This window comes from Pseudomonas asiatica, from assembly GCF_009932335.1.
Taxonomy (GTDB): domain Bacteria; phylum Pseudomonadota; class Gammaproteobacteria; order Pseudomonadales; family Pseudomonadaceae; genus Aquipseudomonas; species Aquipseudomonas asiatica.
The window spans coordinates 1-56,534 of the sequence record NZ_BLJF01000003.1 but is presented as its reverse complement, the minus strand read 5'-3'; the positions used below and the strand labels follow the sequence as shown (position 1 = coordinate 56,534).

Annotated in this window: 49 protein-coding genes, 1 rRNA gene and 1 pseudogene; 20 read left to right on the top strand and 31 right to left on the bottom strand. The window is 62.1% G+C overall.

What is annotated here, in order from left to right; translation table 11 throughout:
• Positions 1-174: 174 nt before the first annotated feature.
• The 3 genes from GYA95_RS22815 to GYA95_RS22805 form a co-directional block, all read right to left on the bottom strand.
• Positions 175-945, bottom strand: coding sequence for a MetQ/NlpA family ABC transporter substrate-binding protein (locus tag GYA95_RS22815; protein WP_013970306.1), 771 nt, complete (start codon positions 943-945; stop codon positions 175-177).
• A 64-nt stretch (positions 946-1,009) separates the two neighbouring features.
• A complete protein-coding gene (locus GYA95_RS22810) occupies positions 1,010-1,681 on the bottom strand; it encodes a methionine ABC transporter permease (RefSeq protein ID WP_013970307.1) in 672 nt (223 codons plus the stop codon).
• On the bottom strand, positions 1,681-2,688 hold the full coding sequence (locus tag GYA95_RS22805; RefSeq protein WP_015268469.1) for a methionine ABC transporter ATP-binding protein: 1,008 nt from the start codon (positions 2,686-2,688) through the stop codon (positions 1,681-1,683). The genes GYA95_RS22810 and GYA95_RS22805 overlap by 1 nt, the downstream gene beginning before the upstream one ends.
• Positions 2,689-2,915: 227 nt before the next feature.
• Between GYA95_RS22805 and katE the strand changes: the two genes are divergently transcribed.
• The gene (gene katE, locus GYA95_RS22800; RefSeq protein ID WP_015268470.1) at positions 2,916-5,051 is read left to right on the top strand and encodes a catalase HPII; all 2,136 of its coding nucleotides are present in this window, start codon (positions 2,916-2,918) and stop codon (positions 5,049-5,051) included.
• Between the two features lie 109 nt (positions 5,052-5,160).
• Here katE and GYA95_RS22795 read toward each other — a convergent pair whose 3' ends face one another.
• The 4 genes from GYA95_RS22795 to zur all read right to left on the bottom strand — a co-directional run bounded on the left by GYA95_RS22795 (position 5,161) and on the right by zur (position 8,029).
• Positions 5,161-5,868, bottom strand: coding sequence for a PA5502 family lipoprotein (locus GYA95_RS22795; protein ID WP_015268471.1), 708 nt, complete (start codon positions 5,866-5,868; stop codon positions 5,161-5,163).
• Between the two features lie 127 nt (positions 5,869-5,995).
• Positions 5,996-6,778, bottom strand: a complete 783-nt coding sequence (znuB, locus tag GYA95_RS22790; protein ID WP_003256958.1) for a zinc ABC transporter permease subunit ZnuB — start codon at positions 6,776-6,778, stop codon at positions 5,996-5,998.
• Entirely contained in the window at positions 6,771-7,547 is a 777-nt protein-coding gene (gene znuC, locus GYA95_RS22785; RefSeq protein ID WP_015268472.1) for a zinc ABC transporter ATP-binding protein ZnuC, read from the bottom strand. The genes znuB and znuC overlap by 8 nt, the downstream gene beginning before the upstream one ends.
• The gene (gene zur, locus GYA95_RS22780; protein ID WP_015268473.1) at positions 7,544-8,029 is read right to left on the bottom strand and encodes a zinc uptake transcriptional repressor Zur; all 486 of its coding nucleotides are present in this window, start codon (positions 8,027-8,029) and stop codon (positions 7,544-7,546) included. The genes znuC and zur overlap by 4 nt, the downstream gene beginning before the upstream one ends.
• A gap of 18 nt (positions 8,030-8,047) precedes the next feature.
• Here zur and GYA95_RS22775 point away from each other — a divergent pair, with 18 nt between their 5' ends.
• A complete protein-coding gene (locus GYA95_RS22775) occupies positions 8,048-9,004 on the top strand; it encodes a zinc ABC transporter substrate-binding protein (RefSeq protein WP_043935186.1) in 957 nt (318 codons plus the stop codon).
• A 313-nt stretch (positions 9,005-9,317) separates the two neighbouring features.
• On the opposite strand, the gene GYA95_RS22770 is transcribed toward GYA95_RS22775, so the two are convergent.
• Positions 9,318-10,268 (bottom strand): homoserine kinase, encoded by a 951-nt coding sequence (locus tag GYA95_RS22770; protein WP_015268475.1) that lies wholly within the window; start codon positions 10,266-10,268, stop codon positions 9,318-9,320.
• A gap of 69 nt (positions 10,269-10,337) precedes the next feature.
• The gene (locus GYA95_RS22765; protein ID WP_015268476.1) at positions 10,338-10,625 is read right to left on the bottom strand and encodes a DUF2782 domain-containing protein; all 288 of its coding nucleotides are present in this window, start codon (positions 10,623-10,625) and stop codon (positions 10,338-10,340) included.
• Positions 10,626-10,700: 75 nt separating this feature from the next.
• Here GYA95_RS22765 and polA point away from each other — a divergent pair, with 75 nt between their 5' ends.
• A complete protein-coding gene (gene polA / locus GYA95_RS22760; RefSeq protein WP_015268477.1) occupies positions 10,701-13,448 on the top strand; it encodes a DNA polymerase I in 2,748 nt (915 codons plus the stop codon).
• Between the two features lie 422 nt (positions 13,449-13,870).
• On the opposite strand, the gene yihA is transcribed toward polA, so the two are convergent.
• Positions 13,871-14,503, bottom strand: a complete 633-nt coding sequence (gene yihA / locus GYA95_RS22755; RefSeq protein WP_015268478.1) for a ribosome biogenesis GTP-binding protein YihA/YsxC — start codon at positions 14,501-14,503, stop codon at positions 13,871-13,873.
• Positions 14,504-14,704: 201 nt separating this feature from the next.
• On the opposite strand from yihA, the gene GYA95_RS22750 reads away from it, so the two are divergent.
• The 7 genes and pseudogenes from GYA95_RS22750 (at position 14,705) to GYA95_RS22720 (ending at position 21,897) form a co-directional block, all read left to right on the top strand.
• The gene (locus GYA95_RS22750) at positions 14,705-15,007 is read left to right on the top strand and encodes a c-type cytochrome (protein WP_015268479.1); all 303 of its coding nucleotides are present in this window, start codon (positions 14,705-14,707) and stop codon (positions 15,005-15,007) included.
• Between the two features lie 31 nt (positions 15,008-15,038).
• Complete coding sequence (locus GYA95_RS22745; RefSeq protein ID WP_015268480.1) at positions 15,039-15,656, top strand: c-type cytochrome; 618 nt, start codon at positions 15,039-15,041, stop codon at positions 15,654-15,656.
• Positions 15,657-15,830: 174 nt separating this feature from the next.
• On the top strand, positions 15,831-16,463 hold the full coding sequence (dsbA, locus tag GYA95_RS22740) for a thiol:disulfide interchange protein DsbA (protein WP_003256950.1): 633 nt from the start codon (positions 15,831-15,833) through the stop codon (positions 16,461-16,463).
• 34 nt (positions 16,464-16,497) lie between these two features.
• Positions 16,498-17,330: pseudogene (locus GYA95_RS22735) on the top strand (endonuclease/exonuclease/phosphatase family protein).
• A gap of 27 nt (positions 17,331-17,357) precedes the next feature.
• Positions 17,358-19,301 (top strand): GGDEF domain-containing protein, encoded by a 1,944-nt coding sequence (locus tag GYA95_RS22730; protein WP_015268482.1) that lies wholly within the window; start codon positions 17,358-17,360, stop codon positions 19,299-19,301.
• A gap of 80 nt (positions 19,302-19,381) precedes the next feature.
• Positions 19,382-20,170: an N-acetylmuramoyl-L-alanine amidase gene (locus GYA95_RS22725; RefSeq protein ID WP_013970322.1), complete on the top strand. Its 789-nt coding sequence runs from the start codon at positions 19,382-19,384 to the stop codon at positions 20,168-20,170.
• Positions 20,171-20,292: 122 nt separating this feature from the next.
• On the top strand, positions 20,293-21,897 hold the full coding sequence (locus GYA95_RS22720) for an EAL domain-containing protein (protein ID WP_015268483.1): 1,605 nt from the start codon (positions 20,293-20,295) through the stop codon (positions 21,895-21,897).
• 40 nt (positions 21,898-21,937) lie between these two features.
• On the opposite strand, the gene GYA95_RS22715 is transcribed toward GYA95_RS22720, so the two are convergent.
• Together GYA95_RS22715 and algB are read right to left on the bottom strand one after the other, a co-directional pair.
• On the bottom strand, positions 21,938-23,719 hold the full coding sequence (locus GYA95_RS22715; protein WP_015268484.1) for a KinB sensor domain-containing domain: 1,782 nt from the start codon (positions 23,717-23,719) through the stop codon (positions 21,938-21,940).
• Positions 23,716-25,062: a sigma-54-dependent response regulator transcription factor AlgB gene (gene algB / locus GYA95_RS22710; protein WP_015268485.1), complete on the bottom strand. Its 1,347-nt coding sequence runs from the start codon at positions 25,060-25,062 to the stop codon at positions 23,716-23,718. Before algB ends, GYA95_RS22715 begins: the two co-directional genes overlap by 4 nt.
• Before the next feature lie 211 nt (positions 25,063-25,273).
• On the opposite strand from algB, the gene GYA95_RS22705 reads away from it, so the two are divergent.
• The 6 genes from GYA95_RS22705 (at position 25,274) to GYA95_RS22680 (ending at position 30,809) form a co-directional block, all read left to right on the top strand.
• Entirely contained in the window at positions 25,274-26,095 is an 822-nt protein-coding gene (locus GYA95_RS22705) for a BON domain-containing protein (protein ID WP_015268486.1), read from the top strand.
• A gap of 174 nt (positions 26,096-26,269) precedes the next feature.
• Complete coding sequence (locus GYA95_RS22700; RefSeq protein WP_015268487.1) at positions 26,270-26,560, top strand: hypothetical protein; 291 nt, start codon at positions 26,270-26,272, stop codon at positions 26,558-26,560.
• Positions 26,561-26,601: 41 nt separating this feature from the next.
• Positions 26,602-26,763 carry a DUF1328 domain-containing protein gene (locus GYA95_RS22695; RefSeq protein WP_003252966.1) on the top strand — a complete coding sequence of 54 codons (162 nt, stop codon included), beginning with the start codon at positions 26,602-26,604 and terminating at the stop codon, positions 26,761-26,763.
• Between the two features lie 2 nt (positions 26,764-26,765).
• Positions 26,766-27,236 (top strand): inhibitor of vertebrate lysozyme family protein, encoded by a 471-nt coding sequence (locus tag GYA95_RS22690; RefSeq protein ID WP_015268488.1) that lies wholly within the window; start codon positions 26,766-26,768, stop codon positions 27,234-27,236.
• Positions 27,237-27,979: 743 nt separating this feature from the next.
• Positions 27,980-29,308, top strand: a complete 1,329-nt coding sequence (gene gltP, locus GYA95_RS22685; RefSeq protein WP_003256981.1) for a glutamate/aspartate:proton symporter GltP — start codon at positions 27,980-27,982, stop codon at positions 29,306-29,308.
• A 271-nt stretch (positions 29,309-29,579) separates the two neighbouring features.
• Complete coding sequence (locus GYA95_RS22680; RefSeq protein ID WP_015268489.1) at positions 29,580-30,809, top strand: nucleoside recognition domain-containing protein; 1,230 nt, start codon at positions 29,580-29,582, stop codon at positions 30,807-30,809.
• A gap of 140 nt (positions 30,810-30,949) precedes the next feature.
• On the opposite strand, the gene GYA95_RS22675 is transcribed toward GYA95_RS22680, so the two are convergent.
• From GYA95_RS22675 to GYA95_RS22635, 9 genes are all read right to left on the bottom strand, one after another.
• A complete protein-coding gene (locus GYA95_RS22675; RefSeq protein ID WP_015268490.1) occupies positions 30,950-31,576 on the bottom strand; it encodes an ABC-type transport auxiliary lipoprotein family protein in 627 nt (208 codons plus the stop codon).
• Positions 31,573-32,511, bottom strand: a complete 939-nt coding sequence (locus tag GYA95_RS22670; RefSeq protein WP_015268491.1) for an MlaD family protein — start codon at positions 32,509-32,511, stop codon at positions 31,573-31,575. Before GYA95_RS22670 ends, GYA95_RS22675 begins: the two co-directional genes overlap by 4 nt.
• A 3-nt stretch (positions 32,512-32,514) precedes the next feature.
• Complete coding sequence (locus tag GYA95_RS22665) at positions 32,515-33,306, bottom strand: ABC transporter ATP-binding protein (protein WP_015268492.1); 792 nt, start codon at positions 33,304-33,306, stop codon at positions 32,515-32,517.
• Entirely contained in the window at positions 33,303-34,436 is a 1,134-nt protein-coding gene (locus GYA95_RS22660) for an ABC transporter permease (RefSeq protein WP_043935195.1), read from the bottom strand. Before GYA95_RS22660 ends, GYA95_RS22665 begins: the two co-directional genes overlap by 4 nt.
• Positions 34,437-34,552: 116 nt before the next feature.
• Positions 34,553-35,575 (bottom strand): DUF5924 family protein, encoded by a 1,023-nt coding sequence (locus GYA95_RS22655; RefSeq protein WP_015268494.1) that lies wholly within the window; start codon positions 35,573-35,575, stop codon positions 34,553-34,555.
• A 129-nt stretch (positions 35,576-35,704) separates the two neighbouring features.
• Positions 35,705-37,105, bottom strand: a complete 1,401-nt coding sequence (locus GYA95_RS22650) for a M16 family metallopeptidase (protein WP_015268495.1) — start codon at positions 37,103-37,105, stop codon at positions 35,705-35,707.
• Between the two features lie 30 nt (positions 37,106-37,135).
• The gene (locus GYA95_RS22645; protein ID WP_015268496.1) at positions 37,136-38,794 is read right to left on the bottom strand and encodes a Na/Pi cotransporter family protein; all 1,659 of its coding nucleotides are present in this window, start codon (positions 38,792-38,794) and stop codon (positions 37,136-37,138) included.
• 194 nt (positions 38,795-38,988) lie between these two features.
• Positions 38,989-39,759: a TerC family protein gene (locus GYA95_RS22640; protein WP_015268497.1), complete on the bottom strand. Its 771-nt coding sequence runs from the start codon at positions 39,757-39,759 to the stop codon at positions 38,989-38,991.
• 71 nt (positions 39,760-39,830) lie between these two features.
• The gene (locus tag GYA95_RS22635) at positions 39,831-41,138 is read right to left on the bottom strand and encodes a CitMHS family transporter (RefSeq protein WP_015268498.1); all 1,308 of its coding nucleotides are present in this window, start codon (positions 41,136-41,138) and stop codon (positions 39,831-39,833) included.
• 267 nt (positions 41,139-41,405) lie between these two features.
• On the opposite strand from GYA95_RS22635, the gene GYA95_RS22630 reads away from it, so the two are divergent.
• Entirely contained in the window at positions 41,406-41,807 is a 402-nt protein-coding gene (locus tag GYA95_RS22630; protein ID WP_015268499.1) for a GFA family protein, read from the top strand.
• Between the two features lie 126 nt (positions 41,808-41,933).
• Here GYA95_RS22630 and GYA95_RS22625 read toward each other — a convergent pair whose 3' ends face one another.
• The 10 genes from GYA95_RS22625 to GYA95_RS22580 form a co-directional block, all read right to left on the bottom strand.
• Positions 41,934-43,889: a DUF7844 domain-containing protein gene (locus GYA95_RS22625; protein WP_015268500.1), complete on the bottom strand. Its 1,956-nt coding sequence runs from the start codon at positions 43,887-43,889 to the stop codon at positions 41,934-41,936.
• On the bottom strand, positions 43,886-44,206 hold the full coding sequence (locus GYA95_RS22620) for a DUF2388 domain-containing protein (protein WP_015268501.1): 321 nt from the start codon (positions 44,204-44,206) through the stop codon (positions 43,886-43,888). Before GYA95_RS22620 ends, GYA95_RS22625 begins: the two co-directional genes overlap by 4 nt.
• 36 nt (positions 44,207-44,242) lie before the next feature.
• Positions 44,243-44,536: a DUF2388 domain-containing protein gene (locus GYA95_RS22615; RefSeq protein WP_015268502.1), complete on the bottom strand. Its 294-nt coding sequence runs from the start codon at positions 44,534-44,536 to the stop codon at positions 44,243-44,245.
• An 88-nt stretch (positions 44,537-44,624) separates the two neighbouring features.
• Entirely contained in the window at positions 44,625-44,942 is a 318-nt protein-coding gene (locus GYA95_RS22610; protein WP_015268503.1) for a DUF2388 domain-containing protein, read from the bottom strand.
• 306 nt (positions 44,943-45,248) lie between these two features.
• Positions 45,249-45,464: a DUF1127 domain-containing protein gene (locus GYA95_RS22605; protein WP_003256968.1), complete on the bottom strand. Its 216-nt coding sequence runs from the start codon at positions 45,462-45,464 to the stop codon at positions 45,249-45,251.
• 393 nt (positions 45,465-45,857) lie between these two features.
• The gene (locus tag GYA95_RS22600) at positions 45,858-47,351 is read right to left on the bottom strand and encodes an acetyl-CoA hydrolase/transferase family protein (RefSeq protein ID WP_015268504.1); all 1,494 of its coding nucleotides are present in this window, start codon (positions 47,349-47,351) and stop codon (positions 45,858-45,860) included.
• 186 nt (positions 47,352-47,537) lie between these two features.
• Positions 47,538-48,974: an NAD(P)(+) transhydrogenase (Re/Si-specific) subunit beta gene (locus GYA95_RS22595; protein WP_015268505.1), complete on the bottom strand. Its 1,437-nt coding sequence runs from the start codon at positions 48,972-48,974 to the stop codon at positions 47,538-47,540.
• Between the two features lie 2 nt (positions 48,975-48,976).
• Positions 48,977-49,291, bottom strand: coding sequence for an NAD(P) transhydrogenase subunit alpha part 2 (locus tag GYA95_RS22590; protein ID WP_003256966.1), 315 nt, complete (start codon positions 49,289-49,291; stop codon positions 48,977-48,979).
• Positions 49,292-49,302: 11 nt separating this feature from the next.
• Positions 49,303-50,424: a Re/Si-specific NAD(P)(+) transhydrogenase subunit alpha gene (locus tag GYA95_RS22585; protein ID WP_015268506.1), complete on the bottom strand. Its 1,122-nt coding sequence runs from the start codon at positions 50,422-50,424 to the stop codon at positions 49,303-49,305.
• Between the two features lie 436 nt (positions 50,425-50,860).
• On the bottom strand, positions 50,861-51,760 hold the full coding sequence (locus tag GYA95_RS22580) for a LysR family transcriptional regulator (RefSeq protein WP_015268507.1): 900 nt from the start codon (positions 51,758-51,760) through the stop codon (positions 50,861-50,863).
• Positions 51,761-51,921: 161 nt separating this feature from the next.
• Here GYA95_RS22580 and GYA95_RS22575 point away from each other — a divergent pair, with 161 nt between their 5' ends.
• From GYA95_RS22575 to GYA95_RS22565, 3 genes are all read left to right on the top strand, one after another.
• A complete protein-coding gene (locus tag GYA95_RS22575; protein ID WP_003252907.1) occupies positions 51,922-53,103 on the top strand; it encodes an acyl-CoA dehydrogenase in 1,182 nt (393 codons plus the stop codon).
• A 14-nt stretch (positions 53,104-53,117) separates the two neighbouring features.
• Positions 53,118-54,338, top strand: coding sequence for a CaiB/BaiF CoA transferase family protein (locus tag GYA95_RS22570; RefSeq protein WP_015268508.1), 1,221 nt, complete (start codon positions 53,118-53,120; stop codon positions 54,336-54,338).
• 567 nt (positions 54,339-54,905) lie between these two features.
• A 16S ribosomal RNA gene (locus GYA95_RS22565) occupies positions 54,906-56,442 on the top strand.
• Positions 56,443-56,534: the final 92 nt, after the last annotated feature.

The window sequence follows — 56,534 nt, the reverse complement described above, 5'->3', positions numbered from 1 at the left end:
AAGGCCGCTCCCACAAAGTACGGCGTACGCCTCGGTCCTCATGGTTTGCCTGCCAGGGCAAATCGCCGGCAAGCCGGCTCCCACAGGGACCTCACAGGGCCTGAGGCTGGCGCTGTACCTGTGGGAGCTGGCTTGCCGGCGAATGGGCCGCAAAGCGGCCCCGGGGATTTCGGATCAGAACGCCGGAACCACAGCGCCTTTGTACTTCTCGTTGATGAACTGCTTCACCTCAGGCGAGTGCAGCGCAGCAGCCAGCTTTTTCATGGCGTCCGAGTCCTTGTTGTCCGGGCGGGCAACCAGGATGTTCACGTAAGGCGAGTCGCTGCCTTCGATGACCAGAGCGTCTTTCTCCGGGTTCAGCTTGGCTTCCAGCGCGTAGTTGGTGTTGATCAGGGCAGCATCGACCTGGGTCAGCACGCGCGGGATGGTGGCTGCTTCCAGCTCACGGAACTTCAGGCTTTTCGGGTTCTCGGCAACATCCTTCACGGTGGACAGGATGTTCTTGTTGTCCTTCAGCTTGATCACGCCGGCCTTGTCCAGCAGCAGCAGCGCGCGGCCGCCGTTGGTGGCGTCGTTGGGGATGACCACGGTGGCGCCGGAGGACAGCTCGTCCAGCTTCTTGATCTTGGTCGAGTACACGCCCAGCGGCTCGATGTGCACGCCGGCAACGCTCACCAGGTTGGTACCCTTGGCCTTGTTGAACTCATCCAGGTACGGCTGGTGCTGGAAGAAGTTGGCGTCCAGGCGCTTTTCCGCCACCTGCACGTTCGGCTGGATGTAGTCGGTGAATTCCTTGACCTTCAGCTCCACGCCCTCTTTCGCCAGAACAGGTTTGACGAAGTTGAGGATCTCGGCGTGCGGAACCGGGGTAGCGGCAACGGTCAGGGACTCGGCGTGGGCCGAGAAGGCCGCGACAGCGGCGACAACAGCAAGCAGCTTCTTCATTGATCACTCCTTGTGAGGGCCGCGACGGCCCCCGAACGGGTCGGCCGGGCCGACCCCATTGGGGTTACTTACGGGAAAAATGCACGACCAGTTTGTCGCCCACGCTCTGCAGGACTTGAACCAGTACCAGCAACAGCACCACGGTGACGACCATCACGTCGGTCTGGAAACGCTGGTAGCCGAAGCGGATGGCCAGGTCGCCCAGGCCGCCGGCACCGACCACACCAGCCATGGCGGTGTACGAAACCAGGGTGATGGCGGTCACGGTAATGGCGGCGAAGATGCCCGGGCGAGCCTCCGGCAGCAGTGCGCTGGTGATGATCTGGCGGGTAGTGGCGCCCATCGACTGAGTGGCTTCGATGATGCCGCGGTCCACTTCACGCAGGGCGGTTTCCACCAGGCGCGCGAAGAACGGCGTGGCACCCACCACCAGCGGCGGAATGGCGCCGGCTACGCCCAGGGAAGTGCCTGTGATCAGCACTGTGATCGGGATCATAACGATCAGCAGGATGATGAACGGCAGCGAGCGCAGGATGTTGACGATCAGCGACAGCAGCGCATACACACCCTTCTGCTCGAACATCTGCTTTGGCCCGCAGAGGAACAGCAGCACGCCCAGCGGCAGGCCGAGCAGCACGGTGAAGAACAGCGAGCCGAACAGCATGATCATGGTGTCGACGCTGGCCAGCCAGATTTCGGCCCAGTCGACGTTGGCAAAGAAATTCAGGGCGTCCATCAACGCAGTACCTCCATATGTACGTCAGCTGCCTTGAAGCGGGCGAACGCCGCTTCCATGTCACCGCCGATCAGGGCGAGGGTGAGCTGGCCATAGGGGACATCCTTGATGCGGTCGATACGCCCGGCGAGGATGCTGTAGTCCACACCGGTTTCGCGGGCCACGGTGCCCAGCAGCGGCGCGTAGGTGGCGTCGCCCTGGAAGGTCAGGCGCACGAGACGGCCCGGCACGTGGGCGAAGTCGTCACGCTGCTCGCCTTCGTCAACCTGCTCGTCTTCCTGGACGAAGCGCTTGGTGGTGGGGTGCTGCGGGTGCAGGAACACCTCGGCCACCGAGCCCTGCTCGACGATCTGGCCGGCGTCCATCACTGCCACGCGGTCGCAGACCCGGCGGATCACGTCCATTTCGTGCGTGATCAGCACGATGGTCAGCTTCAGCTCACGGTTGATTTCGGCCAGCAATTGCAGGACCGAGGCGGTGGTTTGCGGGTCGAGGGCGCTGGTGGCCTCGTCGCACAGCAGGATCTTCGGGTTGGTGGACAGGGCGCGGGCGATGCCGACGCGCTGCTTCTGGCCACCGGACAACTGCGCCGGGTACTTTTTGGCATGGTCGGAAAGGCCGACGCGGGCCAGAAGCTCGGTCACGCGCTTGTCGATTTCGCTGCGCGACAGCTCGCCGGCCAGGGTCAGTGGCAAGGCGACGTTGTCGGCGACAGTCTTGGAGGCCAGCAGGTTGAAGTGCTGGAAAATCATCCCGACCTGCTGACGGAAACCGCGCAGCTGGCTCGCGTTGAACGCGGTAACGTCTTCGCCGTCGACGATGATCTTGCCCCCGGAAGGCTCTTCCAGGCGGTTGATCAGGCGCAGCATGGTGCTCTTGCCGGCGCCGGAATGGCCGATCAGGCCGAACACCTGGCCATCTTCGATGGTCAGGCTGGTCGGATTCAGTGCGGGGATTTCCCTACCGGCGACGCGGTAGGTCTTGTGTACCTGTTGGAACTCGATCACGTAGCGAACCTTGTGGGGCGCATGGAATTTGGGTCAGCGGTTAGCTGGGGTCGCGCATTTTAGCCTTTTCCCATAGCTGTTCTTAGCATTTATTTCGTAATGCACCAATCCTTCGGGCATATCGCGACAACCGGTAATCCTGATTGAACGCTCGGCAAAGCCTCCCGGTCACTACTTGCACACAGCCCGAAACGGGTATGCCTTAAGACTGACGAGGAGAGCCGATCATGCCCAGCAAGAACACGGACGCGCCAAAGCACAGCGAGGCCGCTGGCACCCAGACCCCGGACCGGGCCAATACCAACACCAAGTTGCAGAGCCTGGAGGCTGACCGAAGCGATGCCACAGGCAAAGCGTTGCGTACCAACCAGGGGGTGCGCATCGCTGACAACCAGAACACGCTCAAGGCGGGTGATAGAGGCCCCTCGTTGCTCGAAGATTTCATCATGCGCGAGAAGATCACGCACTTTGACCACGAGCGCATTCCTGAGCGCATCGTGCATGCGCGAGGAACAGGGGCGCATGGCTATTTCCAGAGCTATGGCAACCACGCCGAGCTGACCAAAGCCGGCTTCCTGCAGGACCCGGAGAAAGTCACGCCCGTCTTCGTGCGATTTTCCACGGTACAAGGCCCGCGCGGCTCAGCCGACACCGTGCGTGACGTGAGGGGCTTTGCTGTGAAGTTCTACACCGACGAGGGCAACTTCGACCTGGTGGGCAACAACATGCCGGTGTTCTTCATCCAGGATGCGATCAAATTCCCGGATTTCGTCCACGCCGTAAAGCCAGAACCGCACAACGAGATCCCGACCGGCGCTTCGGCCCATGACACCTTTTGGGATTTCGTCTCGCTGGTACCGGAGTCGGCCCATATGGTCATGTGGGCGATGTCGGACCGCGCTATCCCGCGCAGCTTGCGGATGATGGAAGGGTTCGGGGTGCATACGTTCCGCCTGATCAACGCCCAGGGCGTAGCCAGTTTCGTCAAATTCCACTGGAAACCGCGCCAGGGTGTGCACTCCCTGTTATGGGACGAAGCGCAGAAGCTGGCAGGCAAGGATGCTGATTTCCAGCGTCGCGACCTGTGGGAGGCTATCGAGACGGGTGATTACCCTGAATGGGAACTGGGTGTGCAGATCGTGCCGGAAGCCGACGAGCACAAATTCGATTTCGACCTGCTGGACCCGACCAAGATAATCCCGGAAGAACTGGTGCCGGTTACACCTTTGGGCAAGATGGTCCTGAATCGCAACCCGGACAACTTCTTTGCCGAAGTGGAGCAGGTGGCGTTCTGCCCGGCTCATATCGTGCCTGGCATCGACTTTACCAACGACCCTTTGTTGCAGGGACGGCTGTTCTCCTACACCGACACGCAGCTTAGCCGCCTCGGCGGGCCCAACTTCCACCAGATCCCGGTAAACCGCCCCGTCGCCCCTAACCACAACAACCAGCGTGACGCCTTGCATCAGCATGTTGTGCACAAGGGTCGCGCATCCTACGAGCCCAACTCCATCGACGGTGGCTGGCCGAAGGAAACGCCACCAGCCGCGCAGGATGGCGGCTTCGAGAGCTACCAGGAGCGTATCGATGCGCACAAGATCCGCCAGCGCAGCGATTCGTTCGGCGACCATTTCTCGCAGGCGCGGTTGTTCTTCCAGAGCATGAGCCCGACCGAGCAGCAGCACATCATCAAGGCTTACAGCTTTGAGCTGGGCAAGGTGGAGCGGGAGACGATCCGTGCTCGGGAAGTGAATGAGATTCTCGCCAATATCGACCTGAAGCTGGCGGCTGCGGTTGCTGCCAACCTCGGTTTGCCTGCACCGAACGCAGGCACTGTGCAAGTGAAGGGAAGCCAGCTTGCGCAGTCGCCTGCCCTGAGCCAGATGAACCACCCGGGCTCGGTTGGCATCAAGGGGCGCAAAATTGCCGTGCTGGTGGCAGATGGCGTAGACGCTGCCAGCGTGGACAAGCTGGTCAAGGCTCTGGAGGCGCACAGTGCCCGGCCGATGCTGCTTGGGCCGACCTCGGCACCAGTGATGGCCACGGACGGCAAGCAGCTGCCGGTGGGTGCCTCCATGGAAGGGATGCCCTCGATCATGTTTGACGGGATTGTCGTGCCAGCGGGCAAGGCCTCGACCGATGCGCTGGCAGGCAGTGGTTTGGCCAAGCACTTCCTGCTGGAGGGCTACAAACACCTGAAGGCGATGGTGGTGACCAAAGACCTTTTGGGCAGCTTGGGGCTTAAAGAAGACAAGGGGTTGCTGCTGGGGGATGAGCAGAAGACCGTGGATGCCTTCGTCAAAGCGGTAGAGGGGCATCGGGTGTGGGAGCGGGAGGCGGCTGCGGAGGCTGTGCCTGCCTAAGGGGCTGCTTTGCAGCCCATCGCGACACAAGGCCGCTCCTACAGGAGATCGCATTCCCTTGTAGGAGCGGCCTTGTGTCGCGAAAGGGGCGCGCAGCGCCCCCAGATTCTTAACGCTGATGCGGAACCAGAACCACCTGCGCCGGCAACGACCGCTGAATCTCGTGCTTCTGCTTCAGCTCGAACCCGCTGTCGATCTTGCGCACGCGTTTCTCCAGCAAGGTCTTCAGCCAAGGCGCATCTTCGGTACGCGGCACCTGGAACACCACGTCGCATTGATAGCTCACCACATCGGCGGCAATGTCATCCAGCTGGCGACGCATGGCGCGGCTGTCGGTGGTCTTCAAGGCCACCACGGTGCTCGGTGCAGCCGGGTCGATGATGCGCGCCTTGGGCTTGGCCTCGGCCGCTTTCAACGCCGCTTCAGCTTTCTCCAGCTCGGCCTTGCGCGCCTGGGTCACGGCGTCGCCACCAGTAACCGCCGGGGCCTGCGGCATCAGCGCGCGGGCACGGGCCAGGGCTGTGGCGGCAGCGTTCACATCACCCTTTTGCAGGAAGATCTGGCTGCGTTGCAGGTAGGCTTCGGCAAGCTGGCGCTGGTATTGCTCCAGGCGCGCGTCATCCGGCGCCTGGGCCTGCAAGGCTGCCAGCTGGTCTTCGGCGGTGGCCAGTTCGTTGCTGGCGATGTTCTGTTGCAATTGCTGCCAGGCATCTGCTTGGGCAGGTGCGGTGGCCTGTTCGACCGGCGCGTTTGAACACGCAGCCAGGAACAGGGAAAACGCGGCAACAAGCAGATAACGGGAGGCGAACGGCTTCATTCCTGCGACTCTCTATTTGCGCAAAAAGCGAGCAAGTCTACACCCAGGTGCGCACGCTCGAAAACAAGTCTTACAGACCCTTTACGTGCGGAAAGGTTGCAGGGCGCGCCTTCGCACGCCCTGTTTTTCAGCGTTTTGGCAGGGCCAGGCTCAGCAAGAATAGCACCGCCGCGCAGACCACGATCGACGGGCCGGCAGGGGTGTCCTTGAACCAGGACAGGGCCAGGCCGCCGCATACCGCGGTCACGCCCAGCAGGCTGGCGCCCAAGGCCATCTGTTCGGGAGAACGGGCGTGACGTTGCGCCGCAGCGGCAGGAATGATCAGCAGCGAGGTGATCAGCAGCACCCCGACGATCTTCATGGCAACGGCAATCACCACCGCGATCAGCAGCATCAGCGCCATGCGCAGCCCGGCCACCGGCAGGCCCTCGACCATGGCCAGCTCCTCGTGCACGGTGACTGCAAGCAACGGCCGCCACAGTGCAGCGAGCAACAGCAGGACCAGCGCGCTGCCACCGAGGATCCAGGCAAGATCGGTGGTGCTGATGGCCAGCAGGTCGCCGAACAGATAGGCCATCAGGTCGATGCGGACATCATGCATGAAGCTCAGCACCACCAGGCCCAGCGACAAGGTGCTGGGGGCGAGGATGCCAAGCAGTGTATCGGAGGCCAGCGGTTGGCGTTGCTGCAAGGTAACCAGCAAGATCGCCAGCAACAGGCAGCCCACGGTTACCGCCAGCGCCGGGCTGACGTCCAGGGCAAAGCCCAGGGCCACGCCGAGCAGGGCGGCGTGGGACAGGGTGTCGCCAAAATAGGCCATGCGCCGCCACACCACGAAGGAGCCCAGTGGGCCGGCCACCAGCGCCAGGGACAAACCGGCAAGCAGGGCGTAGAGAAGAAAGTCAGCCATGCTTGCAGTGCGCTCCGTGAACATGGGTGCCAGGGGCGACCACCGAGCCGTGCAGGTCGTGGCTGTGGTCGTGATGGTGGTGGTAGATGGCCAGGCTGGGGGCGGCGGTCTTGCCGAACAGCTCGACAAATGCCGGGTCGCCGCTGACCTGTTCGGGGTGGCCCGAACAGCACACGTGGCGGTTCAGGCAAACCACCTGGTCTGTGGCGCTCATCACCAGGTGCAGGTCGTGGGAAACCATCAGCACGCCGCAGCCGTGACGGTCGCGAAGGCGGGTAATGAGGTTGTACAGCTCGGTCTGGCCAACCACGTCTACGCCCTGCACTGGCTCGTCAAGCACCAGCAACTGGGGTTCGCGCAGCAGGGCGCGGGCCAGCAGCACGCGCTGCATCTCGCCGCCGGAAATGGTCTGGATCGGGCTGTCGATGACCTGCTCGGCGCCTACTTCCTGCAACGCCGACAAGGCTGCCGCGCGGTCTACACCGGGCACCAGGCGCAAGAAGCGCAACACTGACAGCGGGAGCGTGGCATCGACCTGGATCTTTTGCGGCATGTAGCCAATGCGCAGTTTCGGCTTGCGCCAAACCTTGCCGCGGTGCGGCTTGAGCAGGCCGAGCACGGCGCGCACGAGGGTGGTCTTGCCCGCGCCGTTCGGGCCGATCAGGGTGACGATCTGGCCAGGTGCGACCGACAGGTCGATGCTGTCGAGCACCGCCTCGCCACCGAAGGTGACACCGACCTGCTCCAGGCGGATCAGTGCATCACTCATGCCGCGCTCCGGCAATTGCTGCACAGACCGACCACTTCCACCGTCTGGGTCTCGACCGTGAAGCCCACGCCCTTGGCGCTGCTGATGATGGCTTCGCTGATACTGTCCTGTTCCAGTTCGATGGCCACATGGCAGGCCCGGCAGATCAGGAACTGACCCTGGTGCAGGTGTTCCGGGTGGCTGCAGCCGATGAATGCGTTGAGCGAGGCGATGCGGTGCACCAGGCCGTTTTCCAGCAGGAAGTCCAGCGCACGGTACACCGTGGGGGGCGCGGCGCGGCGGCCGTCCTGCTCACTGAGCACGGCGAGGATATCGTAGGCGCCCAGCGGCTTGTGGCTTTGCCACACCAGTTCCAGCACTCGACGGCGCAGCGCGGTCAGGCGCAGGCCCTGGCGGGTGCACAAGGCGTCGGCTTCAGCCAATGCGCTGTGTACGCAATGGGAATGATCGTGAGGACGGTTGGCCAGCGGCGTGATGGACATGGGCAGCGACGGTTCTGGATGGAGACGTTATTATGTTACCTGTTTCTGACGACTCGAGTATTCACCGTGTCCCGATTCCTAGTCCTTTTTGTCGCTTTCATCGCATTTTCCGCCCAGGCCGACGTGCGCGTGCTGACCAGTATCAAACCCCTGCAGCAGATTGCCGCTGCCGTGCAGGACGGTGTTGGCACCCCTGAGGTATTGCTGCCTCCGGGGGCTTCGCCACACCACTACGCGCTGCGCCCGTCCGACGTACGGCGGGTAGGCGATGCCGACCTGCTTTACTGGATCGGCCCGGACATGGAAGGCTTCCTGCCGCGGGTACTGGGCAATCGCAGCAAGCCCACTGTGGCCGTGCAGGCGCTACCGGGCATGAAGCTCCGGCATTTTGGCGAGGACAGCCATTCCCATGAGGAAGAAGACCACGACGACCATGACCACGACCACCGCCCGGGCAGCCTGGACGCGCACCTGTGGCTATCGTCGGTCAACGCGCGTGTGATTGCAGCGAAAATGGCGGCTGACCTGGCGCAGATCGATCCGGCCAATACGGTGCGCTACCAGAGCAACCTCAAGGCCTTCGACGAACGCCTGGACGCATTGGATAAGCGGATCAAGGCGCGGGTGGCCGGGATTGCCGGCAAGCCGTACTTCGTGTTTCACGAAGCATTCGACTATTTCGAGGCCGAGTATGGCCTGAAGCACACCGGGGTGTTCAGCGTGGCGTCCGAGGTGCAGCCGGGTGCGCAGCACGTGGCAGCCATGCGCAAGCGCCTGCAGGAAGTGGGCAAGACCTGTGTGTTCAGCGAACCGCCGCTGCGGCCGCGGCTAGCCGAGACCTTGACCGCCGGGCTGCCGGTGCGCCTGGCCGAGCTGGATGCCCTGGGCGGTACCGACCCGGTGGATGGCAAGGGCTATGAGCGCTTGCTGGAGAAGCTGGGTGGCGACCTGGTTGGGTGCCTGGAACAGTTGTAAGCCTGTACCGACCTCTTCGCGGGTAAACCCGCTCTCATAGAACAACACATGACTCATTGGTTCGGCGAGGTTCTGTAGGAGCAGCCTTGTGCTGCGAAGAGGCCGGTACTGACAAAGCCTGTCTGTTGCTTGTACCGGCCTCTTCGCAGCACAAGGCTGCTCCTACAAAGGACGCGTCAGACGAGCGATATTTGTTCTCTGCGCGACAGCGCAGCCCAAAAGGGCTGGGTAATCTCCCACAGGGATAGCGCCAGCCTCACGCTTGTCACCGTACCTGTGGGAGCGGGTTTACCCGCGAAGAAGCAGACACGCTCTAGAGGGCGAACGGCAGGTGCAAAGCCACCTGCTGACGCTGCGCCAAACGCACTTCGAACTCGCTCGGGTCGTGGATCATCACATCCATTCCGGCAAACGATTCCGCTGCAATCAGGCGCGACAGCCAGAAGCGCACGCAGCCTACCCGCAACATCTCCGGCCACAGCTCGGCTTCGGCCGCGGTGAACGGCCGCAGCGCCGCATAGGCCGCCAGCAACGCCTGGGCGCGTGGCACATCGATCGCGCCGTGTTCATCCAGGCACCAGTCGTTCACGGTGATGGCAATGTCATACAGCATCGGCCCGGAACAAGCGTTGTAGAAGTCGATCACACCGGTCAGGTGGGTGCCTTCGAACATCACGTTGTCGCGGAACAGGTCGGCATGCAGGTTGGCCCGTGGCAGGGCCAGGATCTGTGCCTTGTGCGCACTGATTTCATCCAGCGCCGGTTGCAGCAGCGCGGCTTGCTCGGTGGTAAGGCGCGGCAGCAACTCGGCCCCCGAAGCCAGCATCCAGTCCAGGCCGCGGTCGGTGCGGCGCTCGATGATGTGCTCGCGGGTAGCCAGGTGAATGTGCGCCAGCAGCTCGCCGACCTGGGCGCAGTGCTGGGCGTTCGGTGCCTTGATGTGCTTGCCCGACAGCCGTGGCTGCAGCAGCGCCGGCTTGCCGCACAGCTCGCGCAGGCCATTGCCGTCGCGGTCGCGTATGGCATAGGGCACCGGCATGTCGGCTGCGTGCAAAGTGTCCAGCAGCTCGATGAAGAACGGCATGTCCTCGCTGGGCCCGCGCTCGATCAGCGTCAGGACGAACTCCCCCTGTTCGAGGCTGACGAAGAAATTGCTGTTCTCGGTGCCGGCGGCGATGCCCTGGAAATCGAGCAGACGACCCAGCGCGTACGGCGCCAGAAAGGTTTCCAGCTCAGGCCGGGTCACGGGGGTGAAGACTGACATGATGAAAATTTGCCCATACGGGCACTTCCGCCGGGAAGTGCCGGGTTGATGTGAACGGTGCGCGTCAGATTACCACTCGAAGATCTTCCAGGACGGAATCAGCATGTCCGGCTGGTCGGAACGAATGAAATTGCCATCAGAGCCATCGGCGCGTACCAGGAAATAAGGCTTGCCGTTTTTCGGCGTGATCTTGATCGCATACAGGAACCCGTTCTGCCGGTACTCCTGGATGGTTTTGTCGCCTTCCGTGCGAATGGTCACCTCGGGATCGGCCGAGGGGGCGTCTTCCGCCGCCAGGGTGACGACAGGCATGGTGGCCAACAGACCGAGCAGTAACAGGCGATTGAGTGTACGCATGATAACCTTGTCCCTTTGTCGTCAATGATTCTGGCTATTCTAGCGCCGGACCCGTCGAAAAGGTTGATTCTGCTCATGAGCCAAGCGCCCCTCGTCCTGGTGGACGGTTCCTCCTACCTGTACCGCGCCTTCCACGCGCTGCCGCCGTTGACTACCTCCAAGGGCATGCCGACCGGCGCGGTGAAGGGGGTGCTGAACATGCTCAAGAGCCTGCGCAAGCAATACCCCGACAGCCTGTTCGCGGTGGTGTTCGATGCCAAGGGTGGCACCTTCCGCGATGCCATGTTCGCTGAATACAAGGCAAACCGCCCGAGCATGCCTGACGACCTGCGGGTACAGATCGAGCCGCTGCACGCCAGCGTCAAGGCGCTGGGCTACCCGCTGCTGTGCGTCGAGGGGGTCGAGGCCGACGACGTGATCGGCACCCTGGCGCGCAGCAGCGCCGCGTTGGACCGCCCGGTGATCATCTCGACCGGTGACAAGGACATGGCGCAGCTGGTGGACGGGCACATTACCTTGGTCAACACCATGACCGGAAGCGTGCTGGACGTGGCTGGCGTGCACGAGAAATTTGGCGTCGGCCCGGAACATATCATCGACTTTTTGGCGCTGATGGGCGACAAGGTCGACAACATCCCCGGTGTGCCGGGCGTGGGCGAAAAAACCGCGGTGGGCCTGCTGACCGGTATCGGCGGCGGTCTCAGCGACCTGTACGCTAACCTGGACAAGGTCCCGACGCTGGCCATTCGCGGCGCCAAGACCCTGCCGGCCAAGCTGGAAGAGCACCGCGACGCGGCGTTCCTGTCCTATGAGCTGGCTACCATCAAGGTCGATGTGCCGCTGGATATCGAAGTAGATGCCCTGGTGTGCGGCGAACCTGATCGCGACGCGTTGCTGGCGCTGTACACCGAGATGGAATTCAAGAGCTGGATCGCCGAGGTGCAGCGTGACGCTGCCAAGGCCGGTGACGAAATCGCGCCGGTCGCGGAGCAGGTGGCCAAGGTCGAGCCCAGGTACGAAACCATTCTCGACCAGGCCCGTTTCGACTTCTGGCTGGAGAAGCTGCGCCAGGCGCCATTGTTCGCTTTCGACACCGAGACCACCGGCCTGGACGCTCAGCAGGCCCAGCTGGTCGGCCTGTCGTTCGCCGTTGAACCGCACGAAGCGGCCTATGTGCCGCTGGCCCACGACTATGAAGGCGCGCCGGCCCAGTTGGACCGCACTGCCGTGCTGCAGGCGCTGAAGCCACTGCTGGAAGACCCGGCCAAGGCCAAGGTCGGGCAGAACGCCAAGTACGATATCAACATCCTTGCCAATGGCTCGCCCGCTATCGAAATGCGCGGCGTTGCCTACGACACCATGCTCGAGTCGTACGTGCTGAACTCCACCGCCACCCGTCACGACATGGACAGCCTGGCGCAGAAGTACCTCGACCATGCCACCATTGCCTTCGAGGATATCGCCGGCAAGGGCGCCAAGCAGCTGACCTTCAACCAGATCCACCTGGACAAGGCCGGCCCCTACGCTGCCGAAGATGCCGACATCACCCTGCGCCTGCACCAGGCGCTGCAGGCGCGCCTGGCACAGACGCCAAGCGTGCAGCCGGTGTTGATGGACATCGAGATGCCGTTGGTGCCGGTGCTGGCCAAGATCGAGCGCCAGGGGGCGCTGGTCGATGCCGCGTTGCTGCAGGTACAGAGCGGTGAACTGGGGCTAAAGATGGCCGAACTCGAGCAGCGCGCCTATGAGCTGGCCGGTGAGGAGTTCAACCTCGGCTCGCCCAAGCAACTGGGCGCGATCCTCTACGACAAGCTGGGCATGCCGGTGCTGAGCAAGACCACCAAGGGCCAGCCATCCACGGCAGAAGCGGTGCTCGACGAACTGGCCGAGCAAGGTTACCCGCTGCCGGAGGTACTGATGCAGTACCGCAGCCTGAGCAAGCTCAAGAGCACCTACACCGACAAGCTGCCGGGGCAGATCAACCCGCGCACCGGGCGTATCCACACCTCATACCAGCAGGCGGTGGCGGCCACCGGTCGACTGTCGTCCAGCGACCCGAACCTGCAGAACATCCCGATCCGTACTGCCGAAGGCCGGCGCATCCGCCAGGCTTTCGTTGCCAGCCCGGGTTACAAGCTGCTGGCGGCGGACTACTCGCAGATCGAGTTGCGTATCATGGCCCACCTGGCCAAGGACGAAGGCTTGCTGCATGCCTTCCGCAACAACCTGGACGTGCACCGCGCCACGGCGGCGGAAGTATTCGGCGTAGCCCTGGAAGACGTCACCACCGATCAGCGCCGCAGTGCCAAGGCCATCAACTTCGGCCTGATCTACGGCATGAGCGCCTTTGGCCTGGCCAAGCAGATCGGCGTAGACCGCAAGCAGTCGCAGGATTACATCGACCGCTACTTCGCCCGCTACCCGGGCGTGTTGGCGTACATGGAGCGCACCCGCGCCCAGGCGGCGGAGCAAGGCTTTGTAGAAACCCTGTTCGGCCGCCGCCTGTACCTGCCGGATATCAATGCCAAGAACCCGGCCCTGCGCAGAGGCGCCGAGCGCACGGCGATCAACGCCCCGATGCAGGGTACTGCAGCCGACATCATCAAGCGGGCCATGGTCAATGTGGATAACTGGCTGAGCGAGAGCGGGCTGGATGCACGGGTGATCCTGCAGGTGCACGACGAACTGGTGCTGGAAGTGCGCGAGGACCTGGTGGAGCAGGTGAAAGATGAAATTCGCCAGCACATGAGCAAGGCCGCGCAACTGGATGTGCCGCTGCTGGTCGAGGCAGGAATTGGTGCGAATTGGGACGAAGCTCACTGATCGGGTGGGGAAAGCTGTGTAGGATCCGTGTCGTAGGGATGCGGATCCTGGCACTGCTCAGTGCCAGCGGTGCTGAGGTTTCATGAAACTATCGCAAATAGTTTTCAGGGCTCTGGAACTAAACCGGTGAAGCGGAACTCAGAGTAACTGAATGGCTGGTGAAGCCTTTCGATGCTCCTATGTTGTGTTAAGTGTTGGCAGATATCTGGACCCCGCCCTAGCGGTCCGGACTTGGACCCCGAACTTCCCCCTCCCCATACGAAGTCCGGGGTTTTTTTTGCCCGGAATTTGACCTGATGGCGCAGCTACCCCTGTAGGAACAGCCTTGTGCTGCGAAAGGGCCGGTACAGCCAACAGACCTATACAGCCTGTCATGGCCTCTTCGCAGCACAAGGCTGCTCCTACAACGAGCGGTGCGGGCCTCAGGCTACTGGCTTGTCTTCCAGCTCCATCCAGTCCGCCAGCACCCGGTACGCCTCTTCCACGCCCAGGCGCTTGGGCGCCGAGAACAGCTGGATGGTCACGCCATCGCCCCAACCCTTGCGGATTTCCGACTGCACCTTGAGCAGGGTGTTCTTGCCCGCGCCGTGGGTCAGCTTGTCGGCCTTGGTCAGCAGGATGTGCATCGGCATGCTGCTGGCCTTGGCCCAGTCGAGCATCATCTTGTCGAAGTCGGTCATCGGGTGGCGCACGTCCATCATCAGAATCACGCCACGCAGGCACTCCCGGCTGCCCAGGTAGGCTTCCAGGTGTTTCTGCCAGTGCTGCTTGAGCGGAATCGGGACTTTTGCATAACCGTAGCCTGGCAGGTCGACCAAACGCCGTTCATCGTCCAGACTGAAGAAATTCAACAGCTGGGTGCGCCCGGGGGTTTTCGAGGTGCGTGCCAGGCTGGCATGGGTCAGGGTGTTGAGGGCGCTGGATTTGCCGGCGTTGGAGCGGCCGGCGAAAGCCACCTCGTAACCCTGGTCGTCCGGGCATTGTTCGACCTTGGCAGCGCTGAGGGCGAATTTGGCTTTCTGGCAGAGGCCGAGGATGGGGTTCTTGACTTGCATGGGATATCCGATGTGGGTGTTGCCTGACTCAATAGGCCCGAGCCTGGCAAGCGGTGTCGTTTCCGTTTGGATGGCGGAAGTATATAATGCCCCAGTTTTTGTGTGCTCATTCTCCCGGCGAAGGAGAACGGGCATGGGGTGTCGAACAATAGCTCGCGCAACAGAACGCAGCGCGGCCCCCAACCCTGAAGGTCGTTCCGCATGGCGAAATGGCTGCTTGCTGTCGGTATGTTCCTGCCGTTTTTCAGCGCACAGGCTACACAGGATCCCGAGGTGTTGTACAACCGCACGTGTGCGGCCTGTCACACCGGGCAGTTGCCACAGGCACCCAGGCAGGGTGACCGGGCAGCATGGGAGCCAAGGCTGGCGCAAGGCATGGATGTACTGGTGAAGCACGTGACCCAGGGTTTCAAGGCTATGCCGCCGCGTGGATTGTGCATGGACTGCAGTGCCGAGGACTACCGTTTGGTCATCCTTTGGATGAGTGGCAGTCCCGATACATAACATTTCACCCTTAGCCGTGTTGGATTAGCTGATGAACAAACTAGTCGTGAGTCTGCTGTTGACCCTGGGTGTCGCAGGTGCGGCCACTGCTGCGCAACCCGTCAAAGGCGATGCCGCCGCCGGCCAGGCCAAGACGGCCGTCTGTGGCGCCTGCCACAATCCCGACGGCAACAGCCTGGCACCGAACTTCCCGAAACTGGCCGGCCAAGGCCAGCGCTACCTTGAAAAACAATTGCACGATATCAAGTCGGGCAAGCGTACCGTGCTGGAGATGACCGGCATGCTGGCCGCGTTCAGCGAACAGGACCTGGCCGATATCGCCGCCTACTTCTCCAGCCAGAAAGGCAGCGTGGGCGCCGCCGATCCCAAGCTGGTCGAACGTGGTCGGGCGCTGTTCAACGGTGGAGACCTGGAAAAAGGCATGCCTGCCTGCACCGGCTGCCACTCGCCGAACGGCGCGGGTATCGCCTTGGCCGGCTTCCCGCACCTGGGCGGGCAGCACGCGCAGTACGTGACCAAGCAGCTCACCGACTTCCGCGAAGGCAACCGCACCAACGATGGCGATGCCATGACCATGCGCACCATCGCTGGCAAGCTGAGCAACCACGACATAGAGGCGCTGGCCAGTTACATCCAGGGCCTGCACTGAGGCCATTACGGTCGGCGCATTAACCTTCAGTTAATGTTGTAGGCCAATGATGAAAGGGCGGCCGGACCGCCCTTTTTTTCGTTCGCAGCCGTTACACTACAGAACTCGGCCCGTTCCCGGCCTGTCTCAGTGCAGGTCGCGTCGTGGTGACCAATGACTGCCCAGGAGTAAAGCATGCGTAAACTGATTCTCAGCGCCGCGCTGGTCGCTGCCAGCGTATTCGGTATGACTGCCGTCCAGGCCGCCGAGCCTGTCGCTGGCAAGGAATACCTCGAGCTGAGCAACCCTGTTCCGGTTTCCGTACCTGGCAAGATCGAAGTGGTCGAGCTGTTCTGGTACGGCTGCCCCCACTGCTACCACTTCGAGCCGACCATCAACCCGTGGGTCGATAAACTGCCCAAGGACGTCAACTTCAAGCGCGTACCAGCCATGTTCGGTGGCGCATGGGACGCCCACGGCCAGATGTTCCTGACCCTCGAAGCCATGGGCGTCGAGCAGAAGGTGCACGCCGCAGTGTTCGATGCCATCCAGAACCAGCGCAAGCGCCTGACCGACCCGCAGGACATGGCCGACTTCCTTGCCACCCAAGGCGTGGACAAGGACAAGTTCCTCGCCACCTTCAATTCGTTCGCCATCAAGGGCCAGGTCAACCAGGCCAAGGAACTGGCGAAGAAGTACGAGATCACCGGCGTACCGAGCATGGTGGTCAACGGCAAGTACCGCTTCGACCTGGGTACCGCCGGCGGGCCGGAAGGCGTACTGAACGTTGCCGACCAGCTGATCGCCAAGGAGCGCGCCGCTAAGTAGGCGGCGTAACCCATGCGCCGCTTCAGAACCGCGCGTGGCATTGGCCTGCACCAGCCGCAGGTCAACGAGCATCACCTGCAGGCCCCTGGCCTGCCTGAGGATGGTCGCCTGCGGCTGCTCAGTTTCAACATCCAGGTGGGCATCAGCACCGAGCGCTACCGGCATTACGTGACCCGCAGCTGGCAGCACCTGCTGCCGCACAACGGGCGTGCCGGCAACCTGCAGAAGATTGGCCAACTGCTGGGCGACTTCGACCTGGTAGCCTTGCAGGAGGCCGATGGCGGCAGCCTGCGCTCGGGCTACGTCAACCAGGTCGAGCACCTTGCCCACCTGGGTGCCTTCCCCTACTGGTACCAGCAACTCAACCGCAACCTCGGGCGTTTTGCCCAGCACAGCAACGGGGTGCTCAGCCGCCTGAAGCCGCATCTGCTGGAGGATCACCCGTTGCCCGGCCCGGCTGGGCGTGGTGCGATCCTGGTGCGCTTTGGCGAGGGTGAAGATGCGCTGATCGTGGTGATGATGCACCTGGCCCTCGGCGCCAAGACGCGCGCTCTGCAGCTGGGCTACATCCGCGAGCTGATTGGCGGCTATCGCCACCAGGTGCTGATGGGCGACATGAATACCCATGCAACCGACCTGCTGGAGCACTCGCCGTTGCGCGACCTGGGCCTGATAGCCCCGCAAGTCGAGGCCACTTTCCCCAGCTGGCGACCACAGCGTTGCCTGGACCATATCCTGCTCAGCCCAAGCCTCACGCTGGAGCGTGTCGAGGTGCTGGCGCAGCCAATTTCCGACCACCTTCCCGTTGCTGTAGAGATTCGATTGCCTGATGCATTGACTGTGGATACGCTGCCGGTCCTGAGCTAATTGCCATCACCGTTTGCGGACCCGGGCATGACTGAAGACGCTGAGCGCTGGAAAGAAAAATACCTGAAAAGCATCGAGCAGCAGGAAAAGCTCGAGCGCCGTTGGGACGCCCGTCTCGACCTGCTGCGTCGTGGTTTGGTACGCAGCACCCTGGCTGCCGAAGGCAGCGACAAGGTGGTGGACCAGTGCATGAAGGAAATGCGCGAGGTCATCCGCAGCGACAACATGGACGCCGGCCTTGCCGGGTTGATTCCTCGTCTTGAGAAGGCGGTACTGGACTCCGAACAGCGTCGGGAAGCCCGCATGAACCAGGTCAGCGATGCGCTGACAGCGCTGGTCAACCAGCTGCAAGGCCTGCCATTGCCGAACGATGTGTCGCGTCCGTTGAAAAAGCTGGCGAAGAAGCTCGATGGCGGAGTGGCCCAGTCACGCGACCTGCCACCGTTGCTGGGCGAGTTGAGCGGCTTGCAGGGCCGCGCGCTGTCAGCCTTGGGCAAATCGGCGGCGGAGGCCCGCCCCGGCTTCTTGCAGCGCTTGTTCGGCAGCCGCGAGGATGGTGTGCAAGGCGAGCCAGCGCTTGTGCCTCTGGCGCTGCCGGTTGCCGAGGCGCAGCCCTTGGCGGCACCTGCCGGTGTCGATGCCCCGCAGCCCGACGACATGGACGCGCTACAGCCGCTGCCAGCCTCCTCAGCTTCTGTTGTCGAAGCCCTCGTAATATCGGAGCCCGAGCTGGAGGCACCAGGCCCGGCGCTTATCGAAACGGCCGAACTGTCACCAGCCCCGCTGCCGCAGCCGCTCCCGGACGATGTACCGGCAGCGGTAGCTATCGCCAGCGAGCCGCCGGTTGAAGCAGGACCGGCGCAAACACTCGAAGAAACCTTTGGCGAAGATGGCCCCTACGCCCTGCCCTACGCGGTGGAGCCGCCCTACAGCCAGGTTGCCGAGCACATCGAGCACACTCTGATCGGCTTGCTCGATGACCTCAGCCTGCCAGAGCGACACAAGGCCCAGGCGCTAGAGATGCGTGAACGCGTCGCCCGCGGCTTGAACTGGTATGAGCTGATACCGGTGCTGGATGACCTGGCTGTGCTCATGCTGGCGATCACCGACAGCGGCCAGCACGAATTCGAAACCTACCTGCAGCAGCTCAACGAACGCCTGGAAGGTTTCCAGAGCCACCTGCACGAGGCTAGCGCCGGCCATGCCGACAACAGCTCAGCCGCTCGCGAGCTGGATACCCAGCTGCGTGAGCACGTCGATGGGTTGCAGAGCAGTGTGCAAGGTGCCGCCGACGTCGACAGCCTCAAGCACATTCTGGAAAACCGCCTGGAAGGTCTGTTGGTGACCATGGATGAGCACAAGCATGAGCGTGATCGCCGCGAACAGGAGCTGGCTGGACGCCTGCAAGGGCTGTCGGAGCGGGTGGCGAACATGGAGCAAGAGGCGCTCGGCTACCGTGAGCACTTGGAAGAGCAGCGCCAGAAGGCCTTGCTCGATCCCCTAACCGGCCTGCCCAACCGTGCGGCCTGGAGCGAGCGGGTCGAGCGCGAAATGCTCGAATGGCAGGCACACGGCGGCCATCTGGCGATGGCGATCCTCGACCTGGACCATTTCAAGCGTATCAACGATAGCTATGGGCACCTGGCTGGGGACAAGGTCTTGAAGATCGTCGCCGACCAGTTGCGCAAGCGCCTGCGCAGCCATGACTTCATCGCCCGGTTTGGCGGCGAGGAGTTTGTCCTGCTGCTGCCGCAAACCTCGCCGGCTGCCGCTGCCCAGATAGCCGAGATGCTGAGGGCCACGGTCGAGGCGTGCCCGTTCCACTTCAAGGGCGAACGGGTGGTGATCACCACGTCCATCGGCCTGGGTGCATTCCGTCCCGGCGAGCGCGGCGATCAGGTGCTCAAGCGCGCCGATGCGGCGCTTTACCGGGCCAAGGAATCGGGACGCAACCGTGTCGAGCTGGCATAACCGGTAGCTGCTGACTCGCGGCAAGCACGGCCCTTGGGGAGCACGTTATACTGTAGCGCTCATACGCTGAGGCCACTGACGTGCTTTCCACGCTTAAAAAAACCCTGATTTCCTTCCTGCTGTTGTCTGTCGCCGGTTGCTCGACCGGCCTGCGCATCGACCGTAGCCACCCTTCGATCAACCAGGACAACCGCATCCAGTTCGTTGTCCTGCACTACACCAATGCTTCGCTGGAGCGTTCCCTGGCGTTGCTGACCCATGGGGAAGTCAGCAGCCACTATCTGATTGGTGACGGCCCGGCGACGGTGTACCAGCTGGTGGATGAAAGCCGCCGCGCCTGGCATGCCGGTGATAGCCAGTGGCAGGGGCGGACCTGGCTGAACTCCTCGTCCATCGGTATCGAAATCGTCAACCCGGGCTTCACCGACACGCCGAATGGGCGGGTCTGGCACCCTTACAGCGAAGCGCAGGTCCAGTCGCTGATCGCGCTGCTCAAGGACATCGTCAAGCGTAACAACATCGAGCCACGGCACATCATTGGCCACAGCGATATCGCGCCGCTGCGCAAGCTTGACCCGGGGCCGCTATTTCCGTGGAAACGCCTGGCCGACGCCGGGCTGGGGGTCTGGCCGGACGCAACTGCCGTGGCACGGCAGCAAGCCTATTTCAGCGTCAACCCGCCGAGCGTTGGCTGGTACCAGCAGGAGCTGGCGCGGTTTGGCTATGCGATCGAGCAGACTGGGGTACTTGATGTTGCCACCCGCCATGTGATCGCCGCCTTCCAGATGCGTTTCCGCCCGCAGCGCTTCGATGGCATGCCGGATGCGCAGACGGCGGCGATGCTGCAGGTGCTCAACCGGATGCGTTGATCTGCCAAGGTGAGACGGGCTCTTGTTTAGGAGCGGCCTTCGGCGCTTGTAGCGAAGCGCCAAACGGCAAAGGTGATTCCTGATTCAGTTGCTATAACCTAGTAATCAACTGGATGCCCTCGATGTCAGCCCTCATCGCCTTGCTGCGCCAAATTTTTTACCGTCCCTGGATGCTGGCCACGTTGGCAGCACTGGCCAGCGCGGCACTGTTGCTTTCTGCAAGCATCGGCATTGCCCTGCAACAGATGAAGCAAAGCGAGAGTGCACAGATGAACGCCCAGGGCGAACGCTTTCTGGAGCGCCTCGAGCAGGTGTTCGGCCAGTTGCGCGAAGGGGTCGACCTGCTGCAGGCGCAACCCTTGCGCGGCTGCAGCCCGGCGATGCTGACGGCATTGCAGCAGGTAGGCCTGAGTTCCCGCTTCATTTATGAAGCGGCGTACGTGGATGGAGATGTGGCCTGCTCAAACCGCGGTGATGAGCGGGCGTTCGAACCCCTGCGCGCCCCCGACATTCAAGGGCCGACCTACAGCTACTGGCTGAATACCACGACCGAGCCGAACGAGAACCTGGCCGCGCTGATGCTTGGGAGGGGCAAGTTCGTGGTATCCACCTCTCGTGGGCACCTGACCGATGTGGTCGACTTGCCCCCGGGCGGCAGCCTGGTGGTGGTGTTGGACAACGGTGCCCGGGCCATCCCCGTGCTGGGCCCACCGCAGGTATGGCCGCCTCCTTCGGCCTGGTCAACCAGCCACAAGTCGCTGCTTGAACTCAGCGATCGACTGATCTACCGAATGCCGACCAAGTCACCGGACTACCAGTTGGTGCTGATCGCCCCGCGGGCGAGCCTGCCGTTGAGGATGAACGGCATGCTCTGGCTTCTGTTCCCCGGCAGTGTACTGGCGGCCTGTTGCATCGGCTGGCTGGTACTGCAACTGATCCTGCAGCGGCGGTCGATGAGCTCGGAATTGCAGAATGCCTTGCGTCGCGGCGAACTGCAGGTGCTCTACCAGCCGATCTTCGAGCTCGACAGCCGACGCTGTGTCGGGGCCGAGGCTCTGGTGCGCTGGCGCCGCCCGGACGGTACCCTGACCAGCCCGGACCTGTTCATCCCTTTGGCGGAAAACACCGGGCAGATTCGCCAGATCACGGACTTTGTCCTGCAGCGTGTGCTGGAACAGCTAGGGCAGCTACTGCGCTCGCACCCCAACTTGTACATTTCGGTGAATCTGGCGGCCTGTGATGTGATGGTGCCGCGCATCGGGCGGGTGGCGGCACGCTTGCTGGCCTTGCACCGTGTGTCGGCCAGCCAGATCGCCTTCGAGGTGACCGAGCGCGGCCTGATCGATGTGGTTGTGGCCCGCGACAACCTCCAGGCGCTGCGCGCAGTGGGGCATCAAGTGCTGATCGACGATTTTGGGACTGGCTATTGCAGCCTGGCGTACCTGCAAACCCTGCCAGTGGACTGCCTGAAGATCGACAAGGCGTTTATCGATGCCTTGGGGCACGACGCCGCCAGTAGCGGTGTTGCCCCGCATATCATTCGCATGGCTCACGACCTGCACCTGCGGGTGATTGCCGAAGGAATCGAGTGTGAAGACCAAGCGGTGCTGCTGAACAGCGAAGGGGTCAATTATGGCCAGGGCTGGCTTTTTGCCCGGCCACTGAATGCCCGGCAGTTTGCCGAACTGGTGACTCGAGGTCGGCTGCCGCGGCGGGTTGAGCATTGACTGATCCGGCACCGAAGATGGGGCCGGGGGCAGGGTACATTCAGACCGGTAGTGCCATGTAGAACTGGGTCCCCTGCCCCGGTCGGGAAAACACGCCCATGCGCCCGCCATGCAGCTGCACGATCTCTTTGCACAGCGCCAACCCCAGCCCCGCGCCGCCTTTCTTGCGCCCTACCTGCACGAAGGGCTCGAAGATGCGCCCCTGTTGCCCATAGGCAATGCCTTCGCCGTTATCCTCGACACTGATGATGACCCGCTCCGCATGCCGTCGTGCATGCAGGCGGATACGACCGCCGCTGGCGGTATGGCGGATGGCATTGTGCAACAGGTTGTCCAGCACCCGGTCGAGTTGGGCGACATCGGCCTGGATACGCGGTAGCGGCGGTTCCAGCTCCGTGATCAACTCGATCTGCTTGTTCGCCGCTGGCTCGGCAAAGCGATGTTGTGCACGTTCCAGCAGTTCGTCTATGGCGCAGGGAGCCAGCTCGAGCTTCTGCATCCCGCTCTGGTAGCGGCTGAAGTTGAGCAGGTCGTTGATCAACTGGGTCAGGCGCTGCATTTCCTCGCCGATGGTCTCCAGCAGGTCATGCTCGCGCGCCTCTGGCGGGAACTTGAGCCGCTCGCGCAACAGACCGAAGGCCATGTGCATGCCAGTCACCGGGGTGCGCAACTCGTGGGAAGCGCGCAGCACGAACTCGCTGCGCACGCGTTCGAAGGCGCGCTGCTCGGTTACATCATGCAGCACCATCACTGCGCCAAGTATCGGCCCTTGCGGGTGGCTGACCGGGGTCAGGCTGTAGGCGAGCAGGCGCGTTTCGTCATCGACGTCCATGTTCAGGTCGTCTGGCTGGCGGTCGAGGTTGCCGCCGCGCAGTACCTGCCGTAGCTGCTGTTCCAGTTCCGGGCGCTGCAGGGCTTCGGCCAGGCTGCTGCCGGCGCGGCTGTCGGTCCAGCCCAGCTGGCGCTGCGCCACCGGGTTGAGGTGTTCCAGGCGGCCCTGGCGATCAATGATCAGCAGGCCATCGTCGATGCTGTCCAGCACGGCCTGCAAGCGTTGCTGGCCAGCCAGCAGTTCATCGACGTTGGTGGCCTGGTGCTTGCGCAAGGCATCGGCCATCAGGCCGAAGCGGCGGGTGAGCTGGTTCAGTTCGGTGGCCTGTGTGACCGGCAGGGTGACGTCGAAATCGCCCTTGCCGAGTTGGTCGGCCGCTTTAGCCAATGCTTCGATCGGCTGACCGAAGCGCCGGGCGATGTTGTGCGCAGTGATGAAGCCCAGTACCAGTACCACCAAACCCATCAGGCCGAGTACGCCGCTGACCAGGAGGGCGTGGGCGCGGGTGTGTTCCTCGCTGCGGGTGATGTGCTCCAAGGCCTGCTTGTGGGAATCGATCAGATCGGTGCGGACCTGGTTGAACGCGGCCCCGAGTGGTTGGTCAACGCCCATGCTGCGGGAGGGCGCCGGGCTGTCGCGGTAGGCCTGGAGGAAGGCCTGGTAATTGCTGCTGGCCTTGCTGAAGCCGGTGCGCTCGCCACCTTGGTCCAGGCCTTGGTTCAGCAGGGTCTGGAAGTTGTCTTGCAGCAGCCGCAGGTTTTCCGGGGCGGTCTCGTCATCGAGGATCAGAGTCAACTGTTCGCCAAGGTTCTGGCGCAGCTTCAGCCCTATTTCCAAGGTGTGGGTAGTATCGCGCACCAGTCGCTGCTGCACCGTGGCCATTTGCAGCACGCTGACCAGGCCCAGCAGCAGCCCGAGCAGGGCCACGGTGACCAGCGCCGAAATGCTGAGGAAAAGCCGCGTGCGCAGCTTCATGGGCGGCCATTTCATAGGTTGTACTGCTTGCGCTTGCGGTACAGGGTGGATGCATCGATCCCCAGGGTCTTGGCGGCCTGGTCAAGGGTGTCACTGGCGGCCAGCACCGCGCCAATGTGGGCGCGCTCCAGCTCATCAAGGCTCAGCGCGGCGCCTATGCGAGGGGCGTTACCAGCAGGCTGCTCGCCCATGCCCAGGTGGCTGATTTCCACGCGTTCCTGCGGGCAGATGATACTGGCCCGCTCCACCACGTTACGCAGTTCGCGAATGTTGCCGGGCCAGCGGTAGTTGAGCAGGGCTGTGCGGGCTTCATCACTGAAGCCGCGCGCAGGCCGAGAGTATTCCTTGACGAAGCGGGCGAGAAAGCGGTCGGCCAAGGTCAGGATGTCTTCACTGCGCTCGCGCAGCGGCGGCAGGTGCAAAGTGATGACGTTCAGGCGATACAGCAGGTCTTCGCGGAAACGGCTCTCACGCACCATCTCTTCGAGGTTGAGGTTGGTGGCGGCGAGGATACGCACATCGGCGCGACGGGTGACCGGGTCGCCGACGCGCTCGTATTCCTTGTCCTGGATGAAACGCAGCAGTTTGGGCTGCAAGGTCAGCGGGAAATCGCCGATCTCGTCGAGGAACAGCGTGCCCCCATCTGCCTGGTTGACTCGCCCCAGGGTGCTTTCGCTGGCGCCGGTGAAGGCGCCGCGGGTGTGGCCGAACAACTCGCTTTCCATCAGCTCGGCGTTCAGTGACGGGCAGTTGATGGTCACGCAGGATTTGCGCGCGCGCTTGCTCCAGCCGTGGATGGCCCGGGCCAGTTCACCTTTACCTGTGCCCGACTCGCCAAGGATGAGGATGTTGGCGTCGGTGGTAGCGACCTGGCGGGCGGTTTCCAGTACCGCCATCATGGCCGGGCTGTGCGAGTCGAGGCCGTCCTTGGGTTTGCGCACTTCACCTTCCAGGGCCTCCAGTCGCGCGGAAAGCTGGCGCACTTCCAACTGTTTGGCGGTAGCCAGGCGCAGCTGGTCGGGGCTGCACGGCTTTACCAGGTAATCGGCGGCGCCGGCCTGGATCGCGTCTACCGCCGTATCGATCGCTGAGTGCGCGGTGACGATCACCACCCGCATCCAGGGGGCCTGGATACGCATCTGCGCCAGCACATCGAGGCCGTTGTCCTCGCCCAGGCGCAAATCGAGGAAGCACAGGTCGAATACTTGGCGCTGCAGCAAGGCTTCGGCCTGGGCGGCGCTGTTGGCCGTTGCCACATTGTAGCCCTCGTCCTCCAGGCAGTAGCGGAAGGTGCGCAGGATCGCGGACTCGTCATCCACCAGCAGAATGCGGCCTTGGTTGTCCTGGGCTGACTCCATGTGCTGCGCTCCTTTAGGAAAGATCTTCATTTAGTGTGGGAAAAATCGGGCAAGTTGCATGGTCCATTGTGAAGGAACCTGTCCTTTGCATGCTAGCCACTGGCCAATCAGCGCGTGGAGGCCGCGTTATCCAGATGATTTTCTTAGAGGCGCACGGTGGCACATTGGTTGCGAGGATTTTCAGTTTTTGCCTACAAAAGGAGGCACTGCCATGCGCTTTTCCATCCGAGCCGCCATGTTGGCAGCCACACTGCTACCGGTGTTCACGCCGGTATTCGCCGATCCGGTGCAAGACGCCCGCCTGGAGGGGGCCCTGCAAACTGCCCTGTCGCTGAACCGCATGCTCGACCCGTTCCGTATTCAGGTCGAGGTGGATGGCAAGCAGGCGCGGCTTTCCGGTGAGGTGGAGAACGACGTCGAGCGCCAGCTGGCAGAGCATGTGGCTCTGGCTACCCGTGGCATCGAGCAGGTTGACAACCAACTGCGGGTCAATGCCCAGCTGGTGGAGCGCCCGCTGGCGTTGCGTGCCTACGCCCAGCGCCTGGAGGATGCCACCCTGGCCGCCGTGATCCGTGCTCGGCTGCTATGGAGCCGCATAACCGAGAAGGCACCTATAGATGTACAGAGCAGCGAAGGTGTGGTGACCCTGCGCGGCAAGGTCGACAGTGCCGAGGCCAAGGAGCTGGCCGGCGTGGTGGCGCGCACCACCGAGGGCGTACACCTGGTCAACAACCTGGTCAGCCTCGATACCGCCGCCATGGCCAAGGCCCGGGAAGCTCCGGTTGGGCTGCCGACCGGGCCGCAGCCGAGTGATAGCTGGATCATCGACAAGATCCAGAACAGCTACCGCTTCAGCCGCAACCTCGATGGCCTGAACCTGAAAGTGGCCAGCGAAGAGGGGCTGGTTCGGCTTTCAGGCGAAGTGGTCAGCAGCGAGCAAAAAACCATCGCCGTGGAAATCGCTAGGCAGATCATCGGCGTGCGCGGGGTGGATGCCGACCTGCTCAAGGTGGCGACCAAGATCGAAGGTTGATCGTGCAATTCGCACGACCCCACGGAAGGCATCGTGCAGGATACGTCCCTGTCGATTATCGCCTTTATGTGTAACTACTTGATTTGAAAGGATTTTATTTGATTCAAAAGGCTGGCATGCAGGCTGCAATTACTTATTCAGGTTTGAACAAGAATTACAGCAGGAGGAGCCGGCATGAACTGCCAATCCGTCAACCGCTTGCAGAGCGCCGCACTGCCCCTGCGCCAGGTGTTGTCACTCGGCCTGGCGCTGGTACTGACTTTGGCCGCTGGCCTCTTCTATTACAGCTGGCAGACCGCGCGCCTGGCCGAGCAAGTGGCGGCGCAGACCGCCCTGTTGACGCACATTCAGGCAACCCGTGCCAACACCCTGGTCAAGGCCGCCGACCCGCTGCCAACCGGCCAGGCCAGTGCGTCACCGGGCACCTTGGAAAATGTCGTACCCCAGGACCGCTGGGTGTTCTGACCGCCGGTTGAACCGATTCCGAAAAAGAAAGGAGAACCACCATGCTGAGTTGGGCTATCACTTTCCTCATCATCGCCATTGTCGCCGCCGTACTGGGCTTCGGTGGTATCGCGGGCGCTGCCACGGGTATCGCGAAGATTCTGTTCATTGTCTTCCTGGTGCTGTTCGTAGCCTCCTTCTTCTTTGGACGTGGACGAGGTTGAAGATGGGCAGGAAGCGTTGGACAGCCCTGGCTGCCGCCCTGTTACTGGGTGGCAGTGCGGCGGCGATGGCGGCCAATGACGGCCAGGTCCGGGTCGACCAGTTGCTCGGCTCGGACCCGGAGTACAGGGGAACCTGGCAGGACACGATCAAAGGCGAGGAACGCCTGCCTGACTGGGTGGTCAATCTGACCGGCAGTTCCCAGCAGCAGATGTCTGCCGTCACCGAAGACGGCGACAAGTACCTGGTCGGCCCGTTGTGCGAAGGCCAGGACAACTGCACCTACAAGCGCCTGATCGTGGCGTTCAGCTGGGACAAGGATGATGCCTACGGGATGCTCGTGGAGGTGCCCGAAGGTCTGCCGAACGACAAGTCGCCCACCCGCCACGCGCAGTACCGCTGGCTGGGTGAGCCGGATGACGGCATGAAGGCAATGCTGCAGGAGCAGCTCAAGCGTGACCCGAACTGGTACTGAGCGTTTGTAGCCGGTACGGATGAAAGGTCATGCACTGTCACGTAATAGAAGCTGAACCTGTCTATATTTCAGCCTTCTATGATGCGCCGCCCCGAGGAGGGGCTGCACATGACCAAGGGGCCGGGCTGTTCTGATTGTTGCAGGATCGGAGTGGCCTAGGGGTACAGGGAGTGCCTCCAGCCATGGGCCGGGTCAGGAACGGCGGAATCGGAAGTTTCAGGTCGGCGGTGCCATAGGGGCATCTGACCAGACCTGACTTCCGAGGAGCCATGTAGGAAACGTCTCTTCCCTGCGCGATTTCCTCTTCGAGACACATTTTGTCTCGACCGCACATCAATTTTTTTCGATCAGCTCGGCGCTTGTTCAAGTGGCATTTCGGCCATTCGGATTGTCGAACAAGCCATCGCCCCTGTTCTTTTTACCCTGCCAAATCTGCCTAAATATGGCGGTTTGGTCTTGTTCGGGATTCCGAACGTTGTAAATCAAGCACTTGCGAACCTCTCGTTCTGGTCAGAAACGTTATGCATAAACGGCATGGGCCATGCGCTTCAGGCATTAGATTTCCCCCTTTGCCATCGCAATAGTTGCCGCCTTTTTCGCCGGCCGAGCGCCCTGTCGCTCGCCTGCGGTGTCCTTACATGAAGTCGCCGGACGGAAGCAGCTGCTGCCCGTGACCTAGCCAACGGCTCTGTTACGCGCGTTTCCGTTGGGTGCCCATGACCACTAGAACAAAGGGTAAAGACATGAAGAAGGCAAAACTGAGCCTCGCCTGGCAGATCGTCATCGGTCTGGTCCTGGGTGTTGCAATCGGCGCTCTACTGAATCATTTCAGTGCAGAAAAGGCATGGTGGATCAGCAACGTCCTCCAGCCCGCTGGTGACATCTTCATTCGCCTGATCAAGATGATCGTCGTCCCGATCGTGATTTCGTCGCTGATCGTGGGTATCGCCGGGGTTGGCGACGCGAAGAAACTGGGCAGCATCGGCCTGAAGACCATCATCTACTTCGAAGTGGTGACCACCATCGCCATCGTCGTCGGCCTGGTGTTGGCCAACCTGTTCCACCCGGGCGCCGGCATCGACATGAGCACCCTGGGTACAGTGGACATCTCCAAGTACCAGGCTACCGCGGCCGAGGTGCAGCATGAGCATGCGTTCATCGAAACCCTGCTGAACCTGATCCCGTCGAACATCTTCGCAGCGCTGATGCGTGGCGAAATGCTGCCGATCATCTTCTTCTCGGTGATGTTCGGCCTGGGTCTGTCGAGCCTGCAGGCAGAGCTGCGCGACCCGCTGGTGCGTACTTTCCAGGCGGTTTCCGAGACCATGTTCAAGGTCACCCACATGATCATGAACTACGCCCCTATCGGCGTGTTCGCCCTGATCGCCGTGACCGTGGCCAACTTCGGGTTCAGCTCGCTGCTGCCGCTGGCCAAGCTGGTGGTACTGGTGTACTTCGCCATCGCCTTCTTCGCCTTCATGGTGCTGGGCCTGGTTGCCCGCCTGTTCGGCTTCTCGGTGATCAAGATCATGCGCATCATGAAAGATGAGCTGATTCTCGCTTACTCCACCTCCAGCTCGGAAACCGTGCTGCCGCGCGTGATCGAGAAGATGGAGAAGTACGGTGCGCCGAAGTCGATCTGCTCGTTTGTGGTACCGACCGGCTACTCGTTCAACCTCGACGGCTCGACCCTGTACCAGAGCATCGCGGCCATCTTCATTGCCCAGCTGTACGGTATCGATCTGTCGTGGAGCCAGCAGCTGCTGCTGGTGCTGACCCTGATGGTCACCTCCAAGGGTATCGCTGGCGTACCGGGTGTTTCTTTCGTGGTGCTGCTGGCCACCCTGGGCAGCGTGGGTATCCCGCTGGAAGGCCTGGCCTTCATCGCCGGTGTCGACCGCATCATGGACATGGCCCGTACCGCCTTGAACGTTGTGGGCAACGCCCTGGCAGCCCTGGTCATCGCGCGCTGGGAAGGCATGTACGACGCCGCCAAAGGCGAGAAGTACTACGCCTCGCTGATGGCCGGCAAGCAGGAAGCGGCCATGGTTGGCGAAGCTGCCAAGCGCTGAGCCTGACTGCTGTTTGACCAAAAGCCCCGACTTGTCGGGGCTTTTTGTTGCCTGTGAGATCTTGGGAGCCAATTGCGAACCCTTGTAGGAGCGGCCTTGTGTCGCGAAAGGGCCGCAGAGCGGCCCCGGCAATTTGTGCAGCGGAGCTGAAATCTTGGGGGGCGCTGCGCACCCCTTTCGCGACACAAGGCCGCTCCTACAAAGGATCGCGATCGCCAGTCACAGGCCCCGATACGCTATCATTCGGGCATTTTTCAGGGGGAACACACGGATGCTCAACGGCCTTTGGCTTGGCTTTTTCCTGGTGGCGGCAGTGTCCGCCCTGGCCCAATGGCTGGTAGGCGGCAACGCCGGCATCTTCGCGGCGATGGTCGAGAGCATCTTTGCCATGGCCAAGCTGTCGGTCGAGGTGATGGTGCTGCTGTTCGGCACGCTGACCCTGTGGCTGGGCTTTCTCAAGATCGCCGAGAAGGCTGGCATCGTCGAGTGGCTGGCCAAGGTGCTCGGCCCGCTGTTTGCCCGGCTGATGCCGGAAGTTCCGCCCGGCCACCCGGCCCTGGGCCTGATCACCATGAACTTCGCCGCCAACGGCCTGGGGCTGGACAACGCCGCCACGCCGATCGGCCTGAAGGCCATGCGCGCGCTGCAGGAGTTGAACCCCAGCAGTACCACGGCGAGCAACGCGCAGATCCTGTTCCTGGTGCTCAACGCATCGTCGTTGACCCTGCTGCCTGTGACCATCTTCATGTATCGGGCCCAGCAAGGTGCGGCGGACCCGACCATGGTGTTCCTGCCAATCCTGCTGGCCACCAGCGTCTCCACCTTGGTCGGCCTGCTGTCGGTGGCAGTGATGCAGCGCCTGCGCCTGTGGGACCCGGTAGTGCTTGCCTACCTGATTCCCGGTGCCTTGCTGCTGGGCGGCTTCATGGCCTTTCTCGGCACCCTTTCGGCGGCCGCGCTGGCCAGCCTGTCGTCGATCCTGGGCAACCTCACGTTGTTTGGCGTGATCACCCTGTTCCTGGTGATCGGCGCCTTGAAGCGGGTCAAGGTGTATGAAGCCTTTGTCGAAGGCGCCAAGGAAGGTTTCGATGTGGCCAAGGGCCTGTTGCCTTACCTGGTGGCGATGCTGGTGGCGGTGGGTGTATTGCGGGCCTCAGGCGCCCTGGAGCTGGCCTTGGACGGTATTCGTCATGCGGTGACTGGGCTGGGCCTGGACACCCGCTTCGTCGAGGGCTTGCCCACGGCGCTGGTCAAACCGTTCTCCGGCAGTGCGGCGCGGGCGATGCTGATCGAGACCATGCAGACCCACGGTGTGGACAGCTTCCCGGCGCTGGTGGCAGCGACGATTCAGGGGAGTACCGAAACCACCTTCTACGTGCTGGCGGTTTACTTTGGTGCGGTGGGTATCCAGCGCGTGCGCCATGCCGTCGGCTGCGCCTTGCTGGCGGAGTTTTCCGGTGTGATCGCGGCGATCTTCGTCTGTTACTGGTTTTTCGCCTGACCTTTTTGGGGCCGCTTTGCGGCCCATCGCCGGCAAGCCAGCTCCCACCTTGACCTCACAGACTTCAAGGCATGCGAAGTACCTGTGGGAGCTGGCTTGCCGGCGATGAGGCCCTGACAGGAGATAGAACCGGGCCTGACTCAACGGACAGATGGTGGTTGTGTACTACCCGCCTGTGCAATGGTCCAACTCACCACCTGCCCGGTCAGCTGGTCGCAGGCCTTCCCGAAACCGGCAACTACTGCTGACACCTGCTTGTCGGCCAGCGGCTGGCGAATTTCGAAGCGTTTGCTGGCCAGAATGCGTTGGTTGCGGCCTTGAACCAGGCGTGCGTCATAGCGGATCACCACCTCCACCGCCCCGCCCGCGCGGTATTCGGTCTGGAATGCCTGCAGCTCGCCAGCCAGCTCGTAGTCGGCCTGCAGGTTGCTGTCGTCGGCACTCAGGCGCTGTACCTGGCCGTCACGCTGGAAACCGTCTAGCAGCCGGTTGCGCAGCAGCACCGGCACTGCGTCGCTCCAGCGCGCACCCTTGTAGCTGCTGACCACATCGCCCTGGGGAATCACGGCAATCCGTGGCCCGGCCAGCACTTCGCTGGCCAGCGGCTTGTTCAGGCGCAATGACCAGTCCAGCGCCGGCGCTGTGCGACCGGGCTGGTTCACCGGCAGACGGTACAGGTCGACGGGCTCGCTCTGCGGCAGGATCGAGCAGGCGCTGGCCAGGCTCAGTGCGGCCGCCAGGGCCAACGGGCGCGGCGACGGTTTCATGGTTGGAACTCCTTGTTGTTGTCGCGGCCGAGCAGGTAGCCGCTAGGGTCGGCCTCCAGTTGCCGGGAAATGCCTTTGAGTGCGTTTAGGGTTTCGCGTAGCTCGCGAATCGCCGGGGTCAGCTGGTTCAGGCCCTGGGCACCGTCGCCGATGGCTTCGCGGTTGTCCTCGAGCAGGCGGTTGATGGTGGCGGTGCTCCCGGCCAGTGACTGCATGGCCTGCTCGGCGCTGCCGATTGCCTGCTTGCCTTCGCTGCCCAGCAGGCCGTTGGCATTGCGCATCAGTGCCTGGGTTTCGGCCAGGGTGGCGCTGGCCTGCTTGCCCACCTGCACCAGTTGCTCGATGGCCTGGGTGATGCTGCCGTGCTGGCCAGCGAAGGCGCCGGTGGTCTTGTCGAGGTTGGACAGGGTGTTGCTGAGGTGGCCGATGTTGTCCTCGGAAAACATCTGGTTGGCGTTATGCAGCAGCAGGTTGATGTTGGTCACCAGGTCGCTGCTGTCATTGAGCAGGCGCGAGATTGGCGAGGGCGATGCGATGATCACCGGCAGCTTGCCGTCCTTGCCTTTCAACTCGGGGCTTTGCGGGGTGCCCCCGCTGAGCTGGATGAACGAGTTGCCGGTCACGCCGGCCAGGGTGAGCTTGGCCTGGGTGTCTTCCTTCACCGGGGTGTCGGCGCTCAGGCGCACCCGTGCCAGTACCCGGCGCGGGTCTTTCGGGTCCAGGCGCAGGGTGGACACATCGCCTACCTTGATGCCGTTGTACTGCACCGGGCTGCCGCGGGACAGGCCGGAGACGGCTTCGTTGAACACCACTTCGTAGTCCTTGAAGGCGTCGTCGACACTCGACTTGGCCAGCCACAGGCCGAACAGCATGGCGCCGGCCACCACCAGGACGGTGACCAGGCCGATAAGAACGTGATGGGCTCGGGTTTCCATTGCTCAGCGCTCCTGCCCGGCACGGGTGGCGGCCTGCTCGGCCGCGCGCCCGCGTGGGCCATGAAAGTATTCTTGAATCCAGGCGTCGTTGGTCTGCTCGACCTCGGCCAGCGGGCCGGCCACCAGGACCTTCTTCTGCGACAGCACGGCGATGCGGTCGGTAATGGTGTACAGGGTGTCGAGGTCGTGGGTGATGAGGAACACCGACAGGCCCAGGGCGTCACGCAGGGTAAGGATCAACTGGTCGAAGGCGGCGGCACCGATCGGGTCCAGGCCGGCGGTGGGTTCGTCGAGGAACAGGATGTCAGGGTCCAGTGCCAGTGCCCGGGCCAGCGCGGCGCGCTTGATCATGCCCCCGGACAGCGAGGCCGGGTATTTGTCGGCGGCCGAGATTGGCAGCCCGGCCAAGGCCAGTTTCACCCCGGCCAGGTGCTCGGCATCGGCGCGGGACAGCCCGGCGTGCTCGATCAGCGGCAATGCCACGTTTTCGGTGACGGTCAGCGAAGAGAACAGCGCGCCCTTCTGAAACAGCACGCCGAAGCGCCGTTCGACCAGTGAGCGCTGCTCTTCGCGCAGGCCGGCCAAGTCCTGGCCGAACACCTTGATCTGCCCTTCGTCGGGCCGCCGCAGGCCAACGATGCTGCGTAGCAGCACCGACTTGCCGCTGCCCGAACCGCCGACCACGGCGAGTATCTCGCCGCGATACAGGTCGAGGTCGAGGTTTTCGTGCACGCTCTGGCGGCCGAAGCGGTTACAGATGCCGCGGGCCTCGATCACACGTTCCTGGCCACTCACCAGCCCATCTCCATGAAGAACAGCGCAGCCACCGCATCCAGCACGATGACCACGAATATCGACTGCACGACCGCCGAGGTGGTGTGCGCGCCCACCGATTCGGCGCTGCCGCTGACCTTGAAGCCTTCCAGGCAGCCGATGGCGGCGATCAGGAAGGCGAAGAACGGTGCTTTTGCCAGGCCGACCAGGAAGTGCTGCACGCCGATGTCGCTTTGCAGCAGCGACAGGAACATGGCTGGCGAGATGTCCAGTGTCAGCGCGCACACCACCGCGCCGCCGACGATGCCGCAGATCATCGCGATGAAGGTCAGCAAGGGCAGCGAAATCAACAGCGCCAGTACGCGCGGCACCACCAGCAGCTCCATGGGGTTCAGGCCCAGGGTGCGGATGGCGTCGATTTCCTCGTTGGCCTTCATCGAGCCGATCTGCGCGGTGAACGCGCTGGCGGTGCGGCCGGCCATGAGGATGGCGGTCAGCAGCACGGCGAACTCTCGCAGGAACGAGAATGCCACCAGGTCGACGGTGAAGATGGTCGCGCCGAAATCGGCCAGCACCGTGGCGCCGAGGAAGGCCACCACCGCGCCCACCAGGAAGGTCAGCAGGGCGACGATCGGCGCGGCGTCCAGACCGGTCTGTTCGATGTGCGCCACGACCGGGGTAAAGCGCCAGCGATGGGGTTGCAGGGCACGGCGCAGCAGGGTTTCGAGGATCAGGCCAACGAAGCCGAGCACCTGCAGGGTGTCTTGCCACAAGGTGCCAACGGCGCAGCCGATGCGCTCTAGTAGCAACAGCAGCACGTTACGCTCGGGTTCCTTGACCGGAATGCAGTAGTCCTGCACCGAGCAGTAGACATTCTTGAGCAGGGCGCGGCTGGCTTCGGGCAGGCCATCGGTGCAGCGGGACAGGCGTTCGGAGCCGAGCAGTTCGGCCAGCAGCGAGGCACCGGCGGTATCCAGGCGTCCCAGTTGGCTAAGGTCGGCGACGGTATCGGCAGCATATTGCGCCCGCAGGCGCTTGCTCTCACGCTTGAGGCTGGCGTAGTGCGCCAGGGTCCAGTCACCGGTAATGCGCAGGCAAGCCGGTTGGCTACTGGTGTCCAGGGTGGCGCTGGGGGTGGTCATCGGCTCCATGCTACTGACTCGGCGCTAAGGCTTAGGGCCTGATCATAGCGCAGCGGGCATGGGCTGTTTGGTGATTATGTGCTGTCTTCACGGACCTTGGGGGCCGCAAAGGGGCCCCCTTACACTCACCCTGCGGGCGCGTCATCGACCACCTTGAAGCGCAGCACACCGATGACCTGCCCATCCTCTGTCAGTACCCTCACCTGCCACTTGCCCACCGGGTTCGGCGGGAAGTTCTGCTTGTGGGTCCAGGCCCGGTAGCCTTCCTTGCGCCCGCCATGGATGTCCAGGGCAATGCGATCAACTTCCTGGCCGTCCTTTTGCCACACGTGATAGATCCGCTCGTTCAGGCCGCGTGGCGCGTTGATCGCGGTGTAGGCGTACAGGCCGCTGCTACGGATGCGGCTGGCGGCAATTTCGTGCAGCGAATCGCCCGGCTGGCGGTTCAGCACTTCGGTACTGACCGCCACTTCGGTCATCCACAAGGTTGCTGGTGGCACCCAGGAGCGCAGAAGCCAGCCCCCGCCGCCGACCGACAGGGTGACCAGCACCAGGGCCACGGCACGGCGCCAGTTGTTGATCGGGAAGCTGCTGGCAAGGCTGGGAAACGACAGGGCCATGGCTGCGATCAGGGCCAGCTTGAAGCTTTGCGCGGTGGTCAGGTGCAGGATGATCGGCAGCGCGGTCAGCAGGGCGGCGAACAGGGTCAGGGTATGCAGCGCCAGGAACAGCCAGCGCCTCGGTGCCAGCCACTTGTAGTACAGCGGATCGATGATCGAAATCAGCCCGGCGGCACCAAGCAGGCCGGTGAACACCAACTGGCCGCTGTTCCAGGTGGTGGTGATGAAGAAGAATGGCAGCACGAAGAACAGCGATTCCTGGTGGATCATCTGTGTCGCGTAGCGCAGCAATGGCTGCGGTATTTCGCGGTTGAAGGTGCGCGCGAACAGGCCGGTGAGGGTGTTTTCCAGCATCAGCCAGAGCCAGCTGACCAGCATGAGCACAGCTACCCAGCTGGCAAGGCCAGCCTGACGGTCGACCAGGATGAAACTGCCGATGCCGGAGAGGAAACCGCCGAGCGCGATGATGCCGGGGTAGCGTTTGAGCAGTTCGATGATGCGCTGGACGATGTGGGGGATTTGGGGCATTGGGGGCTACAACAGAAAGGATATGGTGGCTGTGCCGGCTTCTTCGCGGGTGAACCCGCTCCCACAGGGACCGCGTTGCGATACCCGCGAAGGGGCCGGTACTGGCAAAAGGATACCGCCGATTCACCGCTAGCGTGTAGCACCGCTCGGTTTTTCCGGACCGTGGCGACGCCAGCGCAACAGCCCCGCTGCCAGGATCAGCCCCGATAGCAAGGCAACCAGCCCATAGAGTTCATCATAGCCAAGCAACGGCTTTTCGATACGCACATAGCCATCTTCCTTGAGCAGTTCCTTCAGCGCCTCGTTGGCCTGCGCCAGGCTGACCTGCCGCAGCTTGCGCACCGGGTTGGCGAAGCGTCCGTCGCTATAGTCGTTCAGCGCGCCCCAATAGTAGTCGGCCAAGGCACTGTTGCCCTGGGTGCTCCAGCTTTCCTTGGCGACGCTGGCGTACTTGATGCGCTCGAAGGTGTCCGGGTCGAGGCCTTCCTTGCGCAGGTGATCGAACAATTTCTGCATCACCTCGACCGCCTGGTCGATGTCCTCGCGCTCCAGGTCGGCATTGAGGCTTAGCAGGCCAGTGTCGCCGAAGCTCTCGCGTTGTGCCGAAGGGCCGTAGGACAACCCGTTGCGCAAGCGCAGCTGGTCATACAGCGCCCAATCCAGGTAGTGCGACAGCAGGTCGAGGGTGGCCTGATGGTCGTTGTCCAGCACCGGCTCGACGAACAGCCAGTGCAGCTTGACGCTGTCGCCCAGCCAGCCGCGGGTCAGGTCGCGGCGCTGTTCAGCTTGCTGGCCGATGCTTTCCAGGGTGCGGCGCTCCTCCGGCTCGGTGGCGGGCAATTCGCCAAAGGTACGCTCCAGGTAGGCCGGCAGCAGGCGGTCGAGGCCGCCGACCACTATCAGGGTCATGTTGTTGGCCGCGTACCAGCGGTCACGCAAGGTGTTCACCTGCTCCAGGGTCATGTCGTCGAGGTTGGAGCGCTCCGGGCATTTCAGGCCTAGCTCGGTGGCCAACTGGTCGCTGGCGGGGTGGCCGATGTCCTGGCGGTCGAGCCAGCGCTGCAGGTGGCCATAATGGCCGCCATCTTCACGCTCGATGATGCGCTTGGCGGTGGCCAGGGCCTTGGCATCTATGCGGGTTTCGTGGATCACCGCCAGTAGCAGGTCGAGGACTTTGCGCTGGTTGCGCGCCGGGGCTTCGATGACGAAGGTGGTGTCGGCGCTGCTGGTGTAGGCGTTCCACTCGCCGCCCAGCGATTGCAGGCGCTCTTCCAGGCCACCCTCGCCGGTTGCGTCGATGCCGCTGAACAGCAGGTGCTCGAGCAGGTGCGGCAGCTCTTTCTGCTCGCAATTGAAGTCATCCAGGCCGACGCCGACCACCAGGCGAATCGCTACATGGTCACGTTCATAGCCGTTTTTCAGGATGACCTGCAGGCCGTTGGGCAACAGGTAACCTTCAACTCGCGAGCGGTCGAGGGCGAATGAGGGCAGGCTGCAGATCAGCAGGCAAACGAACATCAGGCAACGCATGGGCGAGCTTGGGTCCTCAGGTAGGCGAAATCACGGCAGGCGGGCTTCGTCCGGCACGCTGTCGAGCATCAGCCCGCCCGTGTCCGAGCCGCCCAGTACCACATAGGCACTGCTACAGAACAAAGAGTTCAACCGTTTCATGTCGGCGATCAGCTCCAAGTGTAGCGAACTGGTCTCGATACTTTGCACTACCTTGCGCTGCAGGCGGCTGACATGGGCGTGGGCAAGGCGCCGTTCCTGGGCGCGAAATCGGCGTTTTTCCCGCAGCAGCAGACGGGCGCTTTCCGGGTCGGCACTGAGAAACACCGACAAGCCCAGGCGCAGGTTGGCCAGAAGCTGTTCCTGCAAGCCGGTGAGTTCTTCCAGGCCCACCTGGGAGAACTCCCGGCGCTGGCTGGTTTTCTGCTGCTGGACCTTGCGCAGCATACGCTCGATCAGGTCGCAGGCCAGCTTGAGGTTGATCGCCAGTTCGATGATTTCTGCCCAGCGGCGGTTGTCCTGTTCGCTGAGGCCTTCACGTGAAATCTGCGCCAGGTACAGCTTGATCGCGCTGTACAAGGCTTCGGCGTCCTCGCCAAGGGCGCGGACCTGTTGCGGCAAGGCGGCCTGGGTACCGCGCAGGGCACCGAGCATGGCTTCGAGCAGGCTGTCGACGATATCGCCCAGGCGCAGGGTTTCGCGGGAGGCGTTGGCCAGGGCCAGGCTGGGTGTTTCCAGCGCCGAGGTGTCGAGATGGCGCGGGCGAATCTGGCCGTTGCCGTTTTCCCGTTCGGGTAGCAGGGTGTTGCACAGCCGGCCCATAGGTTTGACCGTGGGTAGCATGATCAGGCAACGCAGCGTGTTGTAGAGCAGGTGGAAGCCGATGACCAGCTCCTGTGGGCTGAAGCTCAGTGAGTCCATCCAACCCACCAGCGGGTGCAGCACTGGGATGATCAGCAGCAGGCCGATCAGCTTGTACAGCAGGCTGCCCAGGGCCACACGGCGTCCAGCGGCGTTCTGCATGCTGGTGCTGATGAAGGCCAGCAATCCGCTGCCGATGTTGGCGCCCACCACCAGGCCGATAGCCACCGGCAGGCTGATCACTTCGGCGCCGGCCAGTGTCGCGGTGAGCAGCACGGCGGCCAGGCTGGAATAGGAAATCATGGCGAACAGTGCGCCGACCAGGGCGTCGAGCATGATGTCGCCGGTCAGCGAAGCGAACAGCACCTTTACGCCCTGGGCGTGGGTAATCGGTGTAGCTGCCTGCACGATCAGCTCCAGTGCCAGGATGATCAGGCCAAGCCCGATGCCTACTCTGCCCAGCTGCCCCGCCCGCGTCTGCTTGCGCGAGAGGAAGAAGATCACACCCAGGAAGATCAGCAGCGGCGACAGCCAGGACAGGTCCAGGGTCAGCACCCGGGCCATCAGCGCGGTACCCACGTCGGCGCCGAGCATGATTGCCAAGGCCGGGGTCATGGCCATCAGACCTTGGCCGACGAACGAGGTGACCAACATGGCTGTGGCGTTGCTGCTTTGCACCAGGGCTGTGACCAGAATGCCTGCGACGAACGCGAGCGGGCGTTTGCTCATGTTCTGGCTGATGATGCGCCGCAGGCTCGAGCCGAATACCCGGAGTATGCCGGTACGCACGATGTGGGTGCCCCAGACCAGAAGCGTAACGGCCGAGAGCAGGTTGAGCAGGGTCAGCATGGCGACGGCCCCCTGTTGCATCGGCCCAGAGGGCCAAGAGACGAAGCGTGAGCGTTTGAAGAATTTTCAGTGCTCACTCAAAGCTTTAGTTGTTTTGCGGAGCTGTCGCCAGCTTCGCATGGCTGTCATTTGTTTGAAATACGGCGGAAATGAAAAAAGGGCCCGAAGGGCCCTTTGTCCTGCACTTCCTGATCTTATTGACCCGGAATGTCCTTGCGCAGTTTCACTGGCTCGTGCTCTTTGCCGTTCTTGCGGGCCAAGGCAGTTCGCATGCGGATGTTGATGGCTTCCACCGCCAGCGAGAACGCCATGGCGAAGTAGACATAGCCTTTAGGCACATGTACGTCGAAAGATTCGGCGATCAGCACGGTACCGACCACGATCAGGAACGAAAGTGCGAGCATCTTCAACGAAGGATGTTTGTCGATGAAATCGCTGATGGTGCCGGCGCACAGCATCATCACCAGCACGGCGACGATGATCGCGGCGATCATCACCGGTACGTGGGACACCATGCCCACCGCCGTGATCACCGAGTCCAGCGAGAACACGATGTCGATGATGGCGATCTGGATGATGGTGTAGAAGAACTTGCCACCCGCGCCTTTCGGTTCTTCCGGGTTTTCGTCCTCGCCTTCCAGGCCGTGATAGATCTCTTGCGAGCTTTTCCACAGCAGGAACAGGCCACCAAAGAACAGGATCAGGTCCCGCCCGGAGATGCCCTGGCCCATGACCACGAACAGGTCGGCGGTAAGGCGCATGACCCAGGTGATCGACAGCAGCAGCATGATACGAGTGACCATGGCCAGGGCCAGCCCGAAGATCCGGGTGCGCGGCTGCATGTGCTTGGGCATGCGGCTGACCAGAATCGAGATCATGATGATGTTATCGATACCGAGGACGATCTCAAGCGCGGTAAGGGTAAAAAAGGCAACCCAGATTTCCGGGCTGGTCAGCCATTCCATGTGTCTTCCTTCGAACGGTAAAGGCGACGCGCCCGGATCCGGGCGCGTCGCGTTAGGGAAATACGTGTTTATTAAAGACTACTGAACAGCGGGAAAATCCCCATCAGCAGCGCGGCGAGCATTATGCACAGGCACACCAGCACTGCCCACTTCAAGGTGAAGCGCTGATGATCGCCGAACTCGATCCCGGCCAGGGCCACCAGCAGGTAGGTGGAGGGTACCAGGGGGCTTAGCAGGTGTACCGGCTGCCCGACGATCGACGCACGGGCCATTTCCACCGGGCTGATGCCATAGTGGCTGGCAGCTTCGGCCAGCACCGGCAGCACGCCATAGTAGAACGCGTCGTTAGACATGAAGAAGGTGAACGGCATGCTCACGATCGCGGTTATCACCGCGAGGTATGGGCCCAACGCCTCGGGGATGACCGACAGCAGGCTCTTGGACATGGCGTCGACCATGCCGGTGCCCGACAGGATGCCGGTGAAGATGCCGGCGGCAAAGATCAGCCCGGTGACCGCCAGCACGCTGCCGGCGTGGGCGGCGATGCGGTCTTTCTGCTGCTGCAGGCACGGGTAGTTGACGATCATGGCGATGCTGAAGGCGATCATGAACAGCACGGGCAGCGGTAACACGCCGGCAATCAGCGCGACCATTAGGGCAGCGGTCAGGGCACCGTTGAAGTACAGCAATTTTGGCCGGCGCGCGTCCGGGTACTGCGAAACGGTAATTTCGCTGTGGTCGATGTCGTCGGTGGGCAGGTGCAACTCGCCCAGGCGGGCACGTTCGCGCTTGCCGTACATGTAGGCGATGGCCAGGATCGCCAGCACACCGAACAGCATGGCGGGGATCATCGGCACGAAGATGTCCGACGGGTCCACGTGCAGGGCGCTGGCGGCGCGGGCGGTCGGGCCACCCCAGGGGGTCATGTTCATTACCCCGCCGGCGAGAATGATCAGGCCGGCCATGATCCGCGGGCTCATGCCCAGGCGGCTGTACATTGGCAGCATGGCGGCGCAGCAGATCATGTAGGTGGTGGCGCCGTCACCGTCGAGCGAGACCACCAGGGCCAGTACCGCGGTGCCGACGGACACTTTCAGCGGATCGCCCTTGACCAGCTTGAGGATCTTGCGCACGGCCGGGTCGAACAGGCCGGAATCGATCATCAGGGCGAAATAGAGGATGGCGAACATCAGCATCACGCCGGTAGGTGCGAGCTTGCTGATGCCCTCGAGCATCATCGGGCCGATCTTGGCGGAAAAACCGCCGAACAGGGCGAACAGGATCGGTACCAGAATCAACGCGATCAAGGCCGAAAGGCGCTTGGTCATGATCAGGTACATGAAGGTGATGACCATGGCAAAGCCGAGGAAGGTCAGCATGGCAGTACTCCAGGCGTGGCGCGGCGAAAGGAACGTCGATTCGGGCGGATCAGCGCGCTTGGCGCTGTGCAGGGAGCATGCGGAGGGGGGCTACGGAAAGTTGGGCACAGGAATACATCAGAATCACCATTGTTGTTGTTGATTGGGCCGGGCGCGGTGGTTACCGGGTGCCCTGGCTGACCGGTCTTGTGCCGGTAGTGGGGGCTATCCTATGAGGGCAAGCTTTCAGCCAGCTTTCGCCGAAGCAAAGGCGACGAGAGGTAGGTGATGCAGGATGTGACCGAGGGTGGCTGCCATTGTGGCGCCTTGCGTTATCGGTTGGAGGGCGACCTGACGGACATTGCCCATTGCCATTGTTCGATCTGCCGGCGGGTCAGTGGCGGGCTGGTGATGACCTGGCTCACCCTGCCCCGCTCGGGGTTCCGGTGGCTGGCGGGCGAGCCGAACTGCTATGTGGCGCCGGCCAGTTGCAGCCGGTACTTCTGTGGGCATTGCGGGGCGCATGTGGCGTTGGTGACTACACATAGCCCGGAGACGGTGGATGTGACGGTGGCGACGCTGGACCACCCGGAACGGGTCAGGGCCAACCGGCATATCTGGGTGGGTAGCCGGTTGCCTTGGTTGCATCTGGATGAGGATTTGCCTTCGGAGGCCGAGGAGAACCTGTAAGAGATTGTGTTGGTGCTGATGGCCCTATCGCCGGCAAGCCAGCTCCCACAGGTGTCCCACCACCTTCAGACCTATGGTGATCTTGTGGGAGCTGGCTTGCCGGCGATAGGGCCAGTACAGCCATATTTACAACTGCAGGCCTCCTGCAGCCTTGTGCAATGCCCGCAGATGTTCGCCCACTTGCTTCACATTGGCTTCCACCGCCGCAATTTCCTTGGCCCGCGACGGCTCCAGCAGCGCCCTCACCTCTTTGTCCAGGCTCGTGCTCAAGCGCAGCAACTGCGCTTGCCGCTCGCTGCTGACCTGCTGCAGATGCTTGCGCTCCTGCGGCTGCGGCAGCCCGTAGCCCTTGCTGTCGAGCAACTCTGCCGGGCGGCTGAGGAAGCCACTGTTGGCGAGCATTTGTCTGAGGGTCGCATCGGCCTTGCTGACGCTGCCATCCTTCAGCGCGGCGGCGTTCAGGTAACGCTGCTTGACCTCGTCCTGGGCCAGCAGCAGTTGCCGGCGCAAGCTGGCCTGTTCAAGCAGCAGCAAGGCGGCGCTGGTACGCAGGTCGGCCTGGGCGAACCAGGCCCGCCGTTGCTCGGCGTCCAGGGCCAGCCAGTCCTCGACCTTGTCCTGCTTTATTGGCAACTGCTTCTTCAACACCTCGAACATGGCCTGGTAACGGTCACGGTAGGAGTCGAAGCGATAACCCAGGCGCAACGCTTCGCGGGGGTCGTCGAGCACACTGGTGTCGGCAAGTCCCCTGCCCTTGAGCACAGCCAGCAAGCCATTGGGCATGATGCTGTCGAGGTCGTTCAGGCGCGGGTTGGCGGTGCCGCTGCGCAGCAGCTTCAACGACTCTACTGCGCAATTGTTGGACAGGAACCAGTAGTTGCCATCGTAGCTCCAGTGCATTTCGGCGGCCTGACGCACCAGGTTCTCGATCTCGTCGCGGTCGAGCCGCAAGGGCACCGAGGCCAGGCTGCGCAGTTCGGTCTTGGTGTACTCGTCGATCACCTGGCCCAGCGGCAGCACGAACAGGCGCGAGGGGTAGGCGCCGACCAGGCCGTCCCAGCTGGAAAGTTGCACATCGTTGACGAAGGCACGGTACGACAGCACCAGGCTCTGGTCGAGGTCCAGGCGGCAGTCCGGCCCGCGTGGGCGGCCCGGCTTGCAGATCACCAGGCGCAGCATGCTGTGGCCCCAGCGGCTGACCAGGTTCTGGTTGGCTTCGGCCAGCAGGTAGTCCACCTCATAAACCCGCTCAGGGTCGATTTCGCCCAGCGGTTGGCGGGCGAAGTCGCTGCCGGCATTGATGAACGGCAGGCCCTTGGCGCAGCTGTCCTGCTGCGGTGCCCAACCGAAGTGTTTACGCAGGTACTGGTTCAGCGCCGGACGGCGGCAGCCGTAGCTCGGGTCGAGGAGGAAGTACTCCATATTGACCGCGATGTACTCCTTGGGGCTGCTCAGTTCATAGCTGTCGGGGCTGCGCACGAACTGGCCGTTGTGCTGCTCGCGCTCGCCGCGTCGGCCCACGTACTGCTGCCAGCCGGCCAGGTCAAGCAGGCGTGGGTCGTCGCTGAGGGTGAAGCGGCGCTCGGCCTGGCCACGGCATGCTTCGGGCAGGCCGACCTTGCCCAACGTACCTTGCTGGCGCTTGCAACGGGCGATCAGCGCGTTCTCGGCGTTGGGCCACAGCCGGGCACGGTCATAGATATGGGTGAGTTCGTGCAGCACGGTGGCCAGCAGTTCTTCTCGCACCGTGCCATGCGGGCGGTTGGTGCGTTCGGTGGCCGCACTGCCATCGGTGAGGCTGGGCAGCAGGCGGCGATTGAGTTCGAGGGTAGAGACCAGCGATGCCTGGCCATAGGCGTCGGCAGGCATGTTGTCGCTCCAGCTGACACGCACGCGGCGGTTCAGCTGTTGCTTGAAGCTGGGGGGCAGCTTGCCCATGGCTTCGTCGAGCAGAGCCTGAGTGGCCAGGGCCTGCTGTGAGTCAAGGCCGGACGCCTGCAGCTCGAGCTGCAGGTCGGCCAGGGCGGGCGTGCCGAGCAGCGTCAGGGCGCAGCCGAGCAGCCAGGCGCGCACGCGGTTCACAGCGCGAGGATGGCTTCAGCCAGTACCTGGTCGCTGGCGTCACGCGCTTGCGGCACGCGCTCGCGCAGGGTGTTGAAGGCGGCCTCGAGCTGGGCGCCGCGGATCTCACCGTTGCTTGCGACAAAGCTGGCGGCGTCGTCATGGGCTTCGCGCACCACTTTGGAATCGCGGATCGAGGTGGTGGTGTCAGAGGTGAAATCGATCGAACGGCCAAAGGCGCGCACGATGATATTGCTGGTGGCCACCAGGGTCTGTGCCTGGGCCAGGTCGGCCAGCAGCAGCATGCCGAGGGTAGCGGCAATCAGCGGTTTACGCATGGAGCATCTCCGAAAAATACAGGGAGTCAGATTTAATTATTGGACGAGAATTGCTTGCGCCAGTTCCAGATCGCCGACGGTATGCCGTGCGCAATTGTGGCGTAATGATTCCAGTGCTGCCTCCAGCCGTGCACCGCGGATCTGGCCGTCGCTGGCGACGAAGGCAGCGGCATCGTCCTGGGCCTGGCGGACCAGTTTGCGGTCGAACGGTGCGCTGGTGACCTGGCTGGTGACATAGCCGGTGATGACCAGGCTTTGCGTAGTGGTATCCATGGCATGGGCGCTGGCCATGCCAATAACGGAGAACAGCAACGGCAACAGATAACGCATGGGCTCTACAACAGCTGGAAACGTGGGCGGCAATGGTGAGTACGGCTGTGCTGGTGGTGGCCAGCACAGCTGAACGGCTCAGGCGGGGTCAGAGCGCCAGAATGGCCTGGGCCAGTTGCGCGTCGCTGGCCTGCAGGGTTGGCATCTGCGAGCGGATGTGCAGGAAAGCGCTTTCCAGCTTGGCACCGCGGATGTCGCCCTGGCTGCCAACGAAGCTGGCGGCGTCGTCACGGGCGGCCTGGACGATCTTGTCGTCACGGAACGAGGAGGAAATATCGGAAGTGGCATCGGTGGACGCGGCCACTGCGCCAACGACGGCGTCGGTGGTTACAACGAAGCTGGTGGCGTTTGCGGTGCCGGCCAGGCTCAGCATCAGGGCGGCGCCAATCAGGTATTTACGGGACATGATCGTGGACTCCTGGACTAGGGTCGGGTGGTTCTGCTTTATCGGACGCTCGCACAGCTCGTCGCGGTACTTTTCAACAGTGCGTTCTACCAGACTGTTACGCCAAGCGTATCACGCGCCGGTGTTTCTGGATGTTAATGAACAGCGCACCAATAAACTGTTATGGTCTGTTTTATGATTTTTAAAACTGTACAGGTACGCTTGTAAAAGGCTCTGGCATGCCGCCTGCAAACAAAAAACCCGTCACAGTCACCTGCAACGGGTTTCGGGAATTCGCGGTGCCGGCCGAAGCCGGCAAGCCGGAGCTTAGCGCCAGAATGGCTTGCTCAGCTCTTCGTAACGCTGCGACTCGCTGATACCGGCGTCGGCCAGCAGGCGGGCGTCCAGGCGAGCCAGTTGACGGCGGCTGGCCATGCGGCGCTGCCACAGCAGCAAGGTGGACAGAGCGCGCAGCGGCAGCGAAGCGTTGGATTGTTGGGCGTTGCTTTCAAAAACCAGACCGGAACTGAGGGTACGTTCCATGATGTTTCATCCTTCCGCTTATGGCGGGATTAGGTAGTGATTTAACTGATGCCAATGATCCTCCTCTGTCGTCCATAACAGTAGATACAGTTCGGTTGAAAGACGATGGTCCAGTTAACTGTGTAACCCTACTGTTGCACTCTAAACTGGCGTAACTGTACTGGTCCGCCCTTTTTTGGTGCGTTCTGGCTTCGGAGACGGGATCTTTCAGGCGGAAGGGCTAAAAATAACAAGTACAGTAGTACAGTTTTGTTTAAAAATAACTGGTGCTGTAATGCTTGCTCCTGTAGGAGCGGCCTTGTGTCGCGAAAGGGGCCGCAAAGCGGCCCCAGGATCACAAGAATAAAGACCGGAACAGCGGAAGCAGGGCCGCCGTTCCATTCCTCATTTGTATCAGCTAGCCAGCATGCGCCCGGTTTCTTCCAGGTTCTCGTGCCAACTCAGGGCTTCACGCAGGATGTGCGGGGTATGGCCGCCACGCTGGCAGGCGCGATCGAAGTAGTCGCTCAGTGCTGCGCGGTAGTCCGGGTGCACACAGTTGTCGATGATCGCCCGGGCGCGCTCGCGTGGCGCCAGGCCGCGCAGGTCGGCCAAGCCTTGCTCGGTGACCAGGATGTCCACATCGTGCTCGGTGTGGTCGACATGGCTGACCATCGGCACCACGCTGGAAATCGCGCCACCCTTGGCAATCGACTTGGTGACGAACACGGCCAGGTGGGCGTTACGGGCGAAGTCACCCGAGCCGCCGATGCCGTTCATCATCTTGGTACCGCACACGTGTGTGGAATTGACGTTGCCGTAGATATCGAACTCAAGCGCGGTGTTGATACCGATGATGCCCAGGCGACGGACCACCTCCGGGTGGTTGGAGATTTCTTGCGGGCGCAGTACCAGCTTGTCCTTGTAACGCTCCAGGTTGCCGAACACGTCGGCGTTGCGGCGGGTCGACAAGGTGATCGAGCTGCCCGAGGCGAAGCTCAGCTTGCCGGCGTCGATCAGGTCGAAGGTGGAGTCCTGCAGTACTTCGGAGTACATGGTCAGGTCTTCGAACGGCGACTCGATCAGGCCGCACATCACTGCGTTGGCAATGCTGCCGATACCGGCCTGCAGCGGGCCGAGCTTGTTGGTCATGCGGCCAGCTTCGACTTCTTTCTTGAGGAAGTTGATCAGATGGTCGGCGATGCCCTGGGTTTCGTCATCCGGCGGCAATACGGTGGACGGCGAGTCCGGCTGGTCGCTGATGACGATGCCGACGATCTTGGCCGGGTCGATCGGGATGGCGGTGCTGCCGATACGGTCGTCGACCTTGACCAGCGGGATTGGCGTGCGGGTCGGGCGGTAGGTCGGGATATAGATGTCGTGCAAGCCTTCGAGGTTGGTGTTGTGCGAGAGGTTGATCTCGACAATCACCTGCTTGGCGAAGATCGCGAAGCTGGCCGAGTTGCCCACCGAGGTAGTTGGCACGATATGGCCTTGCTCGGTGATGGCCACGGCTTCGATGACCGCGATGTCCGGCAGCTTCAGCTGCTGGTTGCGCAGCTGCTCGACGGTTTCCGACAGGTGCTGGTCGATGAACATCACCTGGCCGTCGTTGATGGCCTTGCGCAGGGTGCTGTCGACCTGGAACGGCATGCGGCGAGCCAGCACGCCGGCCTCGGTCAATTGCTTGTCCAGGTCGTTGCCCAGGCTGGCGCCGGTCATCAGGCTGATTTTCAGTGGCGACTGCTTGGCACGTTCGGCCAGTGCATGTGGTACGGCCTTGGCTTCGCCGGCGCGGGTGAAACCGCTCATGCCGACGGTCATGCCGTCCTCGATCAGACCAGCGGCATCAGCCGCACTCATTACCTTGCTGTGCAGGGAGGACAAGCGGATACGATCACGGTACATGGATTGTTATCTCGGGCTACTGAAACTACTGCAGCGCAGTCTAGAGACTTCGCCCCTTGCCGTCCCACGACCATGGTCGTATGAGAAGCCTTGGAATAGAGCCGTTGATCCGGATCAATAAAAGAAAAGCCCCGGCAGATTCTGACCGGGGCTTCCTTTATATCAGCTGGTTTGCAGCTGCCATTGTCACTCCACGGCCTTGACCATGTCTTCGATGACCTTCTTGGCGTCGCCGAACACCATCATGGTCTTGTCGAGATAGAACAGTTCGTTGTCCAGGCCGGCATAGCCGCTGGCCATGGAGCGCTTGTTGACGATGATGGTCTTGGCCTTGAACGCTTCGAGGATCGGCATGCCGGCGATCGGCGACTTGGGGTCGTTCTTCGCCGCAGGGTTCACCACGTCGTTGGCGCCCAGCACCAGCACCACATCGGCCTGGCCGAACTCGGCGTTGATGTCTTCCATCTCGAACACTTGGTCGTACGGCACTTCGGCCTCCGCCAGCAGCACGTTCATGTGCCCGGGCATACGGCCGGCCACCGGGTGGATCGCGTACTTCACGGTCACACCGTTGTGGCTCAGCTTCTCGGTCAGTTCCTTGAGCGCGTGCTGGGCGCGAGCCACCGCCAGGCCATAACCCGGGACGATGATCACGCTGTCGGCGTTGCTGAGCAGGAAGGTGGCATCGTCGGCAGAGCCAGACTTCACCGGGCGCTGCTCTTTGGAGCCTTGCGCCGCGCCAGCATCGGTATCACCACCGAAGCCACCGAGGATGACGTTGAAGAACGAACGGTTCATCGCCTTGCACATGATGTACGAAAGGATGGCACCGGACGAGCCGACCAGAGAGCCTGCGATGATCAGCATCGAGTTGTTCAGCGAGAAGCCGATACCGGCCGCTGCCCAGCCCGAATAGCTGTTAAGCATCGACACCACCACCGGCATGTCGGCGCCCCCGATCGGAATAATGATCAGCACGCCCATGATGAAGGCCAATACCAGCATCAGGGTGAAGGCACTGTAGTGGCCAGTGAAGGTGAACAGCAGGCCCAGGGCGATGGTGGTCAGGCCGAGGATCAGGTTCAGCTTGTGCTGGCCGGCGAACTGTACCGGTGCACCCTGGAACAGGCGGAACTTGTACTTGCCCGACAGCTTGCCGAAGGCGATCACCGAGCCGGAGAAGGTAATGGCACCGATGGCTGCGCCGAGGAACAGCTCCAGGCGGTTGCCGGTGGGGATCGGGTCGCTCATGGCGGCAACGATGCCCATCGATTGCGGTTCCAGCACCGCGGCGATGGCGATGAACACCGCTGCCAGGCCGATCATGCTGTGCATGAAGGCGACCAGTTCCGGCATCTTGGTCATCTCGACGCGCTTGGCCATGATCGAACCGGCGGTGCCGCCGACCAGCAAGCCAACGAGGACGTAGCCGATGCCGGCGGTGGCAAGCTCGGCCCCGAGCTTATAAATGAGGCCGACCGTAGTGACGATGGCGATACCCATGCCGATCATGCCGAACAGGTTGCCGCGGCGCGAGGTAGTCGGGTGCGACAGGCCCTTGAGCGCCTGGATGAAGCACACCGAGGCGACGAGGTAGAGGAGCGTTACCAGATTCATGCTCATGCTTACTTCTGCGCCTCGTTCTTGGTTTTCTTCTTGAACATCTCAAGCATGCGACGGGTGACCAGGAAGCCACCGAACACGTTGACCGCGGCCAGGGCCACCGCCAGGGTGCCCATCAGCTTGCCGGCCGGGGTTACCGTCAGGGCGGCGGCCAGCATGGCTCCGACGATGACGATCGCGGAGATGGCGTTGGTCACGGCCATCAGCGGCGTGTGCAGCGCCGGGGTGACGTTCCACACCACGTGGTAGCCCACATAGATGGCCAGCACGAAGATGATCAGGTTGTAGATGCCATGGGAAATCAGCATGTCTTCCATTGTCGTGCTCCTTAGCCGTTCTTGCGGACGACCTGACCATCACGGCACATCAGGCAGGCCGCGACGATGTCGTCTTCGAGGTTGATGACCAGCGCGCCGTCCTTGTCGAACAGCAGCTTCATGAAGTCCAGCAGGTTGCGTGCATACAGTGCGGAGGCATCGGCGCCCACCTGGGCCGGCAGGTTGGTCGGGCCAACGATGATCACGCCGTTCTCCTGTACCACCTGGTCGGCGACAGTCAGTGGGCAGTTGCCGCCTTGGGCTGCTGCGAGGTCGATGACCACCGAGCCGGGCTTCATCTGCGCGACGGTTTCGGCGCTGAGCAGGGTCGGCGCCTTGCGCCCCGGGATCAGCGCAGTGGTAATGACGATATCCGCCTGCTTCGCGCGTTCGTGCACGGCCTGGGCCTGGCGTTGCATCCAGCTTGCCGGCATCGGACGGGCATAACCGCCGACACCTTCGGCGCACTCGCGCTCTTCATCGGTTTCGTAGGGTACGTCGATGAACTTGGCGCCCAGCGACTCGATCTGCTCCTTCACGGCCGGGCGTACGTCGGATGCCTCGATCACCGCGCCCAGGCGCTTGGCCGTGGCAATGGCCTGCAGGCCGGCTACGCCCGCGCCCAGGATCAGCACGCGCGCGGCCTTGACGGTACCGGCGGCGGTCATGAGCATGGGCATGAAGCGTGGGTAGTGATGGGCAGCCAGCAACACCGCCTTGTAACCGGCGATGTTGGCCTGCGACGACAGCACGTCCAGGCTCTGCGCCCGCGAGGTGCGCGGCGCGGCTTCCAGGGCGAACGCGGTAATGCCGCGCTCGGCCATCTTGCCGATCAGCTCGCTGTTGAAGGGGTTGAGCATGCCCACCAGGAGGCTGCCACTGTTGATCAGGGCCAGTTCCTGGTCGTTGGGGGCGACCACTTTGAGCACCAATTGGGCGCCGTAGGCATCGGCTGCACTCCCTAGGGAAGCACCCACGGCCTCATAGGCACTGTCCGGAATGCTGGCATTGAGCCCTGCCCCCCGTTGGACGGTGACCTGATGGCCCTGGCCAATCAGTTTCTTGATGGTTTCCGGGGTCGCAGCGACCCTTGTCTCACCGGTCTGCGTCTCGAGAGGAACACCAATGTGCACGACTATTTCTCCTGCGGTGACCTTTTGTCTTTTTAAAAGCCAGCGCACTTCGGATGGTGCGCTGGGGCGGCTGTGGAGCGCCGACCCGCCGAATTCCGGGCGGGCGAAGCATTTTGCAGACGAAGCCAGAGGCCTTCAACCGGTTCTGGAGCGAAACGAAGTCAAAACTACAAGTCACCCTGTGACCGTATGTCGCAACGGCCAGGCTGCAGCCTGTCAAACATAGGCTATTGGCAGATTAGGAGAAAAAAACAAAAAATTTGCGGTTGATTCGCTTACGGCTTGGTGAATGTCGCAAAATAACCCGCGAAGCCGCGCCGTAAGCAGGGTTAAAGCGGATTTTTGCTCCTGCATAACAGTTTATGTATATGCGACAAATACATATATCTGTAGGTGTTAAAAATAATTGACTACGGAGTCAGTTTATCGTGCCGGCTCACGTCTTGGCCGTGTACGCCTGGGCCTGGCTTACCAGCCAGTCACGGAAGGCGCGCAGCGAAGCCGACTCCACTTTGCGCTCCGGAATCATCAGATAGTAGGCCTTGTCACTACTCAGGGCATGCCTGTTAGCGACCACCAACCTACCCTCCTCCAGCTCGCGCTGGATCAGGAACGGTGGAATCAGGGCGATGCCCATCTCATGCATGGCCGCCTGAGCGAGCATCGAGAATAGTTCATAGCGCGGGCCTGTCATGTCGCGTTCCACATTCATGCCGACGCTGCCGAACCATTGCCGCCAGGCATAGGGGCGCGTGCTCTGCTGCAGCAGTGGCAGTTGGGCAATACGCTGAGCGTCGAGTGTGCCCTGCCCGCCCAGCAGCGCCGGGCTGCACACCGGTACCGGGTTTTCCCCCATCAGCCGGTGCGACTGGGTGCCGGACCAGTCGGCATCGCCGAAGTAGATAGCGGCATCGAAGGTGGTGTCGGCAAACAGGAATGGCCGGGTGCGGTTGGTGAGGTTTACCGTGACCTCCGGGTGGCGCTGCTGGAAGTCCTTTAGCCGTGGTAGCAGCCATTGGGTACCGAAGGTGGGCACGACGGCCAGCTCGATCACGTTGGCGCCCTGCTGGCGCATGACTGACAAGGTGTCGCGCTCTACCGCGTCCAGCTGGGCGGCCACTTGGCGGCTATAGGAAAGGCCTGCTTCGGTCAGCTTCACGCCGCGGCGCGAGCGGCGGAACAGTTCCACATTGAGGAAGGCTTCCAGGCCGCCTATCTGCCGACAGACGGCGCCCTGGGTCAGTGCAAGTTCCTGGGCGGCCTTGGTAAAGCTCTCGTTGCGGGCCGCCGCCTCGAAGCAAACCAGGGCGGTGGTACTGGGGATCTTGCGGCGCATGTACGTCAACCTCACTCGTAAGGCTGTCAATATGGCGTTTTGCCGATTTACGAAGTGACAAATTATCACTAATTGGTGCGCAATCCTCGTTTGTCCCGGCGGCCGATCAGGCCTAGGCTCAAAGGCACAAAAAACTGCCCCCTATTTCGAGGATTTCGCTCATGGCCGGTAAAGCAAGCTTCAACTGGATCGACCCGCTGCTGCTCGATCAGCAGCTCACTGAAGAAGAGCGCATGGTGCGTGACAGCGCTTATCAGTTCGCCCAGGACAAGCTGGCCCCGCGTGTGCTCGAGGCCTTCCGTCATGAACAGACCGACCCGGCGATCTTCCGTGAAATGGGTGAGGTCGGGTTGCTGGGCGCCACCATTCCCGAGCAATACGGTGGCAGTGGCCTGAACTACGTTTGCTACGGCCTGATTGCTCGCGAGGTAGAGCGCATCGACTCGGGTTACCGCTCGATGATGAGCGTGCAGTCGTCGCTGGTGATGGTGCCAATCAACGAGTTCGGTACCGAGGCACAAAAGCAGAAGTACCTACCCAAGCTGGCCAGCGGCGAGTGGATCGGTTGCTTCGGCCTGACCGAGCCCAACCACGGCTCCGACCCGGGTTCGATGATCACTCGTGCCCGGAAGGTCGACGGCGGCTACCGCCTGACTGGCAGCAAGATGTGGATCACCAACAGCCCGATCGCCGATGTATTCGTGGTCTGGGCCAAGGACGATGCGGGTGATATCCGCGGCTTTGTTCTGGAAAAGGGTTGGCAAGGCCTCAGCGCGCCGGCGATTCACGGCAAGGTCGGCCTGCGCGCCTCCATCACTGGCGAAATCGTCATGGATAACGTATTCGTGCCGGAGGAAAACATCTTCCCGGATGTACGCGGCCTCAAAGGCCCGTTCACCTGCCTGAACTCCGCCCGCTATGGCATCTCGTGGGGTGCGCTGGGCGCTGCGGAAGCCTGCTGGCACACCGCGCGTCAGTACACCCTGGACCGTCAGCAATTCGGTCGCCCGTTGGCTGCCAACCAGTTGATCCAGAAGAAGCTGGCCGACATGCAGACGGAAATCACCCTGGCACTGCAGGGCTGCCTGCGTCTGGGGCGCATGAAGGACGAAGGCACAGCTGCAGTGGAGATCACCTCGATCATGAAGCGCAACTCCTGTGGCAAGGCGCTGGATATTGCTCGCATGGCGCGTGACATGCTGGGTGGCAATGGCATTTCCGATGAGTTCGGCGTGGCTCGTCACCTGGTCAACCTGGAGGTGGTCAACACCTATGAAGGTACTCACGATGTGCATGCACTGATCCTGGGGCGTGCGCAGACCGGCATCCAGGCCTTCTATTGATAAGGAGCCAGCCCATGGGCGCGCTATCACATCTGCGGGTGCTGGACCTTTCTCGCGTGTTGGCCGGCCCATGGTCTGGCCAGATTCTCGCTGACCTTGGTGCCGATGTGATCAAGGTCGAGCGCCCTGGCAGTGGTGACGATACACGCTCATGGGGGCCGCCCTTCCTCAAGGATGCCGAGGGTGAGAACACCAGTGAGGCGGCCTATTACCTGTCGGCCAACCGCAACAAGCGCTCGGTTACCATCGACTTCACACAGGCCGAGGGGCAGCGCCTGGTGCGTGAGTTGGCGGAGAAGTCCGATATCGTCATCGAGAACTTCAAGGTTGGTGGGTTGGCTGCCTACGGTCTGGACTACCAGAGCCTGAAGGCGATCAACCCGCGGCTTATCTATTGTTCCATCACCGGGTTCGGGCAGACCGGGCCTTATGCAAGGCGCGCGGGTTATGACTTCATGATCCAGGGGTTGGGCGGGCTGATGAGCCTGACCGGCCGCCCGGAAGGTGAGGAAGGTGCGGGGCCGGTCAAGGTAGGGGTGGCGCTGACCGACATCCTTACCGGGTTGTATTCCACGGTGGCGATCCTCGCTGCCCTCGCCCATCGCGAGCAGACCGGGGTGGGCCAGCATGTCGACATGGCGTTGCTCGATGTGCAGGTGGCCTGCCTGGCGAATCAGGCGATGAACTACCTGACCACGGGCAACCCGCCTCGTCGCCTGGGTAATGCGCACCCCAATATCGTGCCTTATCAGGATTTTCCGACGGCGGATGGCGACTTCATCCTTACCGTGGGCAACGATAGCCAGTTCCGCAAGTTCGCCGAGGTGGCCGGGCAGCCGCAGTGGGCGGACGACCCGCGTTTCGCTACCAACAAGCTGCGGGTTGCCAACCGGGCTGAGCTGATTCCTCTGATTCGCCAGGCCACGGTGTTCAAGACCACGGCGGAATGGGTGAGCCAACTGGAGGCTGCAGGTGTGCCGTGCGGGCCTATCAATGACCTGGCGCAGATGTTCCAGGACCCGCAGGTGCTGGCGCGCGGATTGGCGGTAAGCATTCCGCATCCGTTGGCGGGAAGCGTGCCGCAGGTGGCGAGCCCGATACGGCTGTCGGAGACGCCGGTGGAGTACCGTCGGGCGCCGCCGCTGCTGGGTGAGCATACCGAGGTGGTGCTGGAGGATGTATTGGGGCTGGGTGCCGGTGAGGTGCAACGGCTACGCAGTGCTGGCGTCCTTTAAGGGCCTGTGGCCTAGGTGAAAGCGGGGAGGCCGTCAGGCCTTCCCGCTTTGCTTTTCAGCGATATCAAAGTTTCTTGAAATTAAGGGTTGACGCGGTTTCGAATCCCCTTATAATGCGCCCCACTTCTGACGTAGTCGAAGCGCAAAACTTCTTGCAAATCAATTAGTTAGGCGATTCAGGTAGTGTCAGGAGCGCTTCGATCGAATGATCGGCAGCGGTTGAGATGATGGTTGACAGCGCTTCTAAACGCTGTATGATTCGCCTCCCGCTACGAGAGATCGCAGCGAGTCAAGTGTTTGAAGCTAAAGGAGTTTCTCGCAAAAAACTTCAAAATAAACGCTTGACAGCAAATGAGGAAAGCGTAAAATGCGCGCCTCGGTTGAGACGAAAGGCTCTTAACCAAACGCTCTTTAACAAATCGAATCAAGCAATTCGTGTGGGTGCTTGTGAGTACGGACTGATAGTCACAAAGATTATCAGCATCACAAGTGGCCATGCGAGAAATCACATAGTCATTTGAGATTGCTGAGCCAAGTTTAGGGTTTCTTAAAAACCCAAGCAGTATTGAACTGAAGAGTTTGATCATGGCTCAGATTGAACGCTGGCGGCAGGCCTAACACATGCAAGTCGAGCGGATGACGGGAGCTTGCTCCTTGATTCAGCGGCGGACGGGTGAGTAATGCCTAGGAATCTGCCTGGTAGTGGGGGACAACGTTTCGAAAGGAACGCTAATACCGCATACGTCCTACGGGAGAAAGCAGGGGACCTTCGGGCCTTGCGCTATCAGATGAGCCTAGGTCGGATTAGCTAGTTGGTGAGGTAATGGCTCACCAAGGCGACGATCCGTAACTGGTCTGAGAGGATGATCAGTCACACTGGAACTGAGACACGGTCCAGACTCCTACGGGAGGCAGCAGTGGGGAATATTGGACAATGGGCGAAAGCCTGATCCAGCCATGCCGCGTGTGTGAAGAAGGTCTTCGGATTGTAAAGCACTTTAAGTTGGGAGGAAGGGCAGTAAGTTAATACCTTGCTGTTTTGACGTTACCGACAGAATAAGCACCGGCTAACTCTGTGCCAGCAGCCGCGGTAATACAGAGGGTGCAAGCGTTAATCGGAATTACTGGGCGTAAAGCGCGCGTAGGTGGTTCGTTAAGTTGGATGTGAAAGCCCCGGGCTCAACCTGGGAACTGCATCCAAAACTGGCGAGCTAGAGTACGGTAGAGGGTGGTGGAATTTCCTGTGTAGCGGTGAAATGCGTAGATATAGGAAGGAACACCAGTGGCGAAGGCGACCACCTGGACTGATACTGACACTGAGGTGCGAAAGCGTGGGGAGCAAACAGGATTAGATACCCTGGTAGTCCACGCCGTAAACGATGTCAACTAGCCGTTGGAATCCTTGAGATTTTAGTGGCGCAGCTAACGCATTAAGTTGACCGCCTGGGGAGTACGGCCGCAAGGTTAAAACTCAAATGAATTGACGGGGGCCCGCACAAGCGGTGGAGCATGTGGTTTAATTCGAAGCAACGCGAAGAACCTTACCAGGCCTTGACATGCAGAGAACTTTCCAGAGATGGATTGGTGCCTTCGGGAACTCTGACACAGGTGCTGCATGGCTGTCGTCAGCTCGTGTCGTGAGATGTTGGGTTAAGTCCCGTAACGAGCGCAACCCTTGTCCTTAGTTACCAGCACGTTATGGTGGGCACTCTAAGGAGACTGCCGGTGACAAACCGGAGGAAGGTGGGGATGACGTCAAGTCATCATGGCCCTTACGGCCTGGGCTACACACGTGCTACAATGGTCGGTACAGAGGGTTGCCAAGCCGCGAGGTGGAGCTAATCTCACAAAACCGATCGTAGTCCGGATCGCAGTCTGCAACTCGACTGCGTGAAGTCGGAATCGCTAGTAATCGCGAATCAGAATGTCGCGGTGAATACGTTCCCGGGCCTTGTACACACCGCCCGTCACACCATGGGAGTGGGTTGCACCAGAAGTAGCTAGTCTAACCTTCGGGAGGACGGTTACCACGGTGTGATTCATGACTGGGGTGAAGTCGTAACAAGGTAGCCGTAGGGGAACCTGCGGCTGGATCACCTCCTTAATCGACGACATCAGCCTGCTGATGAGCTCCCACACGAATTGCTTGATTCATGGTTGAAGACGATCAAGATCCTGTATGGATCTTGTGTTGTT

Excerpts from the sequence above, each read along its gene's own strand:
- GYA95_RS22815 (WP_013970306.1), bottom strand. The coding sequence starts at position 945 with ATGAAGAAGCTGCTTGCTGTTGTCGCCGCTGTCGCGGCCTTCTCGGCC.
- GYA95_RS22810 (WP_013970307.1), bottom strand. The coding sequence starts at position 1,681 with ATGGACGCCCTGAATTTCTTTGCCAACGTCGACTGGGCCGAAATCTGG.
- katE (WP_015268470.1), top strand. The coding sequence starts at position 2,916 with ATGCCCAGCAAGAACACGGACGCGCCAAAGCACAGCGAGGCCGCTGGC.
- GYA95_RS22795 (WP_015268471.1), bottom strand. The coding sequence starts at position 5,868 with ATGAAGCCGTTCGCCTCCCGTTATCTGCTTGTTGCCGCGTTTTCCCTG.
- znuB (WP_003256958.1), bottom strand. The coding sequence starts at position 6,778 with ATGGCTGACTTTCTTCTCTACGCCCTGCTTGCCGGTTTGTCCCTGGCG.
- znuC (WP_015268472.1), bottom strand. The coding sequence starts at position 7,547 with ATGAGTGATGCACTGATCCGCCTGGAGCAGGTCGGTGTCACCTTCGGT.
- zur (WP_015268473.1), bottom strand. The coding sequence starts at position 8,029 with ATGTCCATCACGCCGCTGGCCAACCGTCCTCACGATCATTCCCATTGC.
- GYA95_RS22775 (WP_043935186.1), top strand. The coding sequence starts at position 8,048 with ATGGAGACGTTATTATGTTACCTGTTTCTGACGACTCGAGTATTCACC.
- GYA95_RS22770 (WP_015268475.1), bottom strand. The coding sequence starts at position 10,268 with ATGTCAGTCTTCACCCCCGTGACCCGGCCTGAGCTGGAAACCTTTCTG.
- GYA95_RS22765 (WP_015268476.1), bottom strand. The coding sequence starts at position 10,625 with ATGCGTACACTCAATCGCCTGTTACTGCTCGGTCTGTTGGCCACCATG.
- polA (WP_015268477.1), top strand. The coding sequence starts at position 10,701 with ATGAGCCAAGCGCCCCTCGTCCTGGTGGACGGTTCCTCCTACCTGTAC.
- yihA (WP_015268478.1), bottom strand. The coding sequence starts at position 14,503 with ATGCAAGTCAAGAACCCCATCCTCGGCCTCTGCCAGAAAGCCAAATTC.
- GYA95_RS22750 (WP_015268479.1), top strand. The coding sequence starts at position 14,705 with ATGGCGAAATGGCTGCTTGCTGTCGGTATGTTCCTGCCGTTTTTCAGC.
- GYA95_RS22745 (WP_015268480.1), top strand. The coding sequence starts at position 15,039 with ATGAACAAACTAGTCGTGAGTCTGCTGTTGACCCTGGGTGTCGCAGGT.
- dsbA (WP_003256950.1), top strand. The coding sequence starts at position 15,831 with ATGCGTAAACTGATTCTCAGCGCCGCGCTGGTCGCTGCCAGCGTATTC.
- GYA95_RS22730 (WP_015268482.1), top strand. The coding sequence starts at position 17,358 with ATGACTGAAGACGCTGAGCGCTGGAAAGAAAAATACCTGAAAAGCATC.
- GYA95_RS22720 (WP_015268483.1), top strand. The coding sequence starts at position 20,293 with ATGTCAGCCCTCATCGCCTTGCTGCGCCAAATTTTTTACCGTCCCTGG.
- GYA95_RS22715 (WP_015268484.1), bottom strand. The coding sequence starts at position 23,719 with ATGAAATGGCCGCCCATGAAGCTGCGCACGCGGCTTTTCCTCAGCATT.
- algB (WP_015268485.1), bottom strand. The coding sequence starts at position 25,062 with ATGGAGTCAGCCCAGGACAACCAAGGCCGCATTCTGCTGGTGGATGAC.
- GYA95_RS22705 (WP_015268486.1), top strand. The coding sequence starts at position 25,274 with ATGCGCTTTTCCATCCGAGCCGCCATGTTGGCAGCCACACTGCTACCG.
- GYA95_RS22700 (WP_015268487.1), top strand. The coding sequence starts at position 26,270 with ATGAACTGCCAATCCGTCAACCGCTTGCAGAGCGCCGCACTGCCCCTG.
- GYA95_RS22695 (WP_003252966.1), top strand. The coding sequence starts at position 26,602 with ATGCTGAGTTGGGCTATCACTTTCCTCATCATCGCCATTGTCGCCGCC.
- GYA95_RS22690 (WP_015268488.1), top strand. The coding sequence starts at position 26,766 with ATGGGCAGGAAGCGTTGGACAGCCCTGGCTGCCGCCCTGTTACTGGGT.
- gltP (WP_003256981.1), top strand. The coding sequence starts at position 27,980 with ATGAAGAAGGCAAAACTGAGCCTCGCCTGGCAGATCGTCATCGGTCTG.
- GYA95_RS22680 (WP_015268489.1), top strand. The coding sequence starts at position 29,580 with ATGCTCAACGGCCTTTGGCTTGGCTTTTTCCTGGTGGCGGCAGTGTCC.
- GYA95_RS22675 (WP_015268490.1), bottom strand. The coding sequence starts at position 31,576 with ATGAAACCGTCGCCGCGCCCGTTGGCCCTGGCGGCCGCACTGAGCCTG.
- GYA95_RS22670 (WP_015268491.1), bottom strand. The coding sequence starts at position 32,511 with ATGGAAACCCGAGCCCATCACGTTCTTATCGGCCTGGTCACCGTCCTG.
- GYA95_RS22660 (WP_043935195.1), bottom strand. The coding sequence starts at position 34,436 with ATGGAGCCGATGACCACCCCCAGCGCCACCCTGGACACCAGTAGCCAA.
- GYA95_RS22655 (WP_015268494.1), bottom strand. The coding sequence starts at position 35,575 with ATGCCCCAAATCCCCCACATCGTCCAGCGCATCATCGAACTGCTCAAA.
- GYA95_RS22650 (WP_015268495.1), bottom strand. The coding sequence starts at position 37,105 with ATGCGTTGCCTGATGTTCGTTTGCCTGCTGATCTGCAGCCTGCCCTCA.
- GYA95_RS22645 (WP_015268496.1), bottom strand. The coding sequence starts at position 38,794 with ATGCTGACCCTGCTCAACCTGCTCTCGGCCGTTACGCTTCTGGTCTGG.
- GYA95_RS22640 (WP_015268497.1), bottom strand. The coding sequence starts at position 39,759 with ATGGAATGGCTGACCAGCCCGGAAATCTGGGTTGCCTTTTTTACCCTT.
- GYA95_RS22635 (WP_015268498.1), bottom strand. The coding sequence starts at position 41,138 with ATGCTGACCTTCCTCGGCTTTGCCATGGTCATCACCTTCATGTACCTG.
- GYA95_RS22630 (WP_015268499.1), top strand. The coding sequence starts at position 41,406 with ATGCAGGATGTGACCGAGGGTGGCTGCCATTGTGGCGCCTTGCGTTAT.
- GYA95_RS22620 (WP_015268501.1), bottom strand. The coding sequence starts at position 44,206 with ATGCGTAAACCGCTGATTGCCGCTACCCTCGGCATGCTGCTGCTGGCC.
- GYA95_RS22615 (WP_015268502.1), bottom strand. The coding sequence starts at position 44,536 with ATGCGTTATCTGTTGCCGTTGCTGTTCTCCGTTATTGGCATGGCCAGC.
- GYA95_RS22610 (WP_015268503.1), bottom strand. The coding sequence starts at position 44,942 with ATGTCCCGTAAATACCTGATTGGCGCCGCCCTGATGCTGAGCCTGGCC.
- GYA95_RS22605 (WP_003256968.1), bottom strand. The coding sequence starts at position 45,464 with ATGGAACGTACCCTCAGTTCCGGTCTGGTTTTTGAAAGCAACGCCCAA.
- GYA95_RS22600 (WP_015268504.1), bottom strand. The coding sequence starts at position 47,351 with ATGTACCGTGATCGTATCCGCTTGTCCTCCCTGCACAGCAAGGTAATG.
- GYA95_RS22595 (WP_015268505.1), bottom strand. The coding sequence starts at position 48,974 with ATGAGCATGAATCTGGTAACGCTCCTCTACCTCGTCGCCTCGGTGTGC.
- GYA95_RS22590 (WP_003256966.1), bottom strand. The coding sequence starts at position 49,291 with ATGGAAGACATGCTGATTTCCCATGGCATCTACAACCTGATCATCTTC.
- GYA95_RS22580 (WP_015268507.1), bottom strand. The coding sequence starts at position 51,760 with ATGCGCCGCAAGATCCCCAGTACCACCGCCCTGGTTTGCTTCGAGGCG.
- GYA95_RS22575 (WP_003252907.1), top strand. The coding sequence starts at position 51,922 with ATGGCCGGTAAAGCAAGCTTCAACTGGATCGACCCGCTGCTGCTCGAT.
- GYA95_RS22570 (WP_015268508.1), top strand. The coding sequence starts at position 53,118 with ATGGGCGCGCTATCACATCTGCGGGTGCTGGACCTTTCTCGCGTGTTG.